The sequence below is a fragment of the Candidatus Wallbacteria bacterium genome, assembly GCA_028687545.1.
In the GTDB taxonomy this organism is placed as follows: domain Bacteria; phylum Muiribacteriota; class JAQTZZ01; order JAQTZZ01; family JAQTZZ01; genus JAQTZZ01.
Genome location: JAQTZZ010000027.1, coordinates 1 through 57,227 on the forward strand (window position 1 = coordinate 1; position 57,227 = coordinate 57,227).

44 protein-coding genes are annotated in these 57,227 nt (G+C 45.3%); 26 read left to right on the forward strand and 18 right to left on the reverse strand.

The features are described from left to right. The first annotated feature begins 262 nt into the window (after window positions 1–262). The 12 genes from PHW04_11660 to PHW04_11715 all read left to right on the forward strand — a co-directional run bounded on the left by PHW04_11660 (window position 263) and on the right by PHW04_11715 (window position 12,365). A complete protein-coding gene (locus tag PHW04_11660; GenBank protein MDD2716536.1) occupies window positions 263–715 on the forward strand; it encodes a nucleotidyltransferase in 453 nt (150 codons plus the stop codon). A 217-nt stretch (window positions 716–932) separates the two neighbouring features. Next, window positions 933–1,247 carry a nucleotidyltransferase domain-containing protein gene (locus PHW04_11665; protein ID MDD2716537.1) on the forward strand — a complete coding sequence of 105 codons (315 nt, stop codon included), beginning with the start codon at window positions 933–935 and terminating at the stop codon, window positions 1,245–1,247. Between the two features lie 117 nt (window positions 1,248–1,364). Continuing rightward, complete coding sequence (locus PHW04_11670; protein MDD2716538.1) at window positions 1,365–1,496, forward strand: hypothetical protein; 132 nt, start codon at window positions 1,365–1,367, stop codon at window positions 1,494–1,496. 93 nt (window positions 1,497–1,589) lie between these two features. Next, window positions 1,590–3,665 carry a methionine--tRNA ligase gene (gene metG / locus PHW04_11675; GenBank protein MDD2716539.1) on the forward strand — a complete coding sequence of 692 codons (2,076 nt, stop codon included), beginning with the start codon at window positions 1,590–1,592 and terminating at the stop codon, window positions 3,663–3,665. 192 nt (window positions 3,666–3,857) lie between these two features. Continuing rightward, window positions 3,858–4,808, forward strand: coding sequence for an ATP-binding cassette domain-containing protein (locus PHW04_11680; GenBank protein ID MDD2716540.1), 951 nt, complete (start codon window positions 3,858–3,860; stop codon window positions 4,806–4,808). Further along, window positions 4,805–5,524 (forward strand): ABC transporter permease subunit, encoded by a 720-nt coding sequence (locus tag PHW04_11685; protein MDD2716541.1) that lies wholly within the window; start codon window positions 4,805–4,807, stop codon window positions 5,522–5,524. The genes PHW04_11680 and PHW04_11685 overlap by 4 nt, the downstream gene beginning before the upstream one ends. 9 nt (window positions 5,525–5,533) lie before the next feature. Beyond that, window positions 5,534–7,201, forward strand: coding sequence for a Gldg family protein (locus PHW04_11690; protein MDD2716542.1), 1,668 nt, complete (start codon window positions 5,534–5,536; stop codon window positions 7,199–7,201). Between the two features lies 1 nt (window position 7,202). Beyond that, window positions 7,203–8,171 (forward strand): DUF4340 domain-containing protein, encoded by a 969-nt coding sequence (locus tag PHW04_11695; protein ID MDD2716543.1) that lies wholly within the window; start codon window positions 7,203–7,205, stop codon window positions 8,169–8,171. Between the two features lie 265 nt (window positions 8,172–8,436). Beyond that, window positions 8,437–8,718, forward strand: coding sequence for an HU family DNA-binding protein (locus PHW04_11700; protein ID MDD2716544.1), 282 nt, complete (start codon window positions 8,437–8,439; stop codon window positions 8,716–8,718). A 209-nt stretch (window positions 8,719–8,927) separates the two neighbouring features. Continuing rightward, entirely contained in the window at window positions 8,928–10,049 is a 1,122-nt protein-coding gene (locus PHW04_11705) for a type III PLP-dependent enzyme (GenBank protein MDD2716545.1), read from the forward strand. A 149-nt stretch (window positions 10,050–10,198) separates the two neighbouring features. Further along, the gene (locus PHW04_11710; protein ID MDD2716546.1) at window positions 10,199–11,767 is read left to right on the forward strand and encodes an HAD-IIIC family phosphatase; all 1,569 of its coding nucleotides are present in this window, start codon (window positions 10,199–10,201) and stop codon (window positions 11,765–11,767) included. 7 nt (window positions 11,768–11,774) lie between these two features. Beyond that, window positions 11,775–12,365, forward strand: coding sequence for a glycosyltransferase (locus PHW04_11715; GenBank protein ID MDD2716547.1), 591 nt, complete (start codon window positions 11,775–11,777; stop codon window positions 12,363–12,365). A gap of 61 nt (window positions 12,366–12,426) precedes the next feature. Here the strand turns inward: PHW04_11715 and rpe are convergent, their stop codons facing one another. The 6 genes from rpe to PHW04_11745 form a co-directional block, all read right to left on the reverse strand. Further along, entirely contained in the window at window positions 12,427–13,083 is a 657-nt protein-coding gene (gene rpe / locus PHW04_11720; GenBank protein MDD2716548.1) for a ribulose-phosphate 3-epimerase, read from the reverse strand. A 28-nt stretch (window positions 13,084–13,111) separates the two neighbouring features. Further along, window positions 13,112–14,077 carry a protein kinase gene (locus PHW04_11725; protein MDD2716549.1) on the reverse strand — a complete coding sequence of 322 codons (966 nt, stop codon included), beginning with the start codon at window positions 14,075–14,077 and terminating at the stop codon, window positions 13,112–13,114. Further along, window positions 14,074–15,111: a PASTA domain-containing protein gene (locus PHW04_11730; GenBank protein ID MDD2716550.1), complete on the reverse strand. Its 1,038-nt coding sequence runs from the start codon at window positions 15,109–15,111 to the stop codon at window positions 14,074–14,076. Before PHW04_11730 ends, PHW04_11725 begins: the two co-directional genes overlap by 4 nt. Before the next feature lie 145 nt (window positions 15,112–15,256). Next, on the reverse strand, window positions 15,257–16,048 hold the full coding sequence (locus PHW04_11735) for an inositol monophosphatase family protein (protein MDD2716551.1): 792 nt from the start codon (window positions 16,046–16,048) through the stop codon (window positions 15,257–15,259). Window positions 16,049–16,052: 4 nt separating this feature from the next. Continuing rightward, complete coding sequence (locus PHW04_11740) at window positions 16,053–16,850, reverse strand: ABC transporter permease (GenBank protein MDD2716552.1); 798 nt, start codon at window positions 16,848–16,850, stop codon at window positions 16,053–16,055. After that, the gene (locus PHW04_11745; GenBank protein ID MDD2716553.1) at window positions 16,847–17,866 is read right to left on the reverse strand and encodes an ABC transporter permease; all 1,020 of its coding nucleotides are present in this window, start codon (window positions 17,864–17,866) and stop codon (window positions 16,847–16,849) included. Before PHW04_11745 ends, PHW04_11740 begins: the two co-directional genes overlap by 4 nt. A 48-nt stretch (window positions 17,867–17,914) precedes the next feature. On the opposite strand from PHW04_11745, the gene PHW04_11750 reads away from it, so the two are divergent. After that, window positions 17,915–19,069, forward strand: a complete 1,155-nt coding sequence (locus PHW04_11750) for an amidohydrolase (GenBank protein MDD2716554.1) — start codon at window positions 17,915–17,917, stop codon at window positions 19,067–19,069. A gap of 58 nt (window positions 19,070–19,127) precedes the next feature. After that, window positions 19,128–20,849 carry a GspE/PulE family protein gene (locus PHW04_11755; GenBank protein MDD2716555.1) on the forward strand — a complete coding sequence of 574 codons (1,722 nt, stop codon included), beginning with the start codon at window positions 19,128–19,130 and terminating at the stop codon, window positions 20,847–20,849. Window positions 20,850–20,868: 19 nt separating this feature from the next. Here the strand turns inward: PHW04_11755 and PHW04_11760 are convergent, their stop codons facing one another. Then, window positions 20,869–21,939 carry a hypothetical protein gene (locus tag PHW04_11760; GenBank protein MDD2716556.1) on the reverse strand — a complete coding sequence of 357 codons (1,071 nt, stop codon included), beginning with the start codon at window positions 21,937–21,939 and terminating at the stop codon, window positions 20,869–20,871. A gap of 192 nt (window positions 21,940–22,131) precedes the next feature. Here PHW04_11760 and PHW04_11765 point away from each other — a divergent pair, with 192 nt between their 5' ends. Both PHW04_11765 and PHW04_11770 read left to right on the forward strand, forming a co-directional pair. Next, a complete protein-coding gene (locus PHW04_11765) occupies window positions 22,132–22,866 on the forward strand; it encodes a hypothetical protein (GenBank protein MDD2716557.1) in 735 nt (244 codons plus the stop codon). A gap of 38 nt (window positions 22,867–22,904) precedes the next feature. Next, window positions 22,905–23,417 carry a hypothetical protein gene (locus PHW04_11770; protein MDD2716558.1) on the forward strand — a complete coding sequence of 171 codons (513 nt, stop codon included), beginning with the start codon at window positions 22,905–22,907 and terminating at the stop codon, window positions 23,415–23,417. A 78-nt stretch (window positions 23,418–23,495) separates the two neighbouring features. Here PHW04_11770 and PHW04_11775 read toward each other — a convergent pair whose 3' ends face one another. From PHW04_11775 to serC, 4 genes are all read right to left on the reverse strand, one after another. Continuing rightward, a complete protein-coding gene (locus PHW04_11775) occupies window positions 23,496–23,927 on the reverse strand; it encodes a hypothetical protein (protein MDD2716559.1) in 432 nt (143 codons plus the stop codon). 72 nt (window positions 23,928–23,999) lie between these two features. Next, entirely contained in the window at window positions 24,000–24,815 is an 816-nt protein-coding gene (locus tag PHW04_11780; protein MDD2716560.1) for an undecaprenyl-diphosphate phosphatase, read from the reverse strand. Window position 24,816: 1 nt separating this feature from the next. After that, a complete protein-coding gene (locus tag PHW04_11785; protein MDD2716561.1) occupies window positions 24,817–25,680 on the reverse strand; it encodes an ankyrin repeat domain-containing protein in 864 nt (287 codons plus the stop codon). A gap of 93 nt (window positions 25,681–25,773) precedes the next feature. Next, complete coding sequence (serC, locus tag PHW04_11790; GenBank protein MDD2716562.1) at window positions 25,774–26,892, reverse strand: phosphoserine transaminase; 1,119 nt, start codon at window positions 26,890–26,892, stop codon at window positions 25,774–25,776. A gap of 186 nt (window positions 26,893–27,078) precedes the next feature. Here serC and PHW04_11795 point away from each other — a divergent pair, with 186 nt between their 5' ends. The 5 genes from PHW04_11795 to PHW04_11815 all read left to right on the forward strand — a co-directional run bounded on the left by PHW04_11795 (window position 27,079) and on the right by PHW04_11815 (window position 30,670). Next, a complete protein-coding gene (locus tag PHW04_11795; protein ID MDD2716563.1) occupies window positions 27,079–28,527 on the forward strand; it encodes an ankyrin repeat domain-containing protein in 1,449 nt (482 codons plus the stop codon). Window positions 28,528–28,543: 16 nt separating this feature from the next. Then, window positions 28,544–29,437 (forward strand): leucine-rich repeat domain-containing protein, encoded by an 894-nt coding sequence (locus PHW04_11800; protein MDD2716564.1) that lies wholly within the window; start codon window positions 28,544–28,546, stop codon window positions 29,435–29,437. Window positions 29,438–29,605: 168 nt separating this feature from the next. Beyond that, a complete protein-coding gene (locus PHW04_11805) occupies window positions 29,606–29,962 on the forward strand; it encodes a DUF3795 domain-containing protein (GenBank protein ID MDD2716565.1) in 357 nt (118 codons plus the stop codon). 44 nt (window positions 29,963–30,006) lie between these two features. Continuing rightward, window positions 30,007–30,207: a hypothetical protein gene (locus tag PHW04_11810; GenBank protein ID MDD2716566.1), complete on the forward strand. Its 201-nt coding sequence runs from the start codon at window positions 30,007–30,009 to the stop codon at window positions 30,205–30,207. 331 nt (window positions 30,208–30,538) lie between these two features. Next, window positions 30,539–30,670, forward strand: coding sequence for a hypothetical protein (locus PHW04_11815; protein MDD2716567.1), 132 nt, complete (start codon window positions 30,539–30,541; stop codon window positions 30,668–30,670). 325 nt (window positions 30,671–30,995) lie between these two features. Here the strand turns inward: PHW04_11815 and PHW04_11820 are convergent, their stop codons facing one another. The 3 genes from PHW04_11820 to PHW04_11830 form a co-directional block, all read right to left on the reverse strand. Further along, complete coding sequence (locus PHW04_11820; GenBank protein ID MDD2716568.1) at window positions 30,996–32,453, reverse strand: recombinase family protein; 1,458 nt, start codon at window positions 32,451–32,453, stop codon at window positions 30,996–30,998. Then, a complete protein-coding gene (locus PHW04_11825; GenBank protein ID MDD2716569.1) occupies window positions 32,450–32,659 on the reverse strand; it encodes a hypothetical protein in 210 nt (69 codons plus the stop codon). Before PHW04_11825 ends, PHW04_11820 begins: the two co-directional genes overlap by 4 nt. A 90-nt stretch (window positions 32,660–32,749) precedes the next feature. Then, the gene (locus PHW04_11830) at window positions 32,750–33,586 is read right to left on the reverse strand and encodes a recombinase family protein (GenBank protein MDD2716570.1); all 837 of its coding nucleotides are present in this window, start codon (window positions 33,584–33,586) and stop codon (window positions 32,750–32,752) included. 1,565 nt (window positions 33,587–35,151) lie between these two features. Between PHW04_11830 and PHW04_11835 the strand changes: the two genes are divergently transcribed. The 5 genes from PHW04_11835 to PHW04_11855 all read left to right on the forward strand — a co-directional run bounded on the left by PHW04_11835 (window position 35,152) and on the right by PHW04_11855 (window position 53,137). Continuing rightward, window positions 35,152–35,685 (forward strand): helix-turn-helix transcriptional regulator, encoded by a 534-nt coding sequence (locus tag PHW04_11835; GenBank protein ID MDD2716571.1) that lies wholly within the window; start codon window positions 35,152–35,154, stop codon window positions 35,683–35,685. 14 nt (window positions 35,686–35,699) lie between these two features. Continuing rightward, window positions 35,700–35,876, forward strand: a complete 177-nt coding sequence (locus PHW04_11840; GenBank protein ID MDD2716572.1) for a hypothetical protein — start codon at window positions 35,700–35,702, stop codon at window positions 35,874–35,876. Window positions 35,877–36,582: 706 nt separating this feature from the next. Beyond that, window positions 36,583–37,113, forward strand: coding sequence for a J domain-containing protein (locus tag PHW04_11845; GenBank protein ID MDD2716573.1), 531 nt, complete (start codon window positions 36,583–36,585; stop codon window positions 37,111–37,113). Between the two features lie 161 nt (window positions 37,114–37,274). Beyond that, window positions 37,275–43,124, forward strand: a complete 5,850-nt coding sequence (locus PHW04_11850; GenBank protein ID MDD2716574.1) for a M6 family metalloprotease domain-containing protein — start codon at window positions 37,275–37,277, stop codon at window positions 43,122–43,124. A 134-nt stretch (window positions 43,125–43,258) separates the two neighbouring features. Then, window positions 43,259–53,137, forward strand: a complete 9,879-nt coding sequence (locus tag PHW04_11855; protein MDD2716575.1) for an SUMF1/EgtB/PvdO family nonheme iron enzyme — start codon at window positions 43,259–43,261, stop codon at window positions 53,135–53,137. A gap of 180 nt (window positions 53,138–53,317) precedes the next feature. Here the strand turns inward: PHW04_11855 and PHW04_11860 are convergent, their stop codons facing one another. From PHW04_11860 to PHW04_11875, 4 genes are read right to left on the reverse strand one after another with little or no spacing between them, the layout of a single operon-like run. Then, window positions 53,318–53,542, reverse strand: a complete 225-nt coding sequence (locus PHW04_11860; protein ID MDD2716576.1) for a hypothetical protein — start codon at window positions 53,540–53,542, stop codon at window positions 53,318–53,320. 43 nt (window positions 53,543–53,585) lie between these two features. Next, window positions 53,586–54,998 carry a DEAD/DEAH box helicase gene (locus PHW04_11865; GenBank protein ID MDD2716577.1) on the reverse strand — a complete coding sequence of 471 codons (1,413 nt, stop codon included), beginning with the start codon at window positions 54,996–54,998 and terminating at the stop codon, window positions 53,586–53,588. Further along, window positions 54,995–55,741: a hypothetical protein gene (locus PHW04_11870; protein ID MDD2716578.1), complete on the reverse strand. Its 747-nt coding sequence runs from the start codon at window positions 55,739–55,741 to the stop codon at window positions 54,995–54,997. The genes PHW04_11865 and PHW04_11870 overlap by 4 nt, the downstream gene beginning before the upstream one ends. Before the next feature lie 20 nt (window positions 55,742–55,761). After that, a complete protein-coding gene (locus PHW04_11875) occupies window positions 55,762–56,496 on the reverse strand; it encodes a hypothetical protein (protein MDD2716579.1) in 735 nt (244 codons plus the stop codon). Window positions 56,497–57,227 lie beyond the last annotated feature (731 nt).

Genomic DNA, 57,227 nt, shown 5'->3' on the forward strand with positions numbered 1-57,227 from the left:
AACGGCAAATGGTATGAACGGATCTACAATTTCGCTGCCGACGTCTCAGGCAACACGCTCTCCAATCACGATATCCCTGCCTCCTCAGGAAAGGATGTCTGCCTCAAGAAAACCTGGTAAACAATGATCCTAAAACTCGACATCCACGATCCACAGAAAGAGTTCCTGTTCGAACTCGACTTCCAACTTTCACTCACTACTGAGGAACGATTCCGCATGATGAGTGGAAATTCCAGAAAAATGCTTGAAATGCTGGTATTAAATGGACACAGAAAGCCTTTTGAGATCTTTAAAAGATCATAATGTCCGCTTTGTGGTGATCGGGGCTTTTGCATTCCCTGTCCACGGCTACTCGCGCGCCACACTGGACATAGATATTTTCATCGAATCGGCTGCGGAAAATGCCGGACTGTGCAGAGAGGCTCTGATCGATTTCGGCTACGACCTTAGCGATGTCAGCGCAGAAGAGATTCTCACCAGAAAAATTCTGATCCGTCAGTACCTGGTGGAGACAGATATCCACCCGTTCGTTGCTGGAGTGACGTTTGAGGAAGTCTGGAAAAATAAAGTGACCGGAAAATTCGGCGAAGTGGAAGCATATTTTGCATCCCTTGACGACCTGATCCGCATGAAAAAAGCTGCAGGACGCCCCAAGGACATAGCCGACCTTGAAGTGCTCAGCGAGCTCAAAAAAAGATCCGCACCAGGCACTTGATAAGATGGGGACATGTCCTGCCCGCATCTCTAGCTCAAATTACGACTTGTCCCCATCAGAAGACTCCTGATAGATTTTGGGTGCGGCTAAGAATGGTTTTGAGGGAGAATAAAAACAAGATCTGGATCATGTTGTGTTTAGATTCTGCTACAACATCTTAGAAATCAAGGCTTTACAGATTTGAGTAACTCGCTGTATCATAATTAAAGAGGCTTGAATGGATAAACTCTTTATTATCAAGGAATTAAAAAAACTTCTGTCTGACAAATTCCAGGATCTTGATCAGGTGATTCTGTATGGCTCACAAGTCAACGGCAAGGCTGATGATGACTCGGATTATGATGTTCTGATCGTGCTTTCTGATGATTTCGACTGGAAAAGGGAAAATGAAATTCTGGATGTTTGTTATGAAATCGACTTGAAGCACGATATACTGATCGACGCCAGAATCACCTCCAGGAGAGATCTGGAGACTATTATTGGCAGACAACCCTTCATCCTGAACGCCCTTGATTCAGGTGTCAGAGTATGACTCTTTCAGACAAAGACCGGATTCAACTTATTTTCTACAGGATCGAGAAAGCTGATCGGCTGGTTCACCAGGTCCTTCATTACATCGAAAGTTCTGGACAAGAAGTATGGCAAACTGGTGAAAACTGCTTATGAAAAGCGCACCAAAGGCGATTACTCGGACATGGTTGTTTTTGAAGAAGAAGAAGTGAAGGATCTGTTGGACAAAACCAGCGAATTTTCCATAATAATCAAAGGGCTTCTCAAGTAAAAAACCAGGTGACTCCAGAGCCAACTAATGGTATATTGTAAGGGTTCAGAATTCTGAACCCTTTTTTTATATCGCTTTGTAAGGGAGACCCACATGAAAGAAAGAATACTGGTCACGAGCGCACTGCCGTATGCCAACGGACCCATCCATCTCGGCCACATCGCAGGCGCATACCTGCCTGCTGACATCTATGTCAGGTTCAAGCGCCTGACAGGAGCCGACATAGTCTATATCTGCGGAACAGACGAGCACGGCATCCCGATCACCATCTCAGCGGAACGCGAAAAGGTGACACCCAGGGAATACGTGGACAAATACCATAAGGTGATCAAAGGTATCTTCGACCAGTTCAATATTGAATTCGATAATTTCGGCCGAACCTCGTTCCCGCAGCATTACGACCTTTCCCAGCAGTTTTTCATGAATCTCCTGCGCAAGAACATGATCCGCCCCAGGGTTTCACAGCAGTTTTACTGCGCGAAATGCCAGAGATTCCTGGCTGACCGCTATGTGCGCGGTACCTGCCCCAAGTGCAAAGCGGAGAATGTACGCGGCGACGAATGCACCACCTGCGGTTCCTGGCTGGAAGTGATGGAAATCCTGGAACCGCGCTGCGGGATCTGCAATGAAAAACCTGAGATCAGAGACACCAAACACTGGTATCTGCAGCTTCAGGATTTCTCCGGAAAACTCAGCACCTGGATCGCAGGCAAAAAGGAATGGAAGGAAAACGTCACTACTTTCGTCAGATCCATGATCAAGGAAGGATTGAAGGAGAGGGCCATCACCAGGGACATTAACTGGGGAGTGCCGATTCCGCTCGACAATACAGAAGGCAAAGTGCTCTATGTCTGGTTCGACGCTCCGATCGGCTATATCTCCATCACCCGCGACTGGGCCCAGAAAATCGGCAAGCCGGATGAGTGGAAAAAATACTGGCTGGACCCGTCCTGCCGCGTGATCCATTTCATCGGCAAGGACAATATCCCCTTCCATTGCATTGTCTGGCCTTCGCTGATCATGGGCCAGGAAGAAAAGTATAATCTGCCCTTTGACGTGCCTGCCAACGAATTCTACAACCTGGAAGGCCATCAGTTCTCCAAGAGCGAAGGCTGGTATATCGAACTGGACGATTTCTTCCAGAAATACAAGGCAGACAGCATCAGATACGCCATCGCCGCCAATGCACCTGAAGCCAAGGACTCTGAATTCACCTGGAAGGATTTCCAGCTGCGGAACAACAGCGAACTAGCCAATATTTATGGAAATCTCGCCAACCGGACTCTGACTTTCGTGGATAAGTATCATGACGGCGTGATCCCGATAGTGGAAAACCTCACAGAACCTGCCAGAAAAGTTTTATCCGAAGCCCAGAAGATCATCGATGAAATCAAAAACTGCTATGAAAAATTCGAAGTCAGGCGGGCCTGCTTCTTTATCATGGAACTAGCCAGGCTCGGCAATAAATTTTACGACACAGAAGCGCCCTGGGCTACCCGCAAGAGCAACCTGGATAAGTGCTCTGAAACCATGTCGGTCTGCTGCCAGCTTCTGACTGCCCTTGCCTATGCGTCTTTCCCGGTGATCCCTGAATCAGCATCCAGACTCTGGAAAATGCTCGGCTTCAAGACAGAAATCAAGATGATACCCTGGGATAAGCTCTCTGCAGTCAGGCCGTCCGGGAATCACACTTCCAGCGTGGAAATCCTGTTCACCCGCATTGAAGACGATCAGATTGCCGAAGAGGTGAACAAGCTGCATGCCGGGAAAAAGGCCGAAGCCCCGAAACCCTCAAAAACCCCGAAATCCAAGCCTGCTGAACCAAAGAGCGAGGCTCTTAAAAGTGATCTGATCAGCATCAATGATTTCAGGAAGATCAAGCTCAAAGTGGCCAAGGTGCTTTCAGCTGAACCTGTAGCCAAGTCCGACCGTCTGCTCAAGCTCTCAATAGAAGTGGGCAGCGAGACCAGGCAGCTGGTGGCAGGCATAGCCAAGCATTACAAACCTGAAGAGATAGTCGGGAAAAACATCATCATAGTCGCCAATCTGGAGCCGGCCAAAATCATGGGGGAAATTTCTGAGGGCATGCTGCTGGCAGCCAAGAACGGGGAAACATTGACATTTCTAACTCCGTCCGGCGAAATCAGTTCAGGAAGCGAAATTTCATAAAACTCCTGAAAAATATTTTCCAGCTGGAAAATATTTGCCTGCCTCCTGATGGAATCCCAGTCTGGGAAGCACCTGTTCTATAGACATTTTCCTCAGTTTTCATTCCAGCTATTAAATGGTATATTAATTGCTAATTTTAATGCACTGATTTATCAGTACTTATAAATTATATTATTTTTCAGAGAGGTGAGCATGACTGAAATGATCAAGGTGGAAAAACTCCACAAGTACTATGGCGACGTCCATGCGGTCAAGGATGCCTCGTTTTCAGTGAAAAGAGGGGAAATCGTAGGACTGCTCGGGCCTAACGGCGCCGGAAAAACAACAATCATGAAGATAATCACCGGCTTCATGGCAGCTACTTCCGGCACGGTGGAAGTGGGAGGCCACGATGTGCTCACCCATCCATTGGATGTCAAGGAAAAGATCGGGTATCTCCCTGAAAACAGCCCGCTCTATTTCGATATGAACGTATCTGAATATCTGCATTACATTGCGGAATTGCGGGGCATTAAACCCGGAAAAATCGGGAAAGCAGTGGAGGAAAAGGTCAAGACCTGCGGCCTGGTCTCCATGCTCTACCGCAACATCGGGGCTCTTTCCAAAGGTTTCAGGCAGAGAGTCGGCCTGGCGAGCGTGCTGCTGCACGAACCGGAAATCCTGATCCTGGACGAGCCTACCAGCGGCCTCGACCCCAGGCAGATCATTGAAATCAGGGAGCTGATCAAGGAAATCGGGCGTGAGAAAACCATCATTCTGAGCTCCCACATCCTCACCGAAGTCTCGGTGACCTGTCAGCGCGTGGTGATCATCAGCAATGGAAAAATCGTGGCCCAGGGTCCTACGGCAGACCTGGCAAGCTCTCTGTCGGGGAATGATATTGTCTATGTCACCTTCAGAGCCCCGGCCCAGGAAGTGGAAGCCAAGATTTCCAGCTTCAATTTCATTGTCAGGAAGGAATGCCAGGTTCTGGACGACGGCCTGGTGCGCTTCAAACTGGAGACTAAGAAAACACCCCGGAGCACTGAGGAGATTTTCGCCTTTGCAGTAAACAACAACTACCTGATTTCAGAACTTCACAGGGACAGCATGAGCCTGGAAGACATCTTCATCCAGCTTACAACCCAGGAGGAAGCGAAATGACCAGGAAAATATTTTCCATCTTCAAAAAAGAACTTAAAGCCTACTTTGACTCACCGATTGCTTACGTATATCTGGTAATATTCCTCGTCACAGCCAACTGGTTCTTCTTCAAGGGCTTTTACATCATGAACGAAACTTCTCTGAAGAACTTTTTCGTGCTGCTGCCCTGGTTTTTCCTGTTCCTGGTGCCTGCGATTTCCATGCGCTCCTGGCCCGAAGAACAGAAAAGTGGAACACTCGAGGTGCTGCTGACTCTGCCTTTGACTGATGTGGAGCTGGTGCTGGGAAAATTCCTGGCAGCTCTTTCTTTTCTCGGGATTTCCCTGTTGCTCACCCTCCCCATTGCCTGGACAGCCAGCTACCTGGGAATCCTGGACTGGGGTCCTGTGATCGGTGGATATGTAGCCGCAATCCTGATGGGTGCATCATATCTCGGGATCGGATTTTTCATCTCGAGTTTCACTGAAAACCAGATCGTAGCCTTTATCCTTTCAGTGGCAGCCACCTTCGCCTTGTTCATCATTGGGGAACCGCTGGTGACAATGGTGCTGCCCGGATGGCTCACCCCTCTTTTCCAGTTTCTGGGTCTGAATCAGCATTTCAACAACATCAGCCGCGGAGTGCTCGACATCCGCGATATAGTCTATTACCTGTCCATGATCACGGTTTTCCTGTACCTGAACGTCAAGGTGCTGGAAAGCAGACAGTGGAGGTAGGAGGATAAAATGGATTTCAAAGATAAAAAAAAGAATCAGTACAACATCTACCTGTCGACAGTGATCCTGCTCTGCTTTCTCGGCATTGCAAATTACCTGTGCTACCACAAATTCTTCCGGGTAGACCTCACCTCTGAAAAGCTCTATTCGCTTTCCGCACCCACCAAGAAAATACTCACTCAGCTGGATGACATCATTTCCATCAAATGCTTTTTCAGCGCCAATCTGCCGCCAGCCTACAAAAAAATCGAAGATCAGGTCCGGGATCTTCTGAGCGAATACAAGGCATATGGCGGGTCCCACCTGAACATCGAATTTTGCGACCCTAAGGACGATCCGAAATACAGGCAGCTGGCCGAGTCGCTGGGAGTTCCGGAGATCCAGATGAATGTGCTGGAAAAAGACCAGGTGCAGGCCATCAAAGGTTATCTGGGCATGGGGATTTATTTCGAGGACAAGAGCACTGCCTTGCCGGTTGTCAACGAACTGGGAAATCTGGAATATGAGATCACTTCAGGCATCAAGCGTGTCACCTGCAAAAAACTGCCTGAAATCCGTGTCGCACTCTTTGAAAACGAGTCAGACCAGAGCATCATGGAAAAATATCAGGAACTGGTCAAGGCACTGGGCAAACTGGCTAAAGTGAGTTTCCTCAATCTCTCCAGGGAAGAGATCCCGGCCGATCTGGACCTCCTGATTCTTCTCTATCCCAAGGAAACCAGCGAAGCGGCCCGCTTCAAGATCGACCAGTATCTGGCATCAGGCGGGAAAGCCATTTTCCTGATCCAGGTGCTGGAACCCAATCAGATGATGTATGGCACCCTGGTTGAGCATAACATGGCTAAAATCCTGAATCAGCTTGGCATGAAAGTTGAGTATAAGCTGGTCTACGACCGCTCCAGTGACTTCGCAAGCTTCAGGAACGGCTATATCACCTTCACCCAGCCATACCCTCTTTTCATCAAAATCGCCCCTTATTACTTTGCCAAGGATCTTCCCCTCTTCAACCAGATCAGCTCAATCACCCTGCCCTGGGTCGCCGCGGTCCAGAGCACGCTTGTCAATACAGCCGAAGCTGAAATCAAAAGTCTGTTCACCAGCACTGAATACAACCAGGAGCTCAACGGCTTTTCACTGGACCCGCAGCAGAATTTCCTGATCAGCGAAAAGCAGTCTGACAAGAAAATGCTGGGAGCGGTTTTCACAGGAAAATACAAGACCTGCTATGACCACAACAGTCTGACCGCAGACATTGTGGCAGGATACCGCGAAAAAAATCCGGCAGTCAACACCTCGGAAATCAAGATTAAAAGTTCCGCCGAAGTCCGCGTAGCCGTAATACCGGACGCACTTTTCGTTTCAGACGATTTTCTGCCCAGGCATGAAGGAAACTTGGCTTTTCTTCAGAACACTGTGGACTGGTTAACACTTGGTGAGGACCTGATGCAGATCAGGGCTAAAAACGTGTCAGAGCATCCGCTGTTTTCCAGGGAAGCCTTCCAGAAATATTTCAAGGAAGGCAAGGACGAGGAAATCCAGAAAATCAAATTCCGGCTCAAATACCTCAACATGTTCGGTGTTTCCATCCTGGTCATGATCTTAGGCGTAATCTGGTATCTGCTGCGGGAGCGGCGCAGAATCGACTATGAGAAGAAGTACAGCGGCAGGGAGGAATGAGATGAAAAAAAATTTGATTTATTTTGCGATAACCGCGGCCCTCGGCATTTTTACCTACTTCATCACCAGCGGGGACAAAACATACAAGCTGGAGGTCGAAAACCGCAAGCCCTTCGCTGAACTCGATCCGGCCGGCATGGACAGGATCACGCTAAGCAGGGGCAGCAGCGAAGTCGAACTCACCAGGCAGAACGGGGGCAGCTGGAATGTCGTGAAGCTGGATTATCCGGCCGCCTCAGACAATGTAGACGGACTTGTCAAGAATATCCGCGACCTTGCGATAGTGGACATCTCCTCCAGAAATCCGGAAAAGGGGGATGTTTACGGACTTGGAAAATTAACCACGCTCGTGGAGCTTTCCCAGGGTGGAGTTACCAAGGCCAGGCTTGAAGTCGGGAAGGTCGGGCCGGACATGATTTCAACGTACTTCAAGTACACAAAAGGTCCGGAGATCTATAAGACTACCACTAATCTTTCCTACCTCTGCAACAGCGACAGCAATTACTGGATCGACAAGACTCTGATCAAACTGAAGGATGAAGAGATCAGCAGGATCCACATTCTGTGCGGCACCAGGGAAATCGAGCTTCAGCGTGACGGCCAGTGGAAATGGGCCAAACGCGGGACAGGTGAAGTTACGCTTCCAAAGGTAATGGGAACCGTCGAAACCGGTGCCTCCGGGGCACTCGCAACCAGTGAAGTCGAGTCGCTTCTTTCCACGGTCAACAACCTCGTCTGTGAAGGACTCGCCACAGGAAAAAAGCCTGACTTCACCCAGGAAGTCGACTTGTCCGGTGAAATCGCAACCAAGGGAGGAGAGGGCATCGGGTTCAAGTTCCTCACCAAAGAAGGATCTAACTATTATGTCACTATCAGCAACAAACAGAGGGTATTTCTGGTCAATTCTTATCAACGCGACAGTCTGTTGAGGGAAGTCGATAACCTGCTGAAAAAGAAGGTACCACAGTAAAAAACACGGGTCGATTCTCCGAAAATCAAGAATGGCATGGGTTTTATGGTCAAGTGGTACCAAAACACCCGATGGATAAAGGACTTTTCGACCATTTGACTGCCGAAAGTATATTGTGTTGCGCTGCAACTGTTTTTACATATTAAAAACCGTGAATTCCCGGTCAACCAAGCATTATTTAACGAATTACTTGACAATTTCTTCAATAAAATTTATTTTTACAATGTACGAATCTTAAAATACCACAGTGAAAGGGGTACGCAGAATGAACAAGAGCGAACTGATCGACGCCATCGCCAAGCAGGCAAACCTGACAAAGAAAGACAGTCAGACAGCTTTGGATGCATTCACCGATTCCATCACCAAAGCTCTGAAAAAGGGCGAGAAAGTCGCTATCACCGGTTTCGGCAGCTGGGAAGTCAAAGAGAGAGCTGCACGCACCGGCCGCAATCCCCAGACCAAGAAAGCCATCAAGATCCCGGCATGCAAAGTGCCGAAGTTCCGCCCTGGCAAAAATCTGAAGGATGTCGTCAACAAGAAAAAGTAAGCTAGATTTCTTCAGTATAAAGAAGGCCTGTACAAACAGGCCTTTTTTTATACAGGCTGTTACAAAATCCGAACGAAGTGAGGATTTTGGTTACAGCCTGTTACCCCCGAAGCCCTGCGAAGGGGGTATACATTTCTTTAAAATTTCTTTTGCCAAACCAAATCCCCAGTGATAATATCTACCTAATTTTTTACGAATTTGGAGATGCCATGGAACTGACAGCTAAAATCCGCGAACTGGCTAAAAAGATTCCCACTCCATTCCTGATCATGGATCTGGAAATCGTACGCAGTAATTATCTGGAACTGCAGGCTGCTTTCCCACAGGGAAAGATTTTTTATGCGATCAAGGCCAACGCACATCCCAGGATCATCAAACTTCTGCATTCACTTGGCTGCAATTTTGACGCAGCTTCCCTTGGAGAGATCAACAAATTGCTCTCACTGGGCGTTGAACCGGATAAAATAAGCTTCGGCAATACCATTAAACGCGAACGGGAGATCGGAGTCGCCAATTCATACGGAATCAATTATTATGTGGCGGATTCAGATATAGAAGTGGAAAAAATTTCCCGCCAGGCCCCGGAAAAAAAATGCTTCGTACGTCTGGAAATGGATCCAGGAGAATCTGACTGGCCGCTTTCGCATAAATTCGGCACTCCCCGGGAGGAAGCGGTCAAACTTCTCAAATTCGCCAAAAATTCCGGGCTGGTTCCCTATGGACTTTCTTTTCACGTTGGTTCTCAATGTTACAATCCCAAGCGCTGGGCGATCGCCCTGGATAAATGCCGTTTTGTTTTCGAGGAACTCTCAAAATCAGGTATCAGCCTTTCCATGATCAACCTCGGCGGAGGCTTCCCGATCCAGCATCTCAAGCCCATCCCGGACATTCAGACTATCGCCAGGGAAGTCGACCGGTTTCTGAAAAAAAATTTTTATCCGCTGCCCGAAATCTTTCTGGAACCAGGGCGCTCCATGGTCGGAAATGCCGGAATTCTGGTTTCGTCTGTGATCACCCGCCGCGAGGACGAGCGCGAGAACTGGCTGTTCATCGATGCCGGCTGCTTTCACGGCCTGATGGAGTCGATCGAGGATTTCCGCTATGAAATCAGGACAGACATAGAGCAGAACGGCGACAGCCCAGGAGAATATCATCTGGCAGGCCCGACCTGCGACAGCGTGGACGTAATTTACGACAACATCCTGCTGCCCAGGTCCCTGACGCTTGACGACAAACTCTATTTCATCAATACAGGCGCTTACACAGTGGAATATAATACCAATTTCAACGGGATCGAGCCACCCAAGATCTATTTCCTGGACGAGGTGTAAAGATTCATTTTTCAGAGCTGATAAAAAATCTGAAAAAGGACTTCAGCGGATTCGAGAAAATCCGGCTTTCCATACTGGGTGATTCCTCAACCCAGCTTTTAAATCAGGCTCTCAGAGGTTATGGATATGAAACCAGGCTCGATTTTCAGATGTTCGAATCAGATTTTGATCAGCTCGAGCGGAATGTCTTTGATCCGACATCCGACCTTTACCGCTTTTCAGCGGATTTTGTGATTGTTTTCCAATCAGTTCAGAAATTGTACGATCAGTTCCTGAAGCTTAATAATATTGAGCGGACCGGCTTTGCAGAGTCAACGCTTTCCGGAATCGATGAAATTTATCGCAAGCTTACCTCTCAACGAGCCTGCAACGTGATTTATCTTAATTTCCCGGAATTCGGAGACGTTTTCGGCAATTTCTGCAATAAAGTTGAAATGTCATTCACTTTTCAATTACGAAAGATAAATCTCGGTCTGATGAATCTGGCATTTAAATCGAAAAACCTGTTTATCGCAGACTTGTGTGCGATTCAGGCCCGCTATGGAAATTCCATTTTTGATCCCAGGCTGGCTGCAAGTTCAGATCTGATTTTTTCTCTTGATTTTCTGCCAGTTCTGGCCCGGAATATCACCTCGATAATCCAGTCCCTGACCGGGAAATCCAGGAAATGCCTGATCCTTGATCTGGATAACATACTCTGGGGCGGAAGCATTGGTGAGGACGGACTGGAAAAGATTCAGATCGGTCAGCTGGGAATCGGCAAGGCATTCACGAAGTTCCAGTATTGGATCAAAGAGCTGAAGAACCGCGGGATCATCCTGGCAGTCTGCAGTAAAAATGATCAGAATACCGCCAGAGAGCCTTTTGAAAAGCACACTGAAATGATTCTGAGGCTTGAGGATTTTGCGGTTTTCTCATCCAACTGGGAGAATAAAGCAGATAATATCCGATCAATCCAGAAAATCCTGAACATCGGTTTCGACTCCATGGTCTTTCTGGATGACAGCCGGTTTGAGCGGGAACAGGTCCGGATCAGCATCCCTGAGATCACGATTCCGGAACTGCCTGAGGATCCTGCGTTGTTTCTGGACTTTCTGATGGAATTGAACTTGTTTGAAACCTCTTCGTTCGATCCGGAAGACCTCCTGAGAACCAGGCGGTATCAGGAGCAGGCCGGACGACGAGTTTTAGAGATAAACTACCGGAAGGAAGAGGATTTCCTGGAAAGCCTTGAAATGACCTGCGGAGTTTCAAGTTTCAATGATTTCAGCATCCCCAGAGTGGCTCAGCTGGTCCAGCGTTCGAATCAATTCAATCTCCGCACTGTCCGCTATAATGAAGAGCAGCTCGGAAGAATTGCCGCATCCCCTGATTTTTTTACATTTTCATTCAACCTGAAAGATAAGTTCGGTGACTATGGCATCAGCAGCGCCATGATTCTCAGAAAAGACGGCAGGAGTCTCTTTATCGACACCTGGGTGATGAGCTGCAGGGTGATAAAAAGAAGTCTGGAGTGTTTTGCCTTGAACGCGCTTGTTAAACCGGCAATTGATCAGGGGTTTGAAAAACTGATGGGGGAATATATTCCAACTGCTAAAAACTCCATACTGGCTGACCATTACTCCAGGCTGGGATTTTCACAGCAGGGAAACCTCTGGTACTTGAATCTCGCTGAATTCCAATCCCTGAAAACTTTCATCAAAGCAGAATCTTTGTGAGATTCAGATGGAAAATATTTTTCAAGTAATCCCTTTTCTCTATCCCGAAGCAGCCGGCCAGGCATTGACACTGGTCAGATCTTTTCCGGAATACAATCAGCTGCTCGTTTACAGTCCGGACATCCCTAAAGAAAATCTCGGGTCCAGCCCTGTTCTGAAAAAGGAGCTGGTCAGGAGTGGAGCAAAACTCTTCCGCCAGCCTGTTTTCAAAAGATCGGTCTATGGTTATTCCCATTCCCTGGGAGCGCTCTTGAAACTCTTTCATCTGCAGCCTCCGTCCATAGTGATCAGCCACACAGGTTACACTGCCCTGATCTGCACCTCAGCCTTGAAACTCTATGGAATCACTCACTTTCTCCGCAGAAAAAAAAAGACCATCCACCTGAACTTTGCCTGTCACCCTGAACGGATGGAAACATTTATGATGAAAAAGCTGAACTCTCTGTCATTGAATCTGGCGGACAGAGTGATTACAGCGTCCGAAATTAATAAAAATCAGCTGATCAGCGGTGGAGTCTATGGCAGCAAAATCTCAGTGATTCCTGATGAATCCGCTGCTGATAGTTACAGGGATCTGATCAATCAGAAACCAACTTGACTTCCTGGATTTCCTACTCTAAGGCAGTTTCAGGATCAGAACTGTTCGAACTTCAGCTTCATCAGGGCCGCTTTTCAGGCTCGCAGATCCTTTTGATGGCATCAGTTCTGTCTTTGGCGGAAAAAATGTAGTTGCCTGCCACCAGCAGATTGGCGCCAGCTCCGATGGCCAGAGGTGCGGTTTTATCGTTGATCCCGCCGTCGACTTCCAGCAGCATCTGTCTGCCGCTTCCAGTGAAATTCTTGATTTCTCTGATTTTCTCCAACACGCTTGTCATGAATTTCTGGCCGCCGAATCCCGGATTTACAGTCATCACCAGCACCAGATCAACTGCCTCGGAAATATATTTAAGTCCATCCCAGGGAGTGGCGGGATTCAAGGCGACACCTGCCAGGGAGCCGCCTTCCCTGATCCTGCGGCAGAGCCTTTCAGGGTGAGTGGCTGCCTCTAAATGAAAGGTCAGGATTGCCGGTTTGAGTATCAGAAACCGTTCCACCTGATCTTCAGGGTTGGTCACCATCAGATGAATGTCAAGCGGGATGCCGGTAAGCTTGGAAATCCGCTGGACCACAGGAAAACCGAAAGTAATGTCAGGCACGAAATGCCCGTCCATGATGTCCAGATGCAGGTAGTCAACAGATTCCCCTGGCAGCGTGCGGATCTCATGCTCAAGGTTTCCGAAGTCAGCAGATAAAATTGAAGGGGAGATCATGGCCATGTATACCTCACAGTATTCATTTGAACATCTACACCAGTAAATAAATCGCGAATATCAGCAGGCTGATCGCAGCCAGGTATATAAGGAACGAAAGTTTTCCGTAAAGTCCGGGCAGGATTTTTCCGCTTGATGGCGCAGGCAGCTCTTCCCTGAGAGTTTCCACGACTTCCCTGGCTGTGGTGTGCTCCTCAGGCTTATTCAGGAGCAGGAAAGCCATGTCGATGTACTGGAAAAAATTGTAAAAATCCGGAATCCGCTCATTCATCTCACGGGAAACTGAACGGCGGATCAGTTCTTCGACCAGACTTATTAATTTCGGTTCCAGGTTTTCGTCGGACAATTTCCAGTCGCAGTCCAGTTCCAGATAGCGCAGAAGCTTGATGTCAGTAATAATAAAATCCCTTTTTTTTATGGGGAATTTGGCTTCCAGCATCGAATAAAGTACTACACCCAGAAAAAAGATGTCCGGGTCGACCCCGACGTTCTGGGTCAGGTTAGGGTCTCCAAGCACACCGTATGAACGAGGCAGGTTGAAGCCAAGGACTTTCACCTTGAAATCACCGGTCAGCAGGATGTTGGAAAGCTTGATCGAACGGTATATGATTCCCTGCTTGGTAGCGAATTCGAGCAGGAATCCAAGCCTTTTAATGATCAGGAGAGCACGCATCAGGGGGATTTTTCTGCCTTTGTCGATAAAGGTTGTCAGCGGTATTCCATCCACCCATTCAGAGGCAATGTAAAAAATCTTGTCCACGACATCGATATCGTAAATTCTGACCAGGCTTTCATGCCTTAGTGAAGCCATGTTCTGAAGTTCGCCGATCATTCTGTCGATCAGCCTCTCATTTTTGAGAAGGCTCGGTTTAAGGATTTTTACAGCTCTGCGTTCTTCAGAGGAGACGGTGAGTGCTTTGTAAACAAAGAATTTTTCATTTTCTTCGACCAGTTCCAGCAACTGGTACTTGTCGGCAATGATTGTTCCAGGTCTGATCAAAAGTCGAGCTCCTTCACAAGCTGCGTGTCCAGATAAATCATTACCTTCATCTTGCCCATCCCGCCTGCAGTATAGTTCACAGCTTCATTAGCTTCGACTTCCTGCCTCAGCACTTCTCTGATTCCCTGCTCATCGGTTAAGATCATCCGCAGCATGTACTTGGATTTAGCGCCAGGTACCTGATATGAAATCGTCTCGTAATGTCTCCCGGATTTCACCTGAGTCTGCGCTGGCGTCGTCTGGACCTTCACAGGGATCGCTTGAGTCACAGGGTTCGCCTGTTTCTGGATGGGAACCACAGCCTGCGTCTGGTTGACCCAGACATTGATCTGACTGCCTGCTTCCAGCAGCGTGCTGGCCGGCGGGTTCTGCCTGATAATCACACCCTCGTCATAATCAGAGGAGGATTCAGTACGGGTAGAAAGCTTGAACATCGGAAGTTCACTTTTAATCTGGTCCAGAGTCTTTCCAGTCAGATCCGGGATCAGGATGCCTTTTTTGTCGGAGCCTTTTGAGATCAGAAGGTCTACCTTTGCATTCTTGACGCTCTTGACGCCGGCTTCCGGGGAAGTTGCGATGATATGATCAGCCGCAATTGTGCTGCTTAGAATATAGCAGCGGTCATTGACGGAAAATCCTTGATTTCGAAGATCCGCCTCAGCTTCGATCAGCAGTTTCTGCCTGGTATCCGGGACTGTGGCATTCTCCTGTCCTGAAGAAACCATCACCTTGACAATTCTGCCCCGTTTCACTTTGGTCCCTGGGAATGGATCCTGAGAAATTATTTCTCCGGCCCGCAAAAAAGGATGGTTTTTCGTTCCCGCCTGCATTACTTCCAACTGGTAAGGAAAAAGGATCCGCCTGGCTTCATTGTATTGAGTGCCGGCGAGGTCTGGGACAAGCATGGACCCCTCATTGAAAATATAGTTGATCACGCTGACAGAGAGCAGATATGAAGTCCTGCCCAGAGCTACCACCAGCAGAGTCCAGATCAGGAATCGCCAGACAGTCAGCCGTTTCCGAGTTTTTTTCATCTCACAAATCTCGATACCCTGAAACCCGGATCTGCAGGCTCCTTCAATTGATGCCAAGGCACGGAACAGTCTGCATTCAAGGCATTCCAGGACTGTATCTATATTAAATAATACCTGTCAAAGGGAATGATACCACACTGTTTTTTTATTTACCATCACATGTCAGAAGTCCGCTCAATTCAGCATGAATCTTTCCGTTTGTAGCCAGCAGCTCCCGCTGAGCGGGATGCCAGGGGCTCAAGTCGAAGCGGCTGATCCTTCCTCCGGACTCTGAAAGTATCACCGCTCCCGCTGCAGTATCCCAGGGGTAAAGCCCCATTTCCCAGAATCCGTCGAAGCGTCCGGCAGCCACATGGCAGATGTCGAGAGCAGCAGACCCGTCCCGCCTGACGCCCTGAGCCTCTAAAACTATCCTGGAAAAATGAGGAAGATTATTGAACTTGCCGCTGTCATAAGCGAAACCTGTTACCAGTAAGGATTTTCCTACCTCTGCGGTGCCTGAGACTTTAAGCGGATTCCCGTTCAAAAGGGCTCCACCGCCTTGAAAAGCTGAAAACATCTCATCGCGCATGGGGTCATAGACAACCCCACAGACCGGTTCCTCATTTTCCATCAATCCGATGGAGACCGCGAAGCAGGGATAGCTGTGAGCAAAATTCGTCGTCCCGTCCAAAGGATCGATTAAAAAATATTCGGCATTCTGAGATTCGGACTTGGAACCTTCCTCTGCGATGATCCCGTGGGACGGGAAATTTTTCCGCAGAAACTCCACAATCATGGTTTCAGATTCAAGGTCCGCGTCAGTCACCAGATTATTGCTTCCCTTAAATCCGATCACCAGATTTTCACTGAATTTCTTCCGCAGCAGAATTCCCGCTGAAAGAGCGATTTCCTTAAGCATTTCGATGTTTTTTTTAAGGTCAAATAAATTTCCCACAATCTTATTTCCCGTTTCTGCCCTTGAACATCTCTCCGGCTGCCTGCAGGGAAAAATTGACCATAAAGATCAGAAGCCCGGGGAAAAAAGAAAGCCACCAGGCATTGAGATAGTTCCTGCCGGAAGAGAGCAGGCTTCCAAGCGAGGGTTTTTCCAGAGGTACGCCCAGTCCGAGAAAACTCAGCGCAGACTCGGTCACAACGGCCGTGCCCATGCCGACTAAAAAAACGGCCACCAGATTTTCCCTGATCCCGGACATGATATGTCTGAAAAAGGTATGCTGCCAGCTGGCTCCGAAAGACTGGGCGGCCAGCACAAACTCCGACTGGCGCAAGGCCATGACTTCACTGCGCACCACCCTGAAAACCGTGGGAAAATATCCGAGCGCAATCACTATGATCAGGTTGAGAATAGTGTTCTGGAGTACAGCAACCAGTACTAAAATCAGGAAGAAATTTGGAAATGACAGAAGAATGTCGCTGATGGCGTTGAACAGGTTGTCCCAGATCCCTCCCTGAAAATAACCGCAATAGCTTCCGAGCAGTAATCCGGAAAAAACGCTGATCAGAATCGCGATGAAGCTGATAATCAGAGTAATCCTGATGGCCAGTGTGACTTTCTTTAAAAGATCGCAGCCGATGTCATCTGTGCCGAAGAAATGGGAAATGCTCGGAGGAAGGCTGCGTTCCCTGAAGTTGATTTTCAACGGGTCCTTCACAAAAAACTTTCCGCCAAAACCCAGCAGCAGCACCAGAATCAAAGGCAGCATGGAAAGAAAAAGCCGGATTCTCTTCCCTTTCATCGTTCGCCTTCCCTCAGAAGAGGATTGAAATAAAAATAAAAGGCTTCTATCAACAGATTGGTCCCGATCACGATCATGGTTGTGAAGAGCGCGAGCCCGAGTACCAGCGGATAGTCGCGCGCCAGAATTGCGTCATATCCCAGCCTGCCGATGCCAGGCCAGGAAAAAATCGTTTCAATCACGAAATTAGAACTTAAAAGGCTGGGGATCAGGAGAGAAAATACTGTGATCAGGGGAAAAATGGCATTCTTGCCCGCGTGCCTGGTGATGATCTCCCACTCAGGAATTCCCCTGGCCCTGGCGGCAACGATGTATTCCCTGGTCATGATTTTTAACAGCTCGCTGTAAAAAAATTTATAGATCAGGGCTATGTTGAAGAGGGAGGAGCAAATGACCGGCAAGATCAGGTGAAAAACCCGGTCCTGGAAAATTTCCCAGGTGCTGTAAGCTCCTTTGTTCAACACCATTTCCAGGGAGCGCATCCCTGAAATTGGGAATCTGAAAGAAAATCCGAACAGCTGCTGCGTGATCTCCCCAAGCTGAAAACCGAAAAAAATCGAGAGTACCAGGGCGATCCAGAAATTCGGGATAGAGAAAAGGTTCAGACTCAGAAATGAAAAAAATCGAGCACAGAAACGGTTTTTGAAGTAGATGGCGGAAATCGCAGCCGGGACGGCCACCAGAAAGGAAAAAATCAGGGTCAGCGCATTCAGTTCCAGAGTAGCCGGGAAACGCTCCAGAATTTTCGCGATTACCGGCCTGTGATCCTTGAGGGACATTCCAAGGTCCAGGCGCAGGAGGTCGCCCCACCAGGCTATATATCCCACTGTCAGTTCATGGAATAACCCTGGTCCAGCCTGTGCCGACTTGACTCTCAGAATGAACAGCGAAAAATAGATAAAAAAAGTCACCCCGAAAATCGTCAGCAAAAAATAAAGAAATCTCCCCCCGAAACGCTTGCGCATGTTCCTAGTAAGCCAGAATTTCAGATGTCTGTCAACACCCGGACATTCCACCAGCCTTCAGTCTTGAAATACCCTCCCGGTCCATAGTATACTTTTCTGATGAACATCAGCAGACTGTCCAATCATTACAGGCATCTGCACCAGTTTCCGGAACCGGGATTCAAAGAATTTCTTACTCAAAACTACCTGAAGAGCGTGCTGGAAAGTCAGACCGCACTGAACGTGTTTCCAGTTGCAGGTACTGGTCTTCTGATCTTCAAAAAAGGTAATCCCGGAAAAAGGACCATCGCCTTCCGTGCAGACATGGACGGCCTGCCGCTGCATGAGAATACAGGCCTCGCATACAGTTCCAAGCACCCTGGATTCATGCACTCCTGCGGGCATGATGGACATATGGCGATACTGCTGGAATTGATTCTTAATACTGCGGAACTCGATCTCAGAAACAACTATCTCTTTATCTTCCAGCCCGCTGAAGAAGGTCCGGGAGGTGCGTCGGAAATCATCGCAGACCGGCGGTTTCAGGAAATGCTCCCAGAGATAATTTTCGGCCTGCACGTCCACCCGTCTCTGCCGGCCGGCGGCATAGGCTGCAAATCCGGGTCTTTTTTTGCCGGCGTCTCGGAATTTCACATTTCCATCCAGGGCAGGGAAGCCCACGCCTCCACCGGGGACCCCTGCAACGCCCTTCTGGGAGGAGTCGAAGGCATCTGTCAGACCATGGAGGCACTTGCAAAACTCGAATCCCAGCCTGAAAATGTTTCCATCAAAGAAAAACATCTTCTGCACTTCGGCCGGATCAATTCTGGAATCAAGGAGAACATCATCGCGGCAAGCGCTCAGATCGACGGCACTTTGAGGGCATTTTCCCCTGACAGGAAGAAATGGTTGAAAGACACGCTCTACAGGGAATTCGAAGATTCCACTAAAAAAAGGAATCTGAAACTGAATCTCAGTTTCAACTGCGACTATCCGGTTCTGATCAATGCAAAACCCGCTGTTGAGATCCTGAAAAAAGTCTGTCAGACTGCTGGAATCCATTTCCAGGATTTACCGGATTTTTTTCTGGGAGAGGATTTCGCCTTCTACCTGGAAAAAATTCCAGGCGCGTTCTTTCTGTTGGGCGTGAACGACACCGACTGCAGCGGAAACCTGCATACCGCAAATTTTTCCTATAACCCTTCCGCACTGGCGACAGGTGTCAATCTCTTCCAAAAAATAGTCGAATTTCTGGAATCCAGAGATAGGGCTTGAATCGACAAACAGCCTAAATATATTATCCGGCACTGCCGAAATTCTCAAAGAGGGAAAAATGGAAAAAATCAAGACTGAGGAAAAACTGCTGCTGGCGATGATGGAAACAGGCCTGGCCGATAAAGCTAAGGTCAAAGAAATACTGCATCAGTGCAAAAAAACCACCACCAGTCTGGGCCGATATCTGCTGAAATCAGGCATCCTCACCCAGAAGGAATTCATCAAACTGGTGCAGAGCAAGATGGGGATAGCCTATGCCAATCTGAATATCTTCATCATCGATCCCAACACCACGAGGCTGGTGCCCAAGAATATCTGCAAGGAATTCCTGCTCTTCCCTCTGATCAAGGTAAAAAATATTCTGATTGTAGCCATGGTGGACCCTCTCGACGAATCAGTGCTGAAGAATCTGACTGAATCCACAGGCTGCTCGATCAAGCCCCTGATCAGCAATGAAACTGAAATCCTGCAGGCCATCAACCGTTACTATGAACAGTGGCAGCCGTCATCCTTCAAGTCCACCAGGGACGAGATAATGGGCCTGGAGATCATCGATCAGGCCGCCAGACTGAATACTGAGATCGAGATGTCGTTCAAGGAGCTGTCGTCCGAAAAAAACTACGGCGACGAGCGCACGGTATCGCGTCTGGTCAACATCATCATCATGAAGGCGATCCAGGTCAAGGCCTCAGACATCCATGTCGAACCTGAAGCGGACGACGTGCGGATCAGATATCGCCTGGACGGGATCCTGCATGAAGTCATGTCTCTCTCCGACGAGATCAAGGACAACCTTTCTTCCAAGATCAAGATCACTGCGGAAATGGACATTGCTGAAAAGCGGATTCCCCAGGACGGACGTATCACCATGTCCACCAAGGCTGGAAAAAACGTAGATATCCGCGTATCCACCTATCCATCTATTTTCGGAGAAAAACTGGTGCTGCGGCTCCTGGATAAGAGCGCGTCTCTGATCTCCCTCGAGGACGCAGGATTTCCCCACAATATTCTGGGTAAATTCAAGGACCTGATCCATAAACCCAACGGTATCATACTGGTTACAGGACCCACAGGATCCGGCAAGACGTCCACTCTTTATGCGGCCCTGCATGAGATCAATTCAATGGACAAGAACATCGTGACCATCGAAGATCCCGTCGAATACCATATCCCGCACATCACTCAGGCCCAGGTGCTGACCAAGGCCGGATTCACCTTTCCGATCGGCCTCAGGTCCATCCTGCGCCAGGACCCGGACATCATCATGGTCGGAGAAATCCGCGACATCGAAACAGCCGAAACGGCTATCAGAGCAGCTCTTACAGGCCACCTGGTCTTCTCCACTCTGCACACCAACGACGCGTCCGGGGCGGTCACCAGGCTCGTGGACATGGGCGTGGAACCTTTCCTCGTGGCGTCCTCTGTGATAGGAGTTCTCGCCCAGCGCCTGGTGCGGAAGATCTGCCCTCACTGCAAAGTCAAAGTCAAACCCAATGCTTCGATTGTAAAAAGAATGGGACTGGAAGAGGGAGAAGAGCTGTATGAGGGCAAAGGCTGTGAGGTCTGCAATTTCACCGGTTATCTCGGCCGCACAGGTGTTTTCGAATTCCTGCTGCCGTCCGAGGAAATCCGGAAACTGATCATTTTCAAGGAGGCCTCCTCAGTGATCAAGACCAAGGCCAAGAAGGAAGGCATGGAAACGTTGCGGGCGAACGGACTGGAAAAAGTCAGGCGCGGCATCACCACTCTGGATGAAGTAGTGCGCGTGACTTACGGTTAGACAATAAACAAACGATTATCTAATTTTTGATCGCCCAGAGCTTGATGAAGAGCAGCTCCAGTCCTTCGACTGTGAAGCCATCCCGATTCTTGGAAGTGATTTCGTAGTCAGTGAGCAGGTCGTAAAACTGGACCAGATTGCTTTTGTTGATGAAAGAGAGGCCTGTGCCGTAAAAGCAGAGCTGCCGCTCTGATTTAAGCGGGCAGTTTGAGGGTAGGTCAGGAAAATTTTCCAAGAGCAGCTTCTTCGCTTCCGCAAAAATCTTATTGATATCCCAGAATCTCTTTTGCGAAACCGCGTTCTGATAGTCCCGGGAAATTTTAATAAAAGCTTCCGGCAGACCCGGTTTATCGCAGAGCGTGATCCAGCCGAGCGCACGGATTCCGTCCCGCAGGACTTCGAACACCACGATCTCGTTTCTCTCATCAGCGCATTGTCTGATCAGGGAGTCGGTCTGTTTCTTGTCGCGGTTAAAAAAAGAGCGCACCAGGTCGTTAACCAGCCATTCCGCTCCAGCCTGGAAACAGAGCACAGCTTTCGCGTCTTCAATGGAAATCGCCGGTTTTCCAAGAGAGTAAAGCACGAGTTTCCCGATTTCGGAAACTGCCTGCTCTTTTTTTCCGCCTGTCGCGGAAAAAACCAGTTCAGGAACGCCAAAATCAATCTTCACTTGATATTTCAGGAATTCAGCTCTCACCCAGGTCAGAAAATCCCGCTCATAGGTTTTCTTGAATTCATGCAGTTCCGCGATATTTCCGAGTTTCTTCCTGCAGGAATTCTCGATTTCACCGTATGAAACTGCCAGATCGGACTGCAGGTCAGCCGGCAGTGATTCCAGGAATCTGCATAACTGGGATTCAGTCAAAAAAGCGGCTTTCAGATGCACGAGCTTTCCCTTGCTGAACATTTCAGGTGTCAGAAGTGCTTCCCTGATCCGCTGCTGAAATTCATCCGGATTCTTCTGATAGGCTTCTTCGGAAAAAGTCTCAACGCAAAAACCGGATTTCCCTGACTTGAATTCTTCCAGAGCCTGAGCGCTGTCGACAGAATCGTATCCGCAGAAAATATGGATCCTGGTTTCTTTGTTCAAATCTTGTTAACCTCAAGCAAATGCTAACAAATCAGTGGATAATTGACAACCTAAAAATGTGGAATCTGAAGGCCGGATTTCCATCCCGCATTTGGTCTTCCGGTTTTACCCCAAGCTACAAAAATTAGTCCCCTGCTAATGAATTTGTCCATGATTCCGATTATTTCTTCAGAACCATCCACGGAGGTAATGATGCGTATAATCTCGTTAGTTTCATTAATATTGATCCTATTCAATGCTCCCGGATATGCAGCGACATCCATCATGGGGCCGACCGGTCTGATCAATGTTCCGTCTCCAGCCTGTCTGGAAAAAGGATTCCTGGAAGCAGGAATGCATACCAGACACTATTCTTTCGGATCGTTCAACGGTTCAGGAATGAAATATTCATTCAAGGGAAATTTTGGAGTGACGGAAAATTTCGAGGTCGGCTTTGAAAAAGGAGTGGACACTGGAGTCTATCTTGACGATCCAGGCATCTGCGTTCAGGGGAAAACCAATTATCACCTCGGGGAAAACCTGATGTTCGCAGCCGGTGCATTGATCGACAGCGACGCCAATGACTATTCCAGTGCCTATTTCACGGTAGGGGCACCGATTGCCTTCTTTGGTTTCGGCTTCAATTTCGGCGGGCATGAGAATACATTCAACAACGCAGCTTTCGGGGGATATGATTTCCAGAAAGGGCGGCCTGAAGACGCTTTCTTCCTGGCTGGAGCTGAATTCAAGCTCAACGCTGCTTCTTTTACCATCGGCTATAACGGTGATTATGTGGCACTCGGTGTCCGGGCGCCGGTCCAATCGCAGCAGATGACAGTAGATATTTCCTGGGCGTCCAGCGGTGATTATGTTGATTACTATAGGCAGGTCAAAAATTCCAACTACGATTCCCAGCATATTATCATCGGCGTTTCCGGAATGTTTTAGGATCTACAAAATTTTAAAAATAGAGAAAGGAGCGGAGAATGTTAAAAGCGAAAAAGGATAAAATCAGGGTGGCTATCTTGACCAAGCAGTACAAGATAAAGGGTGAGCTCTATCTCTATGAAAACTCCAGGCTCTCAGACATCCTGAATGCAGATCAGAATCGTGAATTCATTGCTCTGACCGATGTCAAACTCTATTCTCTTGAAGGGGATAAGATGATCGGGTCACAGTCATTTGCAGCCATCAACCGCTCGGAAATGGTCCTGGTATACCCAGACACCGAAAGTCTTGAAGCGCTCAGCACTTATCTCAAGACCGCCCAGGAACTGATCCGTAAAAATGCCTTTGATTCGGCCATTGCGGAAGTGAACAGGGTGATCGCGATCAGCCCGGATCACGCCAAGGCCCATTATATCCTCGGCATCGCGCTGGGTAAGAAGCATCAGCTCAACGAGGCCTTGCAGGAATTCGAGGAAGCACTGCGCCTCGCTGAAAAGGGCAGCGACGTAGCACACATGGCTCAGGAAATGATAAATCAGATAAAAATATAGATAGAATCAACGGATTTCAAACGGTTCGAAAACAAAAAAGCCCTGGTTACCAGGGCTTTTTCATTTCACTCCCAAAGATCATTCAGATGCTGTCGGCTTTGAAACCAGCACGATTACCTTGAACTGATCCAGAAAATGCGATTTCTTGTTTTCCTTGAGGATTTTAAGGGCATCAAGGTCGGAAACCACCAAATCTGTCTTTACGACTCCGGATGAAGACTTGGCCTTGATGAACAGCGGATTGAGCCCGATCCGTTTGGCATCGTATTTTTTCGCTTCATCCAGTGTCGGAGCATAGAAAAACACGCCGGCTTCCAGAGCTTTGTCCAGATTGTCGAAAATCGTTCCATAGACCTCGTAACCTTTTTCGCTCAAGATTTTCGGACTCTCGCTCCGCTCCAGTTCGAGCTGCTGGGCATCAATCACCAGAGAAGTATATGGCTTCTCGTCGGCAGCCAGCAGAGAGTAGCAGAACGGCAGCAGGAAAAGGAGAGATAGTGCTTTTTTCATGACACCTCCAGCTTTCGGAGCACTCGATAAACTATCGGTTGATCGAAGATCAAATTTTAGCCGGACCGGTGATCATTTCCTGGCCAGGCACAGGTAACCGGCGATGGCAGCGCATAGTACCAGCAGATAGTATCCGTACCAGCGGAACTTCCTTTTTTTGAGTGAAAACTTTAGAAATCGCAGAGCAAAGAGGCCGCTGATACATGCTACCGCTGCTCCAAATAGATACGACAGCCTGAACGACCCGGCTTTCAGGGCGTGATGCCCTTCAAGGATCACAGCGCCCATTACGGCAGGCATGGAAATCAGGAATGAATATTTGAAGGCTGTCTCGAGGGAATACCGCCTGACCAGCAGATATGCGATCGTCGAACCTGAGCGTGAAATCCCCGGCAGGACTGACACACCCTGCACACAGCCTACCAGCAGAGCATCCAGAAAACTAACTTCTTCCCGAACTCTCCCCCGCAGCGACATCCTCTCGGAAATGATCAGCAGCAGCCCTGTGATAAGAAAACCGCAATCCAGAAAGAAAAGGCTGCCGGAATTGGCCTCGAAAACCGGTTTAAGCGTGAATCCGATTACAGCGGTCGGAATACTGGAGAGGATAATTTTCTGGATCAGTTTTCCATCGGCTGATTTCATCGTAGCGCTGAAAGCCGTGAAAAAACCCAAAAATTCCCGGATCAGCCGCAGCACTGTCTCACGGAAATAAACAATCGTCGCACAGAGGGTCCCGAAATGGAGAGTGACGTCCAGGAGCAACGGCGATTCACCCGGCCAGCCTAAAAAATACTGTAAAAGGAGCAGATGGCTTTTAGAGGAAATCGGCAGGAATTCAGCCAAACCTTGAATTGTGCCCAGCAAAAAAAGGTAAAGATTGTCCATTTTATTGCTGGGCTCCCGCTTTTTTCAGCATTTCCCTGACAAAGTCACTGGATGCCACGCTCAGTGCAGTCCGGCCTTTTTTATCCTTGAGATTCACATCCGCGTTTGCCGAGAGGAGAAACTTGAGAATATCGACAACACCAAGTTTGCTGGCGATCATTAGGATGCTGATGCCGTTCTTATCCTGGAAATTGATGTTTCCCTTGTTGGATGCCAGAAATCTCACCATTTCCGTCTGTCCCTTGAGCGTGGCATAGACCATTGGTGTGTACCCTTTCTGATCCACATAATTAACATCTGCCTGACGGTCCAGCATGATTTTGGCGGCCTGTGTCCAGCCAAGTTCAGAAAAAGTAACCAGGCTTTCCTGGACGTCAGAGATATAGCATTTTTTTTCCAGAAGCATCACCGCCACCTCTTCACTGTCGGGACGGGATATGCATAAGTCCATCAGGGTCTTCTTGTCTTTGCTCTCTGTGAGGATGTCAGCTTTGTAGCCAAGCACGAATTTCAAAAGCTTCGGGTTGTTGTCTGTAACGGCAAACAGCAGCATTTGATTCTTGTCGGTTTTATTCTCTATCAGGATTTTAGCCATATCCAAGTCCATGCGGTCAAAAACAATCGCAAGCAAGGGGCGGCCCTGGAAACTGAGATTCGGGTTTATGCCTGCCTGGATCAGAAGCCTGACGGCTTCGAGGTCATTCTTGAGCACTTTTTCGATGAAGTTGTCTGCGCTGAAATTGATTCCCCGCTCATCCAGGGCTTTTCTGGCCTGTTCGGACGTCAGAATCGGCACCTTACGTTCAATCGAAGTGATGATAGCGATGACCAGGATAATCAAGAAAAAACCAATTACATATTTCATGTGCGAGGTTTAAACCTTATGGTAAAAAGTGCGGGGCACGAAGACCGAGGTACGGGTATCAACCCCGTACCCCGGATCTCGAACCATCAAATCTTATGCGTTTTCCATCGTCCTGTCTGAATTCTTCTCGCAGAACTCGGACATGAATTTTGCAAGAGCCTGGACGCCTTCCATCGGCATTGCATTGTAAGTGGAAGCCCTGATTCCGCCGACTGTCCTGTATCCCTTGACTCCAATGATTCCGGCTTTTTTGGCTTCTTCGATAAACTTGTCGTCCAGTTCGGTGGACGGCAGCCGGTAATTGATGTTCATCAGGGAGCGGTCCTGCTTGCTGGTGACATAGGCTTTGTAAAATCCTTTGGAATTATCGATCGCATCATAGATCAAACCGGCTTTCTTCAGATTGATCTCTTCCATCTTCTTCAAGCCGCCAAGCGCTTCGATCCATTTGAATACCAGGCCGCAGATATAGATAGAGTAACAGGGAGGTGTATTGTACATGGATTCCTTATCCACATGGATCTTGTATTTTAGAAGCGTAGGCAGATTTTTACTGGCGTTTTTTTCAGCCAGGTCCTTCCGGATGATCACAATGGCCACACCTGCGGGTCCGGCATTTTTCTGAGCGCCGGCGTAAATTATGCCGTGCTTGCTTACATCCACAGGCCTTGAGAGAAAATCGGAGCTCATGTCGCAGACTACCAGCTTATTTCCAAAATCGGGAAGCGGCCTGAACTCAGTGCCGTAGATGGTGTTGTTGGATGTATAGTGGACATAGGCCGCTTTATCGGATAATTTCCAGGTCTTGCGCTCAGGCAGGGATGTAAAATTAAGATTCTCTGTGGAAGCGGCGATATTGGCCTTCTTCCCGACCTTGACGGCTTCTTCGTATGCTTTCTTGGCCCACTCGCCGGTCACGATGTAATCTGCCTCGTCATTCTCTCCGAGAAGATTGAGCGGTACCATGGCGAACTGGAGCGTAGCTCCACCGTGTAAAAAGAGCACCTTGTGGGTGTCAGGGATATTGAGGATCTTGATCAGGGTGCTTTCAGCTCCCTTGATGATCGACTCGTAATCCTTTGATCTGTGGGACATCTCCATTACTGAAAGCCCTTTACCTTTCCAGTCTATCATATCTTTCTGAGCTTCTTCCAGGACTGGGAGTGGAAGGGTTGCCGGTCCGGCTGAAAAATTGAACACTCTCTTGGCCATGATGCCTCCTTATGCCAACAGTTCCCTATATTTTACCCTGATGCTGATCATCTGTAAAGACGATTCAGGTGCCGGAATCGCTCAGGATTCTTTTTTTAACCCCTGTTGTGCTAAAATGATAACGGACAAACGGAAAAGCTTGTTTGCCGCACTATTCAGATATAGATAATGATGGAGGAGGAAATTATGCATGCGAATAGACTTCTGTTGTTGTTTCTGACGCTTTCAGCTCTGATGCTGACCGGGTGTGCTGTGGTGGATTTTTTCAAAGGTCTGCTGGGTATGCAGAATGACGCGCCCCAGGTTGTCCAAAGAAAAATTATTCCCAAAGCACAAACTGTAGAAGTCAAGGCTGAACAGGATCCGGACGAACTGGCCAAACCCCTGCTCGATGCTGCCAAAAAGGGGGACATTCCAAATATCAGGGGATTGATGGCCAAAGGGACAAGCATCAAACTCAAGACCAAGGACGGCTATACTGCACTGATGTATGCTGCTGCAGCCAATCAGCTGGATACAGTGAACTTCCTGCTGGATGAAGGCGCAGAGATCAATGAGAAAGACGGGAAGAACGGTTCCACTGCTCTGATTTATGCCACAGCTTCCGGCCACAAAGAAACCGTTAAAACCTTACTGACGCGTGGCGCAGACAGCAGCATCGCCAACAGTGCCGGCAAGACAGCCCTCCAGATCGCCCTTGACAAGAAAAATGAAGAAGTAGTGAGGCTGCTGGATAAAGAGGGGAAATTCTGGCATGATGAATTCAAGGGCAAGATTTCCTATGTAGGACAGGCCTTCCTCGGCGAGAAAGGTCAGGAAGAGAATCAGAATTACTGGCGGGATGAACTGTTCCAGGCCAAGGGAGACGGCAGCGCTCCGGCCAGGCTGACTTTTTTCAACGAGGTCTCTTATACCGAACTGCACGGACCCTCCTATTCCCCGGACGGCAGTAAGCTGATCTTCTCCGCAGGCCAGAACAGCCAGCAGACAGACCTGTATGTACTCGAATTCGGCACTGAAGCTCCCAAGAAGATCACTGACAACCTGCTCTCAAACAGTTACGGCGGATTCTCACCGGACGGCAAGAGCATCGTCTTTTCCGCAGAGCGGGACCAGCAGTTCAACTTCGACGTCTATTCAGCCGACACTGATGGGGAAAACGTCACCCGCCTGACAGACATCATGGCCTGGGACGGGCAGCCCAGCTTCACACCTGACGGCAAGAAAATCCTCTTCATCTCCATCCGCGACACCCTCAATAAAATGTTTCTGATGGACATTGACGGCAAGAATCCTGTCAAACTCACCTGCGATACCCGGGAAGAAACCGAATGCGCCATGTCTCCTGACGGCAAGTCCGTTGTTTTCACAAGCAAAGTCGACGATGCGAGTCTTTCAGAAATATTCATGGTCGGCTCAGACGGCACGAACGAAGTACAGCTTACTGACATGAAGGGAACTGATGAACGCTACCCCTGTTTTTCACCGGATGGGAAACAGGTCGCCTTTGTTTCTTATAACCCCGCGAATGCCAAACTCAAGACCGGCAGCCTGATTATCATGGACCTTGACACGAAAAAGCAGACCAAAGTTACGGACAGGGTAAAAGTGGAGAAGATTTCCTGGATTAAATAACAATCTGGAGTAGACCTTGGAAGAAGGAGTCAGAAAGTATTTCATTTTACTCTGCCTGGTACCGGTACTTGTCTGGGCCTTCTTCAAATACGGCGATTTTTTCGGAGACAAGAAACCGCCCCCAAAAGGAGTGCAGTTCTCGCAGGACATCGATAAACCTGTCCGGGCTTATGTCCGCAGAAATGAGAATGACCCTGTCCGTTATTATTATCCGATCGAACGCAAGGAACTGGTCGGAATAAAACAAATGCAGCTGCCGAGACTGCTCGCTGTAACTGTAAACGGCATGGAAGCCTTTCCTGACCTTGAAAAGCTTGATCTGTCGGACAACAGCATCCTGGACATCAAAAACCTGTCCACCTGCCCGGTGCTCCAGGAATTGCTGCTGGACAAGAATAAACTCGTAGACATCACTCCCCTGGGTAACATTTCCACACTGAAAACCCTGACTCTCACTCAGAATAAAATCACCGACATCTCGGGCCTAGCCAGGCTTTCCAACGAACATCTGAAAGAAATTCCTCCCTGCCTGGAAATACTCAAACTGGACGACAATGCGGTCAGCGACCTCTCTCCCATTGCCAAGCTCACTACTCTGAAAGTACTGGAAATCTGCAACAATCAGGTTACTGATATCACTCCCCTTGCCAAGCTTGTCAACCTGCAGATACTCAAGCTATCCGGCAATCAGATCCGCGACATCTCTGCGATTCAACAGATGCCGAAACTGATCTGGCTGAGTCTGGAAAACAACAAAATCACGGATATTACGCCGATCGCCAGGAACACTGCTTTAGGTAAGAGCACTGAAATTTATCTGCAGGGGAACCCGATCGACATCCCGAGCCAGAAAGAGAATTTCCTGGCCATTAAAGGACGCGGCAGCAAGGTTACATTCTTCAAGAAATGACTGTTAGAATGTAAACTGTTTTTCATGTAATCGCTCGGGCACTGCAGGATGTTGGTAAGTTAGTAAGTTGGTAGGTTTGTATGTTGGAGAACTTTGGATAAGACATTGTTTACAGTCCACTAGTTTCTCGACTCTGAAATATGATATCCATAAGTTAGAGGTGTATCCATGGCAGAAATCAAGAAAGACCCCACTCTGATCGCAGCCTGCGGTCTTTACTGTGGCGCTTGCGGTTCATATCTGAAAGGACGCTGCATGGGCTGCCGTCTCAACGAAAAGGCTTTCTGGTGCAAGGTGCGCACATGCTGCATCAAGCTGAATTACAAATCCTGCGCCAATTGCCGGAAATTCCTCGATCCCGAGCAATGCGGCCTTTTCAGCAATTTCTTTTCCAAGCTGATTGCCATGTTCACAGGCTCCAGCCGCAGCAGCTGCATCAAACGCATCCGCGAAGTTGGAGCGGAAAAGTACGCTGAGGAAATGGCCAGCTCAGGCCGGATGTCGCTGCCAAAGCAGAAAAAATAGAAGCAACACATCCTGACTTTCAATAGAGTTCCTATAGAGAAGTAATGCAGACCGGATTAATCGACATTCTGTTTCTGGCTTTTTACTGCTGCTGCGGGGTAGTCACAACCCGGCTTCTATTCGATCATATCCCCGGATATTTTTTCCTGCTCGGTTTCCCTGTCGGGTTCTTTTTAGGGATGCTTCTATGGAGAGTCATTGTTCATTTTGTGCTGAAGAAATTCAGAAGCAAAAAGAGCTGTTAGCAATTTAATCTTAAGCTCTCGCCAGTAACTGTAGATCACCAACATATAAGGAATACCTTATCAGGCTGTTAAGAGTTCCTAACAAAATGTCATCACATTTTGCCGGGAACTCTAAAAAAGCGGCTGAATGCAAGGAGAGCGAAGACTGAGGAACGCAGCAAATAGGCACTGCTCTATCAGGCTGTTCAAAAAGGCCTGGATGCAAGGGCACTACCCGACTACCTTAAATCAGGCTGTTCAAAAACATCCAGATGCTAGGTGCACGAGTCCGCGCAAAACGAGGCGTACTTAATCGTACGCTGAGTTGCGCAGGATGAGTGCAACGACGCAGATGGGTGTTTTTCAACAGCCTGGGAAGGAAGTGGTAGGCCACGAGTTCCTTAATTCTAACTTTATTCTGGTGGAGTTGGACAACCTCAGGAAATTCAAGGATTACATGGAAAGCAAGGGCTACAAGTACTGATCTATCGATATTGATCTTAAATGGCTGAGTGATAAGGAATATGCATAGCTCTCTGTATTCTAAATAAGAATATACCAGTTGTAATGACAGTGTTGATGATAGCTCTGTATTGATAATAACCAAAAATGTATACAGCGGGAGAGGGTAATAACTTGATGACTGGTGTTTGTTTAGGTATAAATAGCAACGGAGGTGTCTGTTGACTCTTGATAAAAGAACAACTGTATGATTTCCATGGTACTTATTAAACTAACATTGACTCTGTCTGCACGATTCAATCTGATCATAATTTAATCAACCTCCGAAACTTTATCTTCTCCATGTATTAACTGTTTCTTACTGCAGCTTCTGTTCTCCCAAAGATTGAAGTTGGACAGTATACTTTCCGATTCAACAATTGAATACCCTCAGGAAAAATTGACCTGACAAGTGATATCACTATCTTCGTTTTTCCGCTCTCTCTGATTTTTTTCCATAGTGAGCAAATATTCTTCAACGAGTCTTCAACAAACTTAATGTAGGTGCTGCAATTGACTCTCATGATGCATTCCTGTTCCTGGATCTTCGTCTGGAGTTCTTTAATCTTAGCTTCATAATGTTGGCTCCGCTCTTTATATACCTGGTCAGTATAGACACCTTCTTCATGCTTAGTAATAACTTTCCTTCTCAACTCGTCGGCCTTGCTCAGCTCTTTGTCCAATCGCTCTAATTCTTTTGCCTCTTCAGCCATCCTGGATTTCTCCCGTCTTTCTACCAGTTGCATTAACAGTGTTTTGTCAGCAGGGTTGAAAGTTAGTTGACTGAGTATCTGAGTCAATTGCTTGAACATGTTCATTTTTTCGATCCGCTCATTACAATTTTTATTTTTGCAGTCACAGTAAATAATGTTTTTTACAGTGTAACTTCTGAGCTTATGCCCGCACTTTCCACATATTAAGAACCCATTGAGATAGAGTCTCTTTTTTTTTGATTCACGAGTCTTCTTATTCCTTACAAACCTGGTTTGAACACTATTAAATAATTCTTCTGATATCAGCGGAGTGTGCAGGCCTTTCACTCCTTGCGGTTTATTCCACTTACATACAATTCTTCCGGCATAAATTGGATGTTTCAGGATTTTCCTTACCCTTCGCTCACTGATTTTTTCCCCAGTTCGTTGTAGCTCAACTGCGATCATACCGATGGTCATGCCATTCAAAAAATCGGAGAAAATTTTCGAAACAATCACTGCTTTGGAATTTTGAATAAGGATAGGTTTCCCAAGGGCATCTCTCATATTGTCAAATCCAAATGGAGCCTTCCAACAAAAATATCCTTGCTTTACTGCCATCATCATCCCAGAAGTTGTTCTCTCATTTTTCACTTCAAGCTCAAGTTGCGAAAGACCTTGTATTACAGTTCTACAAAAATTACCCATAGGCGACTCATCTAAAGGTTGAGAAACGGCTAATATTTTTATATGCAATGCAGTCAGGAGCTCAATAACATGGGTGTGATCTGCCATGGATCTCGCCAACCTATCATATGCCCAAATTATTACTGCATTGATTTTATTCCTCTTATCAGTAACAAATTTTAGGAGGGTTTCCAACTCTGCTCCAATTACTGTAGCACTCTCTCCTTCACCCCGAAACACTCGAACGACTTTATACCCATTAAGATTGGCATATCCTAAACATTTTGCCTCTTGATCCTCTAAGCTAAAACCATACTCTGCTTGGTTTTTTGTTGAAACTCGAACCAAAATCACCGCTCTTTTTGTGTCAATGGTAGTCCCATTCATATAGGCCTCCTTGATATACTATTTTTGAAGATCTGCCATAAAACCTCTTCGAAAACCATTAATTGCTCAATTCGTTCAGGCTCATAGCCTTGATCAACTAGCAATTTGTATTCTTTGCTATCTTTACCGAACACATCCGAATCTGTTTTGACAGTACTCAAGCCCACTGCATTAATCAAGTCCTCAGTTTTTTTTGATTTTTCCATTTTATTCTCCATCAGAATTATTAAATAATTCAGAAAATTTTTCCCATTCAGCAGCACGGATACGGGGATGATCACCACTAAAACGGTTTCTCATCTTTTGTCAGTTATCTGTTTTAGTTTATTGCCTCTCTTTAACAGGAATTTTTGAACCTCCTGATACTTTTCTCTGCTCACAATAGCTTTATGAATACCTTCCACTGGATTTTCAGTAAGCTTTGTTTTAATTAACCCAGTATAGATTGGATTGCTCAGAATATCCCGCAAACGTTCAACAGTTAGCTTTTTGAAGCCTTTATTTTGAAGGAGATATGTGATTTCAGCCAAAGTGAATGATCCAGATGCAGCTAAAAAAAATGCATGGGTTATAAATTTACTGTTTTGATCAGGTGATAATATGCATCTCTTATGCTTATTTGATCTGATGAACTTGTATCCTAGTGGTGGATGCCAACACCAAAACCCTTCTGATACTGTCCGTCGCATGCCAGCTGTTGATCTTTCCCTATTCATTTCTTGTTCTAATTGCATCTGCGCTAGTGAAAGTGACATATAGAATTGGCTCATAGCCGATGTCTCCATATGCTCTGAGACAGAAAGAATCTTAACATTCAATTTTGTACACAACTGCACGGTCATTGAATAGTCAACCATGCGTCTCATCAACCTATCAGTTTTCCAGACAATCAAGGCGTTGATGCTATTCCTCTTGTCAGCTATAAACTTCAACAACTCTTTAAGTGTGGTACCGTTGGTTTTAGCGCTTTCACCGTCCCCTTTGAATACACTAACAACTTCGTATCCATTTTTCATCGCGTATTTATAACATTTCTTGACCTGATGAAGCAGACTGGCGCTTCCGACAATTTTATTTGTCGAACAGCGGGCGAAAATTACAGCTCTGTTATTGGATTTCTCAACATTAGACATAGTTCCTCCCATCAATTAAATTTTTTGAATCTTGATCATTCAGATGCTTCCTTTTAAAGATCTCCTAAACCACTTCTTCGAAATTCTTTAATTGCTCGATTCGATCAGGCTTATAGCCTTGATCAACTAACATTTTGAATTCTCTGTTGCCTTTACTGAGTAGTTCAGATCTTGTCTCGATTAGATTGAATCCTCTAGCTTTGAACAACGAATCAGTGAATTTTATATTTTTTATCATTCCTCCTTGTAGAATGAACGCATCTAATTCATTTGAGATTATTTCTTAAATCATGCATTTAGTACTGTTTTAGTTCATGTTTATTTCGCTAGTAAATCACGAACATACACAGTGTTATTAATAATCACATCACTGGCAATAAATCATTGTATTACTAGTAGAAATCGTTAATTAATACCACTTCTGATTGTTTCTTATATATTGATTTTCTGTTACTACAGCACTTTGTATAATATACAATGAGTGCATTCCATTTGAGTACCACATTTTGAAATACTGTCAAATTTCCAAACCTAGTATCAGAAATTATCGCTGTAATTTTGTTCATTATTTCTTTCCTCCTTACTTCAAATTAACTTTCTGCATTTTGAATTTCACTATACATATAGCATAGCCAAATTTTTCTTTTGAAAAAACTGTGCTATATATTTTAGGGAGTTTGTTTTCATCGTGAATTTCATTGTTAATCAATACTTTTTCACCCTCAATTTTTTTAAAATAAATTGGTTCGCTGGTTACTGGATGCTCGAAGTCTAATCCGGAATGTAAAATCAGAAAACAAAAGTGTATCTCTAATCAGGGTAAGTGAAGAAAGTCATCATTAAAGCGCTTGGTCCTTCGAGGGTATCAATCAACTCAAAGTATACAAAGTCTGTTAAATAGGCCACTATTGGATTTCATCCCTCGATTTAACCCACCCAATATTTACTGAACGATGCGAAGATGCATATGGTTTAGATATCCGTTGATGGGAATAGCATATTACCCCTGATGCCAACTACAATCATCCTGATTTGGTTGTATCGAAAGAGGCAGCTAAACGTCATGATAAATACAGGGTTTTTAACACAGTCAATTAAACTGAAACGTTCAAAGTGCATAATTTAAAAAACAGACAAGTTAATCGCTGTTAGATAAATAGCTCATTTAACATTTGTTTAATTATTGTTGGTTTAATTAAAATACAGTTCACGTGTTGTGGTTAAGCCTTTTAAGTCTATTTGTAAAACATGTCATATTTACGGATTGGCAATTGATAATCAAAACCTACGAATTATACCCTTTTGCCCATACAGATTATCTCACTTCTTAATAGCCTCCCAACATGTCAACCGCAACGGAAACAGTTAAGTAAAGCTTGATTTTCGTATCGTAATATTGTATAATTAATTTAAGGGTGGAGAAATCCACCTGAGCGCCGATTTAAAAACCGCAACTTCGCCGGGGCGCTATAACAAGTACCGACTAAAGCGCGATATTTTTTTTGGGAGAAAATAAGGCATCGCGCCCCCTAGTCAAAGGAAGTTGCAGAAAGAAAGGGGGCATCATGAACAACTCACTGGGTAGAGTATTCCAAAGCGAAAGGACGAAAAAAGGATGGTCCAGGCATGACCTGGCAGTAATTCTCGGTTACAGCAACGTACTCAAAGGAGTCAACCGAATCACAAAGTTAGAGGAGCGCGGTGAAGCTCCTGAAGAATTCCTCAAGACCATGATCAGGGCTTTCGACATTCCGATTGAAAGCATCAACCAGGCTCTTAAGCTGGAAAAACGGATTTTCCTTGAATCACTGTTCATCAAGCCTCATTTTCTGATGAAGTTCATTCCTGGAGTCTATCTCACTGAAGACATACCTGATGGAGTATCTTTGCTCAGCATTTGCCGGAAAGCGAAAAAAATGGCTGCCAGGTTTCATCAACCTGTGCGAGTGTTCTTCAGGGACTTCACTGTGCTGTGGGTTTACCACGACAGGCAAAAGATAGAGAGAAGTGTAATCGACGGCCCTGAATGCATACCTGGGGCTGTCATAGGCAACAAGTTCTGCAGGTTCAATTTCAAGGTCGAGTCAGTTAAATCATGATATGGAGGTGAACTATGTATTGCCCTGGAAAAAGAGATGGACATATCTGCGGCAGAACTATCTATAAATGCAAGTATTGCGGAAATATCGGCTGCCAGAAGGTAGACAACAGAGTCTGTTCAAGCGTGCAGTTCCAGTATAGCCGTTGCCTGAGATGCGGGAAGCTAAACGCAGCTGTGATCTATAGATGAACAGGAGGTGGATCATGTGGCAGAGTCAGAAAATTTTCAAAAGGGATTGGTCTGACAAGCATCCGACATCCCAGAAACTGCTGTGTGCAAAGTGCGGCGTAATAAATGCATGGCTTGCCCATGAAATGAATAGAGGTTCTGATTTCAGTTATTTATGGAGAATACGCAAAATTTGCTGTGTATCAATTTCTATCTGACATGGCGCGAGAAAAATTTATCAGGAACAGAAGCATAAAGCCGGAATTAACCGAAAGGAGGTGACTGAACCATGAAAGCTAATGAAAGCAGACTCAGAAATCCTTCCAGTTCAAATCATCATGTACAATCAGATGACGGAGCTGATTTCTTTCTGATTTTTTGGGGTACAGCAGCATGCATTTTTATATATTCTGTCCAGATTTTTTACTGCAATGTTGAAGCCATAGCCACACTGATCATTCTGCTCCCTATTTTTAATCTGTTTTTCCTGATTATACAGGACAGGCTGCTGCCCCAGAAAAGCATTGTTTTTTTTGATGGCATTAAAATAAGGTCTGACAGATCCATGGAAAAATCTGCGGCAAAACTCGGGCTCTGCTTATTGATCTGCGATATACTGATTACAGTTGGGGTAAGTTATTTCTGGATCAACAGATATCTGGCTGAGGGTGCATACTGCGGCATCAAGGTTTTTAAATTAGGTGTTCCCCCTGATGTTTCCAAATGGGTGTCTTTCTTTTTCCTTGCCTGTATTGCAAATTTTGTAAGCTCTACATTTAATCCTGCTGCACAGGAAAACAATGAGTATGAAGTCATATACCAGAATATTGATTATTTGAATGGAGCGATTGATTTTCCGGCTTTAATGGGCCAGCTGAGCCCTCCTGATAAAGCAGCTGCAGCCATGGGCATCAATAATATACTCAGGCATTACTATCGCGAGATAATCTCAGAAAATCAGGCAGCACGACGGCAGATTGAGGTGCAGATAGTCCGTCTGATTGGATTATTTACAAAGAAAGAAAAAAAGAAGGAAAAAAAGAAAAATCCGCTGGATGAATGTTATGAAATCCTTGGTTGCACAAGGAATGATCCAGTAGATATCATTAAGAAGAGATACAGGCAGAAAGCTAAAACAAATCATCCTGATGTATTTATTGCCAAAGGGTTGGGCAATAATTCCGTCAAAGCCGCAAGCGAGAAATTCCGTCAAATAAACGAGGCTTACGAGAAAGTAAGGAAGGAAAGAAAATTTTGAATGTATTAAACTCTCTTCTTCTCTTGAACTGGAGCCTGTATTCTGCTATCCTATGGCTAACGGGTCGGTAGAATCCATCAGCTTATAATCTCCGTCATTGATCAAGAACAAGTACCTTGTTTGGCATTAGTAATGTCTTCGAGAACCTTTAGGAGGGAAGTATGAGTTTGGTTTTTAGGTTGTCACTGATATTCTTGTTAGTATTTTATTTTCCTCTTTTTGCAGATAATTTTCTGGCACCCCCCAATCCTGACGCCTATCCTGAATTTTACCATAGCGAGCTGAGAACTAAACGTGCTCCTTTGAAATTCCCTAATCATGCCCCGAAAATGAATGCCTTCGCATCCCAGGCCCCTCAGACAGGAGAATGCGTGATCCTGGTGGTGCCTTTCGGATTTACGGACAAGCTCATGACAGATACAATCATCCAGGATCTGAATCAGAAGGAAACTAGTTTTGTTGCTTACTATGACGCTGTTTCCCATGGCAAGCTGCAGGTCACATTTGTGAACGCCCCGATAGTCACTTCGTCCCACACGTATGCCTGGTATGCTGCGGATAGCGTAAGCAATACCGACGATTATAACGGCAATATCTATGAACTGGCCAGAGAGGCTATCGATAAACTCAAGGCACAAAGTTACAGCTTCAATAAAAGTCTGCTGGATAAAAACAATGATGGGATACTGGACCATCTGATGATCGTGCATTCAGGCAATGCCCAAGAAGCTACCCGGAATGCCAGCGACATCTGGTCTAACCGTTGGGAAATCCAGAATCCAAGCGGACCGCAAGGGGAGATAATTTCTACGGGTTTCAAAGCCCAGAATTACACCATGCAGGCGCAAAGCTCTCCGGTCGGAATTCTGTGCCATGAATTCGGGCATGACCTGGGCCTCCCTGACCTGTATAACACAACCAACGGGAATTCAGTTGTCGGCAGATGGTGCCTGATGGACGGAGGAGCCTGGAACGGAATAAGTACCAATGACGGCAGTAGTCCGGCTTATCTCAGCGCCTGGTGCAGGTATTTCCTGGGCTGGTGTGACCTGACAGACATCAGCGCCTGGGCTGGCAGTTTTTCGCTTACTCCGATCGAATCAACGACTGATCCTGTTTTCAGAGCTGCTATCACTGGTACAGAATATTTCCTGCTGGAAAACAGGCAGCAGACAGGTTACGACTCAGGCACCCCTGGAAAAGGGATGCTTGTCTGGCATGTTGACGAACAGATCCTGGCTACCCAGTGGGACAGCGGAATTAACAGTAATTCAAGCCACTACGGTATATCAATCGTCGAAGGTGACTGGACCAGCGGAAGCCACCTTGGAATGGGAGGGGACGAAGGCACTGCAGCCGACGTATTTCCAGGCAGCCTCAATAAAACAGTTTTCAACACTACGCTGCCCAGTTCAGGCGCTAACAGCTCCTCTTTCTATGCCATCAGCTCCTATGTTTCGCTCAGTTCCATCCAGACGAGCGGGTCGAGCATCAATTTCACCAACAATTACAGCGGCCCCAAAGCCATTGCAAGGATCACTCTGAATCCAGCTAGCGCCATAGTCAGTTACGGAGCCATATATAATCTTAGCGCAGTCACAATGACTGCAGTGTATTCCGATAGTACCACTGGAAATGTGGCTGGCACATGGAAAGTGAAATCGGGCAATGGTAGTTTGAGTGGGAACACATATACATCATCCACAAATGCTGAAACCGCAGTACTCACCTGTTCCTATAAAGAAACATCCAGTGGATACACAAAGATCTCTGATTTCAGTATCTCCCCTGGATTATCACTACTCTCCTCGATTACATTCAATCCAACCATTGAAACAGTCTCCACAGAAAGAATACTGAACCTTGAAAGTATTGAAGTAACCGTCCACTACATCTCTGGTTCGTCAAAGACCACGACCAGTGAACTCTGGAGCATCATTTCAGGCAGCGGAAATATAAATGATGGTAAATACATTGCCGATCCCAACACTGCCGGTACTGTAGAGCTCAACTGCAGCTACACCGAGAGCAGCGAAACTGTAACTGCTATCCTTTCAGTGAATGTTCCAGTTCTACCGATTTCCTCGATCACGCTTTCCAGTAACACTCTGGAAACTTTCACTGGGAGCAACTTGAATTTGGGGAATATTGTGCCTACAGCTCATTATGAGAATGGAGTGAGCAGAAATGTTAATGGGATCTGGAGTGTGAAGAGCGGAGGAGGTTCAATCAACGGAAGCAATTTCACTGCTCCGACAGCATCTGGGACAGTGGAATTATCCTGCACATATACTGAAAACGGTGTGACAAACAGCACGAATCTGGTTATTAATGTTAAAAGAGCATTATCTTCATTTTCATTCAATCCTTCCTCCTACATAATGTATGCTGGAGACCCCTTGTTTCTTGAAAGCATTGAAGTGATTGCCCATTATACTAATGGAACTACAGGTGAAGTGCTGAATCCAATCTGGAGTATACATCAAGGTCAAGGAACAATCGAAAACGGCGTATATACAGCAGGATATTCCGCGGGATATACATACTTATCATTGATTCATACTGAATTTGGAGATACTACCAGTGTAACTTTCACTGTGTCCATAATCCGTAAATTGACCTCTATATCTGTTTCTGTTACTGAACTGACTTTAGAAATCAGTAGTGTGATGGTCATGTCAACACTTACATCGGTCGCCCATTACATTAACGGGAGTACCCAAGAAGTAACTCCTACCTGGGAAAAGATTTCCGGCAACGGGATGCTCAGCGGTGGATTGTTCTCTGCCCTATCTTTTCAGGGGAGTGCATTATTAAGAGGAACTTATTCTGATAACGGAATTACGCGAACTATTGATTTACCAGTTAAAATTTTCGTGCCTGTTTCGGGAATTACTCTCTCTCCGACATTAGTCCTAGCTGGAATCAATCAAGGTTATGATATGAGTAAAGTCAGGATTACTGCCACATATTATGATGCAACTATACGAAACGTGACAGGGGAAATCTGGTCGATTAAGAGCGGAGGTGGAAGTATCAACGGTGATTATTATCAAGCTCCTCTTCAGACGGGTGAAGCGAATTTGCTCTGTACATATTCAGAATGCGGGTACACCAGGACAGCTGAACTCAGAATCACTACCGTTGGCGACAGATATGAACCGGATAACGATTGTGCCCATACTACTTTACTTTCATCCGGTTCTCCCCAGACTGACCATTCACTGACGCCTGGAACAGATGAAGACTGGTATCGTATCGTTCTTCCAGAAACTTCCAATATAGTATTGGAAACTTCGGGAGACAGCGGTGGAGATACCGTTATTCTCCTCTATTCAAATACATCAGCACCTGCAATTCTATCGAATGATGATTACGGTGTTACAAAATACTCCCGCATTCAGCGAGCTGGCCTGGTTGCAGGAACATACTATGTCCAGGTCAAAAATTTCGGTAATACTCTGATCAATTCATATACTATGAATTTTCAGGCCACTATCCCGCAAGTGACAGCTAACATTCCACCTCAGATAGCTTCTCTCAACCATTCCGGTACAAGCGGGGCCATCAGATTGAACTACTCATTAATCGATGCAAACTCCGATCCCTGTTCTTTTAAAGTCCAATTTTCCCTGAATGCTGGTGACACCTGGAATGACTGCACAAAGGGAGACACCGGCGAAAGCAAGTATCAACTTTCTTCCTCATCCAGTGGAGTCAGCCACCTGTTTATCTGGAACTCAGTTATTGATTTCAAAACAGATCAGAACAGCGTGGAAATTCGTGCTTGCGCCAATGACGGCACTGTGGATGGTTTGTACGCTTATTATTCGCTTGGTTTGGTTAACAACCAGCCACAGTTGGCATATAACCTGAGTGGCCAGGTTTCCGGAGTGTCTTCTGCTCGTGTCACTGTATGGAACAAAAGTCTCAAAGTCGCAGAAACCACCCTGGGAACTAATGGCTCATACAACCTCACCCTGGGAAGAGGAACTTATACTCTTATGGTTTATGCAACTGATTATTATCCGGGGACAACAGAAGTGACTATTACATCGAGCGAAGTAACCAGTTTAAACATAGAACTCATAGCTTTGCCCACACTGACAATCAGTAATATTGCCATGTTTGCTTACGGAGAGGCATTGATCGATCATGATGGAGACGGAATGACTGAATCGGCGGAACCAGGAGATGTGATTGAAGCCAGAGATATTAATGGTCAGATCTGTGGTTTATTTCAAGTAAAGGAAGCCGGATTATATGGTTCAATGCCAATTTATGGTGATGACATTACAACTTCTTCGATTGATGAAGGCTTCACTGATGGTGAAACCGTCTATTTCTATATCAATCGCATCCGCACAGCCATTACTACTACTTTTGCGGACAGGGCTTTTAATAAACTGGATCAGCTCGCTGCTGGTAAGGACCTAATTGCAGCAGGAGCCGTCCAACTTAGAGCAGGATGGAATTTGATCTCGCTTGGCGTGCAGCCTTCCAGTCAATCGATTGAAGTAATTTTCAGTAATGTTCCAGAGATGAAATATGTGATGGGTTTTTTCAGGAACCCAGCGGATAATGGTGCTGAGGGTTTCAGAACATACATGAACATCGAAAGCGTAAAAAATTTTAGTACTCTGACCACAATGGATGGATTTCATGGCTATTGGGTGTATATGACAGGTGAAGCCACTTTATCTGTTGATGGTGCATTGATCGGGAAAAACACTATTCGTGAGCTAAGCTCTGGATGGAACCTTGTAGGCTATTGGAACGATGCCAGCGGAGCACTCCCTTCTTTGGAAACTCAGACCGGCACAGTAATTGACTCAATCTATAATAACAGCGCCATCAGTGGCATCTGCAAATATATCATGGGATTTTATCGCACTACCGACGATGGTGGTTCAGAAGGCTTCAGGACATTTATGAATAACTCGGCAATGAGTTTCTCCACTTTGAAAAACCTGGACGCATGTCATGGTTATTGGCTCTATATGAACAATCCAGGAATTATTAAATACTCTGGTGATAACAGTCCTGTGGAAAATATCTCCTTTACACCAAATTCAATAGATTTAAATGCAGACTCGACCTATGATCTGACTAATATTTTGGTAAATGCATCTTGTGCCAATGGATCTTCGGCTCTCTTACATTTCATTAACTGGAAAATAAAAAGCGGAAGCGGTGCAATTGATGGTAATACTTTTACTGCACCCAGTGAATCAGGAACTACTATCCTAACAGGGACTTTTTATCAGAGCGGTATGAATGTAAGTACTGATCTACAGATAAGAGTAATCAATGGAACAATTGAAACAGTAGACTTCAGTGGAATTGCCAACAACACTTTTCTCACCCAAACTGATGTAACTGGATTCTATTGCTATATACAGGATAAAACTGGCCACAGGCAGAACATAGCTTACGGCAACCCGACATTCCAGGACAGCACAACCGGACGTTTTACTGCCTGTGTCATCTCAAGCCCGGATTACAACAACCTGCCCCGAGTGTACATCTTCAAATATGTGCTTAACAGCGTGAATAAGATGATGTTGAACGTAGCGCCCCACATCAATAATGGTGAAATTGTTTCCATGACACCAGCTACAACCATCGCAGCCTTGAATCTTCTAAACACAGGTACCGGAATGACCGGCACTGACTTAAAAAATGAAACCTCAATTGATGGATTGATCAGTCAAATCGGCACAAAACTTGACGGTTCAAACTTCAATGCTACCACTATTACTCCAGTGGTAGTTGCTGAGGCTCAGGCCACTGTGGCAATGCGGTTTGGTTTTTCAGATTGCGACCTAAACTGCGCCACAACTGCCAATGTAGCTACTGGTTTCGGTGATATCTGCGGCCTCAACAGGCTGACCAATGATGTCCTGGTGAATGAGATTATTAAGATTGCAAACCCGAGTATAGCCCTCAACCTGTCCATTATCACCAGCAATGCCTCAATCGAAACAACCATTTACGGCCTTGGACAGTGATGACTGAGTTCTGATGTTATTTGACAAAACATAGCTCTATCCGGTATAATCAATTGGGGCGAAAACGATTTTAAATATAGGCGACTGATTTGTGTAATATATCGAAAGCTTTAGTCATTCTTATTCTGGCGATATTGATTACTTCAGCATTTGCGGGAGTGACTGTTTCAGGTTCGACCTCTGGTCTTTCAGGAGTCAGGGTTACGCTATGGCGATCGAGTGTGATCATACAGGAAGTCAATTCCAATGCCAGCGGAACATACAGCTTCACTAATGTTGACCCAGGAGATTACACGGTTACAGTCTACAAAGGAGGCTATTGGCCAGGGTCCACCCAGGCTACAGTAAGCAATAGAAATCTCAGCGGCCTGGACTTCACGATTATGTCCCTGCCTTCATTTAAGTTGTCCACTCTCCATATGGATGTATATGGTAAAGCGGAAATCGACCACGACGGTGATGGTACTCTGGAAGCCGTGATTCCAGGGGACGTAATTAGTGCCAAAAGTGCTCGGAATGTGTTATGTGGTCTCTATGTTGTGGAAGTGTTTAATAAATATGGCGTGCTTTCAATTCTGGGCGATGATCCCGGAACATCTGAGGAGGTAGAAGGATGCAGCGAAGGGGAAAATATTTCCTTGTTCATCAATGGAATCCATGCCTCAGGAAGCATCAATTTCACTAATCTCGGTACTGCAGAATTGAACATCACAGCAGCTGCAGGTGTGACTAGAACAATTCCGCTCAAATCAGGATGGAACTTAATAAGTCTTGGGCTGACACCTTTTTCTGATTCAATTGAAGCAATTTTTGCTGGAATCAATAACCTAAAATATGTAATGGGCTTTTTCCGCAACCCAGAAGACGAAGGACAGGAGGGATTCCGAACTTTCATGAACCTTCCCTCAATGAAATCGTTCAGCAATCTTACAACCATGGACCCTTATCATGGATACTGGGTGTACATGACAGGCGATGATATTTTACAGTTGAGCGGCTCTAGAATCAGGAGCGATTATTCCAGAAACATAAATCAGGGTTGGAATCTGGTGGGTTACTGGCTTGATTCTTCCAATGCTCTTCCCACATACCAGAGCCAGACAGGTACTACCATTGATTCGATTTTCGGAAGTACCGCAGTTAGCGGAGAAGTGAAATATATAATGGGCTTTTACCGTTTCCCTCATGATGGAGAAATGGAAGGATTTCATACATTCATGAACACGGATGTTATTGATTTCAGCACACTGAAAGAGCTGTACCCCAACCTAGGGTTCTGGATGTACATGCAGAACCAGGGTTTGCTTAGGTATACATCCACAATAGTGGATATATATGCTCCAAACAACGTTAGCGCCAGTGACGGCATCTATTCAGACAGGGTGAGGGTCACCTGGAATGCTGTCAGCGGAACTTATGGGTATCAAGTTTTTCGTTCAGGCTCTGCAGTCGGCACATATTCAGCAATTTCCAGTAACTGGCCGTCAACGACTTTTGACGATTTTGCTGTACTTGGAGGTATTCAATATTACTATAAGATCAAAGCATTCGATGATTCTGGAGAATCGAGCCTGCTCAGCGAATGTGATGCAGGTTATGCTGCCTTGTCAGGCTCTAACAACCTCCCTGTGATCGAGAGTATAGAAGTATCAGGAATTTCTGGTGAAATCAGTGTGAATTACATGCTGTTTGATCCTGACGGGGATACCTGCAGTGTGATGCTCTTCTATTCGCTCGACGACGGTTTCACTTACACAGCCTCAGTACAAATCAATGGAGCGACAAGTAACTGCTTGCCAGGCACCAGGACTCTTACATGGAATTCTGACAACGATTTTGCTGATCTCCAGACCAGAGTGAGGGTGAAACTTCTGCCGAATGACGGCACCACTGACGGTAGGGCTGGAGAATCAGGGATGTTTACAGTGGATAATAGGCCTTTGGAAGAGCCTGTACCATTGGGGGTCATTACATTAGCTTTGACCGGCGAGACAGTTATGGATTTTGTATGGATAGCTGCAGGAAGTTTCACAATGGGCAGCCCAGACTCAGTGGAAAACTGGAGCAGTGATGAGGGACCACAACACGCTGTGGATATTACCCAGGGATTTTATCTTGGCAAGTACGAAGTGACTCAGCGTCAGTGGCAGGAAGTGACGGGTAATAATCCAAGTTACTTTTCAGGTTATCCAAACCGGGCTGTTGAAGAGGTTACCTGGAATGATTGTCAGGCTTTCATTACAGCGCTGAACAGCAAAAACATCGGTACTTTCAGATTACCAACAGAAGCTGAGTGGGAATACGCTTGCAGAGCAGGAAGCACTACTCCATATTACTGGGGACCCTCCATGGACGGAAGTTATTGCTGGTATTGGGACAACAGTAATTCACAAACCCATGATGTAGGCCTAATGTTGCCTAACGCCTGGGGTTTATTTGACATGAGTGGAAATGTCTGGGAGTGGTGCAATGATTGGTATGATGCAGCTTACTATAATATCTCTCCTGCCATTGATCCGCCCGGGCCATCAACAGGCTCACGCCATGTGATACGAGGTGGCAGCTGGGGTGGCGGTGGTATCCGCATCTGCAGATCGACATTTCGTTACAGCGATTATCCCACTGGACGCGCCGGTGACATGGGCTTAAGGCTGGTCGTCAGCCAAGATGCTGCACAACACCAATCTACTTCAGAAACAATAACTCTCACCAGCATCAGCTTGACCCCATCGTCCATTTCTGTGAACACCAATTGTTCATACAACCTTAACAATGTGATTGTAACAGCGCATTATTCAAATTCCTCGACAGCAGAAATCACGGGTGAAACCTGGAGCAAAACCAGTGGAGTAGGCAGTGCGAGTGGGAGCACTTATTATGCGGGCAGCACGCCAGGCAGTGCAGTGCTGACGGCAAGTTACACTGAAAGTGGATTGAATAAGACCATAGATCTTTCTGTCTTGGTTGTAAGTCAATATCAACTTACTTCCATTTCCATCACACCAACCATGATCTATATGAATCCCGGCAGTAATTATGACTTGACCACTATCATGGTAATCGCCGAATACTCAAATGGAAGCAGCAGAGAAGTTACAGAAGAAGTCTGGTATACAACAAAAGTGCCAGGAGGTACTGTCGAAAATAATGTGTATACCGCTCTAGATTATATTGGAAGCATTGTCGCATTAAGAGCGAGTTACATCGAAGGAGATGTGACCAAGACTGCAGATTTAACTGTTACTGTGGTCAAGGCTCTTTCCAGTATCAGCATAAATCCAGCTTCTATTACTGTATACGCAAACGGTACATATGACTTGAGTAATGTGACTGTTACAGCCCATTATTCAGACAGTAGCACAGCTAGTTTAAGTGGATCTACCTGGAGCAAAACCAGTGGAGTGGGTAGCGTAAGTAGCAACACATACTACGCTGGTTCTAATACGGGTACCGCAGTGCTGACATGCAGCTACACTGAAGAGGGAATTACCAAGATTGCAGACCTCTCGCTGTCAGTTGTCAAAACCATTTCCAGCATCAGCATAAATCCTTCGTCTGTCACTGTATACACAAACTGCTCATACGACTTAAGCAATTTATCCGTGACAGCGCATTATTCTGACTCCACGACAGCCAGTGTCACAAGTGTAACCTGGAGCAGAACTAGCGGATTTGGTAATTTGAGTGGTAACATGTACAGCGCTGGTTCCAATACAGGCAGTGCAGTATTGACTTGCACTTATACCGAAGGTGGAGTTACCAAGACTGCAGATTTTTCAATAGTAGTGGTGGTTTGTCCTCTGACCTCCATTACTCTCAAGCCATCCTCGATCAATGTTACCACGGGTAGTGCTTATAATCTGTCTGGCATCCAAGTGTTTGCGACTTATGCAAATGGTAGCAGCAGAGAAATCACAGATGAAACATGGTGTATAAGCTCAGGCAATGGATCAATTTCGGGTAGTATTTATACTGCTCCCATTGATACCGGGAATGTTATTTTGGCAGCCAATTATACTGAAAATGGAGTGATTAAAACCGCATCTCTTAATGTAGCTGTCTGGATTACCCCCAATCCAGGCGCGTGTATTACAGTACCTCTAACGGGGGAAGTGACAATGAAATTCATCTGGATTCCATCTGGAAGTTTTGCCATGGGTAGCCCTGAAGAAGAACCATACAGAAATATCAACGAAGGGCCGCAGCATACTGTGAACATCTCGCAAGGCTTCTGGTTGGGGAAGTACGAAGTTACTCAAGCTCAATGGCAAGCAATTACCGGCAGAAATCCCAGTGGGTTTCAGGGGGCAAACTACCCAAATTCAAGTAATCGGCCAGTAGAATATGTATCCTGGAACGTATGCCAATCATTCATTGCAACGCTGAACAACAAAGGCTATGGAACCTTTAGGTTGCCTACTGAAGCGGAATGGGAATACGCCTGCAGAGCAGGGACATCGACAGCACATTACTGGGGAAGCAGTGTTGATGGGAATTACATGTGGTATCCCGCTAACAGTGGTTCACAAACCCATGATGTTGGTTTGAAGTTTCCCAACGCATGGGGTCTATGCGATATGAACGGTAATGTCTGGGAGTGGTGTCAAGATCTAAGCGCAAATATTTGGGAATTGGGTCAAAACGGATCTGGTGATTATTCAAACTCCACGGTGACAGATCCACAAGGCCCAACAACTGGCCCATCACGTGTTCATCGGGGCGGCAGTTGGTACCCTAGCGACCCTTATTGCCGATCAGCACTTCGACACGCCATGCCTCCTGATCATTCCTACTCAGATCTTGGCTTGCGAATCCTTGCAGTAACGCTGAACCAGATGCCTGAGTTCGTCCCTCTTACCAGCATCAGCATAAGTCCGGCCTTTGCAACTGTGAGCACCAATGGCACGTATAATTTATCCAATGTCTCAGTTACAGCATACTATTCGGACAACAGTACAAACGCAGTAAATAACCTAACTTGGATCAGAACTAGTGGTGTGGGAAGTGTAAGTAGTAGCACATACAACGCGGGAACAAGCGTTGGCACTGCTGTGTTAACTTGCAGCTTTACTGAAGGTGGAGTCACAAAGACTGCAGATTTCACAGTGACAGTGATAAAAACTCTTTCCAGCATCAGTTTGGCTCCTTCATCCATTTCCGTGAACACCAATGGTTCATACAACCTTAACAATGTGATTTTAACAGCGCATTATTCAGATTCCACGACAGCAGAAATCACGGGTGAAACCTGGAGCAAAACCAGTGGAGTAGGCAGTATGAGTGGGAGCACTTACAATGCCGGAACAAGCTTAGGCAGCGCTGTGTTGACATGCAGCTATACAGAAAATGGGATTACCAAGACTGCGGATTTCTCAGTGACTGTAGTTAAGACTCTTTCAAGCATCAGTATTAGCCCTTCTTCTGTCAATTTATACACAAGCAGTTCGTATGATTTGAGCAATGTGGTCGTGACGGCACATTATTCGGACTCCACAACAGCCAATGTCAACAATGCAACCTGGAGCAGAACCAGTGGAGTGGGTAGCATAAATGGGAGAACCTATAGCGCTGGTTCCAATACAGGTAGCTCAGTGCTGACATGCAGCTACACTGAAGGTGGAATTACCAAGACTGCTGATTTCTCAGTAACAGTGGTGGTTTGTCCTCTTACTTCTATTACTCTCAAGCCATCCTCAATCTGTGTGACAACAGGCAGCACTTATAATCTGTCTGGCATCCAATTGCTTGCGACATACGCGAACGGGAACAGCAAAGAAGTCAATGGTGAAACATGGAGTGTAAAAGGGTATGTATATACAACCTCTGTACCTGGCACAATCGAAGGTAGTCTTTATACTTCTCCACCTGATAATGGTAGTGTAGTATTAACAGCAAGTTACACTGAAAATGAAGTAACTAAAACTGTCGATCTCGTGATTTCAGTTGTAACTATGACTTCCATTGCTCTTACACCTACCACGATTTATCTGAACATAGGCAGTTCTTTTAATTTAGCTGACATCAAAGTATTTGCAAATTTCTCGGATGGAAGTAGCAAAGAGGTTACGAGTGAAATTTGGAGTAGAAGTTCAGGCAACGGCTCAATATCAGGAAACAATTTCATAGCAAATACTGACCCAGGAAGTGTTGTGTTGACTGCAAGGTACTCAGAAGGTGGAGTGACTAAAACTACTGATTTCCACGTATCAGTAGGGACGATGATTTTTATTACACTCAAACCAACTTTAATCTATTTGGACACTGGACATTTCTATGATTTGTCTAACATCAAGGTGTTTGCGGATTATTCAGATGGAAGTAGCAGAGAAGTCACAGGTGAAATCTGGAGTAAAAGTTCAGGTGGCGGCTCAATCTCTGGCAGCATCTATACTGCTACAGTAGATACAGGCAGTGTTATTTTGAAAACCAATTATACAGAAAATGGAGTGACTAAAACTGCATATCTTAATGTTGCTGTGTGGGTCAGCCCCACTCCAGGTACAAGTAAAACTGTGACTTTGACTGGCGAAGTGACCATGAAATTCAACTGGATTCCTGCCGGAAGCTTCACAATGGGCAGTCCGGATTCAGAACCAAACAGAAGTATTAATGAAGGCCCTCAGCACACTGTTAATATCACACAAGGCTTCTGGTTGGGAAAATATGAAGTCACCCAAGGTCAGTGGCAGGCTATAATGGGAAATAACCCAAGTGGTTTTAAGGGTGACCAGAGACCAGTGGAGATTGGTTGGAATGACTGCCAGCCCTTTATTTCTAAACTTAATAATATGGATATCAGCACCTTCATCCTACCGACTGAAGCAGAATGGGAGTATGCTTGCAGAGCTGGGAGTACCACAGCTTATTATTGGGGGGATAATGCTGATGGAAATTACATGTGGTACAACGGAAACAGCAATTCCCAGACCCATGATGTAGGTTTAAAGCTACCTAATTCTTGGGGTCTATTTGATATGAGCGGAAATGTCTGGGAAAGATGCCAGGACAGATGCCCGTATAGTACGTTACATGGACAAAGATGGATAGACTATTCAAGTTCAACTGCTGTTGACCCACAAGGACCAACTACAGGTGAATCTCGGATACATCGCGGAGGCAGCTGGTACCAAGGAATAAACTGTTCACGGTCAGCTAGCCGCGATTCCGAACCACCAGACTGTGGCTACACGGATGTAGGCATACGTTTAGCATGTGTTCAGAACTCCTTGTCTAACATAACTCTCAGCCCATCTTCAATGGTTTTACCGACTGGTTCGGTATATGACTTGAACAATATCAAGATTACTGCAGTATACATGGGTAACTACACAGTAGAAGTCTGCGGTACATGGAAAGTGAAATCAGGGATAGGCACTGTATATGGGAACACTTATACCGCTGGTCCCAATGCAGGTTATGCGATACTGACTTGCAGTTACGCCGATAATGGAGTGACTCGAACTGCAGAAATGAATGTTACTCTATCTGGCCTTTCTCTCTGTATAACTTCATTAGTAGTAATGACCGGGTCAACTTATAACCTAAACAGTATAAAAGATATAGTGATTTATCCGGACTGCAGCACAGAGGAAGTGACTGGGACATGGATCGTGAAATCCGGAGTAGGAACTGTGAATGGAACCACATACACCGCAGGTCTAGATGCAGGTTCAGCAGTTTTAATGTGCTCTTACATTGATGGTGAAGTTACTAAAACTGCTGAACTTGGTATATCTGTACGGGAATGTAAAACATTAACCCTGACCGGTGAAGTGACAATGGATTTTGTCTGGATTCCTGCAGGTAACTTTACGATGGGTAGCCCAAATTCCGAACCGTACAGGAGTTATGAAGAAGGTCCGCAGCACACGGTAAACATCACCCATGGGTTTTGGATGGGTAAGTATGAAGTTACTCAAGCGCAGTGGCAGGCAGTAATGGGTAGTAATCCTAGTGGTTTTTCCGGCAATCCCAATCGCCCTGTTGAGAGAGTAACCTGGAGCAATTGCCAGTCATTTATTACGGCATTGAATGGAAAGGGGATTGGCACATTCAGACTTCCGACAGAAGCGGAATGGGAATTCGCTTGTCGTGCAGGGAGCACAACATTATATTATTGGGGAGAAAGTGTTGATGGGAATTACATGTGGTATTATGACAATAGCAGCTCCCAGACTCATGATGTAGGTTTAAAGCTCCCAAACCCTTGGGGTCTATTTGACATGAGCGGGAATGTATGGGAATGGTGCAGCGACTGGTTTGGATCATATTCAAGTTCTATTGCGGATGATCCGACGGGTCCAACTACCGGTTCAAGCTTAGTATTGCGTGGCGGCTCGTGGTACAACCATGACTATTTCGTTTACTGTCGCTCTGCGACTCGTAATAGTCTTAGTAACAGTTATTGTGACAGTAGCGACGGGGTGCGGCTAGTCGTCAACCCGATTACTCAAACCAAGACTCTTTCCAGCATCAACATAGGCCCTTCTTCGGTCAATGTAGTTACGAGTGGCACTTACAACTTATCAGATGTCACAGTTACAGCCCATTATTCGGACTCCTCAACTGTTAGTGTTACCAATGTAACCTGGAGCAAAACCAGCGGAGTTGGCAGTGTAAGTGACAGTACCTATAGCGCTAGTTCCAATACAGGCAGTGCTGTATTGACTTGCACCTATACAGAAGGTGGCATTACCAAGACTGCTGATTTTGCAGTAACTGTAGTAAAAACCCTATCTACCATCAGTATTAATCCTTCTACCATCAACGTATATACAAACGGTTCATATGATTTGAGCAATGTAGTCGTGACTACACATTATTCGGATTCCTCGACAACAGAAGTTACAGGGGAAACCTGGAGCAAAATCAGCGGAATTGGCAGCATAAGCGAGAGCACTTACAACGCTGGCAGCATGGCAGGCAGCGCAGTACTGACTTGCAGCTACACTGAAAATGAAGTGACCAGAACTTCTGAATTGAGCATCACTGTATTCAAACAACTGTCCGGCATAACTATCAATTTATCTACAAGGTTGTTAGGACCTAATGCTGCATATGTCTTGAATTGCATCAAGGTTACTGCTGCATACTCTGACAGCAGCACAGCGGAAGTCACTGGAACGTGGAGCGTTAAATCCGGGGGAGGAACTGTGAATGGGAGCACTTATACTGCGAGTTCCAGTGCGGGCAGTGCAGTGTTGACTGCTAGTTACACAGAAAATGGAGTGACGAAGACAGTAGACCTGAGCGTAACTGTGAATGGCGAAACGCATCCGACAGGTGAAATCAAGACAATCACCCTGCCCACCGATGTAACCATGGATTTCATTTGGGTACCAGCGGGTAACTTCGCTATGGGCAGTCCAGAATCTGAACCTGACCGCGTTTCAGATGAAGGACCGCAACACACTGTGAACATTACTCAGGGTTATTACCTCGGCAAATATGAAGTTACTCAAGCACAGTGGCAGGCAATCACTGGAAGCAACCCAAGTTGGTTTCAAGAGTACAATGGATATCTGAATACAGGCAATCGACCAGTAGAGCAAGTTTCCTGGGATGATTGTCAGACTTTCATAACAACACTTAACAGTTTGTCATTAGGCACCTTCAGGTTACCATCAGAAGCTGAGTGGGAATACGCTTGCAGAGCAGGGAGCCTGAATTCTTATTATTGGGGTGATACTGTAGATGTGAATTACCTATGGGATTCATCGAATTGTAATTCTCAGACTCATGATGTGGGTTTAAAGCTGCCCAATGCTTGGGGGTTGTATGATATGAGCGGAAATGTTTGTGAATGGTGCCAGGACTGGCATTCTTCGAGTTATTATTCAAGTTCTCCAACTGATGACCCGCAAGGGCCTTTGAGTGAGTACTACCGAATATTAAGAGGCGGATCATGGTACTATGGCTACTTTGGCTATTTATGCCGCTCTGCTTATCGTGACCGCGATTATTCTGATCACAAACCAATGGACAACGGATTGCGATTAATTCTTAGCCCATAGTTTTAAACTTCGTACTTGGCTGGTGTTTTTTAACTCATCTGAAATGCTATTTAGAGTATTCTTTTGTTAGCGTCCGATACATTGGGTGATAGGTGTTGACCGATGGCCACCTTGAACTGCATCCTTGAGGCGTGTCTGGCCTTCAGCCAAAGTTCAGAGGGTACTCTGAAAGAGGTTTGGCTATTTACTAGAAAATATTTTGTAAATACCCCAAGCAGCTACACCAATAACGGCTCCTGCGGCAGCTCCAATAGGTCCAGCTGCTGAACCTATTCCACTGGCTGAACCAACCATACCCGCTGCGGTCAAACCAGCCGCTTCAACTGTTGCCACGCCAACCGCTGCACCCGCAGCTCCAGCAGCACCAACTTTTGCAGCCTTACTAAGATTGCTTTCTTTGCTCATTTTTTCCTCCACATATTTTATGGAAATCTAAGTAACATGTAATTTAACAAGATTTTCCTCGAATGGTGTCTGAAATTAAATTGTTAATGGATTTCTTTTTTTCGGAAATCCTAAATATTTTTTGATCGATTGTATCGGAATTATTAATACATTTTGCAAGATATCTTTTTACACAGATTTCTTTCCAGTTAGAATTTATTCGCCTTGCTCTCGATAGCATCTGAGATTCTATTGAAGGATTAAAGTGGGGATCAATGATAAATATTTTATTTGCTTGAGGCAAATCTAATCCTTCTCCACCAACGTTTGAAAAGACAACGACTCTATTTTTACCAGATTTAAAGTCCTTTAATACATTAGCTCTTTTTTCTTTTGAAGTGTCACCAATAAACACTTCATGTTCAATGCTTTCTTTTGTTAAAAAGTATGAAATTGTATTTACTCCAGCATTTACAAAGTTCGAGTAAATTAAACACCGATTATCATCATCTAAAATTACTTTTTTAAGATCTGCGATCAATTGAGCTACTTTAGGTGATAAATAGTACTTGTTATCAGAATACAAAGGATTCAGTATTGTTTGCCTGCAGTATTGAAGTTTATTTATTGATCGAATCAGTTTTCGTTCGTTATCTTCTTCATCATCAAGATAGTTTAAATGCTTTTTTAATCTAGATAGAGAGACATCGTATTTTTTTTGAGTAAATTGGTCTAGTGTAATTTCGCAATTTTCTTCAGTTAATTTAGGATAACTTGGCAATTTTTCTAAATCTACAAAATCATAATATCTACTTACTAGATCTCTAAATCTACCAGGTTTTTTTATACCTATGATTTGGCCATACAGAGGTTTCTTTTTAACAACAACATAATAAAATCTTTTAAGAAAATTCGAATCTCTATAATCCCATTTCCTCTGAAATTCTCTCTCAATCAAAGGGAAAAGATTTTTATTTGAAACTATCTCAACTAAATTAATAAATTCTTTCACGTTATTTTGAAATGGGGTTCCTGTTAAAGGAAGGAAGTATTCAAATCCGGTACGTATTTTTTTTAACATCTCTGAAGTTTTTGTATCTTCGTTTTTACTATGGTGAAATTCATCGATGATTAGAAAATTTGATGAACTAAAATCAAATTTGCTGAAATGTTTAACAAAATAACTAAAGGAAATTAAATTAAAGTCAGGGCCTAGCTCATGAGAACTGCTGCGATTAATAATTTTATAAGAGATTTGAGGGCAAAATAACTTAATGTTATCAATAAAATTAGCTATCAAGGATGCTGTAGTTAGAACTAGAGCTCTATCTACTTTGTTGTCTCTTTTTAATCGCAAAAAACATTCAATCGCCGTTCTTGTCTTGCCAGTTCCCATTGGATGTGAGAGTATAATTGATTTTTCCTCAACAAAACGGTTTATAAAACTACTCTGAAAAGGATACAGCGGATAGTTCACTTGCCAGCTATACCAATCACATGCTTTGCAATTATAAATTTCGTAAGAGTAGTGTAATCAGTGTTTAATACATACCAAAGGCCTGCAGTTATTGCTATTCCCCACCCAACAGGACCAGTTAGTACAGAGAGAAGATGGGCTGCTGAAGTGTAGATGACAAATGGAAAAGTAATTCCAATTACGACTCCTATTGCATGGATAGTTGTAGATAGTGCTAGAAATGGCTCAAAACCAAGTGAAGTGATATACAGAATTATGGCTGAAATTGATCCGCTTGTGAACAAACCTGCTAAATCTTTGGGGTCAATACCTTTACTTTTTATTTCTGCAGCGATATTTTTTAATACTTGCTGTTTTTGCTCGGCGGAGAGCCCTGACCACATTGCATCCAGATAACCATCAAAGATTTTTGCTTCTAACATACTTTCATCCCACTTTTCATCAACTTCTATCTTCATTCTTTTAGCGACTGATTTTAAAATTTCTGAATATGAGACGTCATATTCATATAAGTATCTGAATGGACCTGTAATTGCATTTCCGTAAGCCCATTTTAATTTGTTGATTATGGAACTGACAGTTGGATCACAATTTAGAATATTTTCATCAGCTAACTGTTTTAGTTCGTTCTCATTACATTTAAACAAAAATGACTTAAAACTTTCATTGGTAGCACCAAAAACATCATAAACAAAGCAAACAAGAAAAATTATCACAAGTATCTTTTTAGGTTTTTTTTTCACTCTTCCTCCTAAAAATACTGTTACGATTTGGATAATTCAATAACATGCTTTGCAATAGTAAATTTGGTTAATGTAGTATAGTTGGTGTTAAAAAAATACCATACTCCTGCGGCAATTGCCAACCCCCACCCCACTGGGCCTGTTAAGACAGAAAGAAGATAGGTTGCAGAAGTATAGACAACAAATGGAAAAGTAACTCCAATCACTACTCCTATTGCGTGGATAAATGTGGTAAGAGCTATATACGGTGTAAATCCCAATGATGTTACAGTGAATATTAACGCAGAAATGGATGTTGATGCTACTAAACCCTTAATTTTTGATGGATCAACCCCTTTGTCTTTTAGTTCTTTAGCTATGTTATCTAGGACTTGTTGCTTTTGTTCTGCTGTGAGTCCTGACCACATTGCTTCAAGGTAATTTTCAAAAATTTTCCCTTCTATTGTTTTGTCATCCCAGTAATCATAAACTGTTATTTTCATTCTTCTGGCAACAGACCGTAGAATAGTTGAATATGGCACTTCTGAGTCAAATAATGATCTATATGGTCCTGTTATAGCATTTCCGTAGGCCCATGAAAGATTACTAATTATTGAAGTGGCGTCACCACCAACTATGTCGGTCAGTTGCTTCAATTCGCTTTCGTTGCATTTACCGAGAAGAGATTTAAGTGATTCATTTTCAGCATAGCTAATATTGCATAAAAACGAAAGGAGTAAAATTATAGCTGCCACCTTTTTCATAATGAGTTTCATGTAGCCTCCCGTTTGTAGATAGATAATGTTTGAACATCTAGCATGAATTTTAGTGCTTTTACCTATGATACAGAAAGACATAATTCAATTCAACAAATCTACATATGTGATCCCCGATGGACTCTTCAGATAACACAAAGACGCGTCATTACAGCTCCAACAGGGTGGATGTGGGAGATAAGACTTCAAGGATTGCTACAACCTCATTGGACGATTTGAGCCATGGGTGAATTTGGACATGTTGCAGTAAGAAAAGGCAATGTAAGTATTCCTCAAAGAACCATGAATGACGCTGAGTTTATAACTCAATGTAAAGATACTGATAAACTGCTAAGGAGTATTGATTTCTGTATGAACCATTAAAATCAAGATGACTTGTTATTATTTTTTTATGGGTATTTGATTTCTCAATCTTAACGTCCGTTAATATTCATTATGACGATAAGTGGTCTCTGTGCGGCTTTTAAGCTTGTCAATTATCAACTAATAATTTCATAAGCTGTATTGTGTTGTCTTTCAACATAGTGTTTTTTCAAAAACCGTTATTTGCTTTTATGGTTTCCATGACTATACAAAACGAAAAGTTTACCTCTACTCACACATCATTTAGCTACGTCCCGTCAAGTGGTGTAAATTTCCATCGGCTACTCCTGTCAACCTAAGCAGCCCTCAATTCCTTGCAATACAAGCCCTTAATCAGTTCCATTGACTCCAGGCTGAAGTATCTCCTG

Coding starts and splice junctions, on each gene's coding strand:
- PHW04_11660 (MDD2716536.1), top strand. CDS start 263: ATGGACACAGAAAGCCTTTTGAGATCTTTAAAAGATCATAATGTCCGC.
- PHW04_11665 (MDD2716537.1), top strand. CDS start 933: ATGGATAAACTCTTTATTATCAAGGAATTAAAAAAACTTCTGTCTGAC.
- metG (MDD2716539.1), top strand. CDS start 1,590: ATGAAAGAAAGAATACTGGTCACGAGCGCACTGCCGTATGCCAACGGA.
- PHW04_11680 (MDD2716540.1), top strand. CDS start 3,858: ATGACTGAAATGATCAAGGTGGAAAAACTCCACAAGTACTATGGCGAC.
- PHW04_11685 (MDD2716541.1), top strand. CDS start 4,805: ATGACCAGGAAAATATTTTCCATCTTCAAAAAAGAACTTAAAGCCTAC.
- PHW04_11690 (MDD2716542.1), top strand. CDS start 5,534: ATGGATTTCAAAGATAAAAAAAAGAATCAGTACAACATCTACCTGTCG.
- PHW04_11695 (MDD2716543.1), top strand. CDS start 7,203: ATGAAAAAAAATTTGATTTATTTTGCGATAACCGCGGCCCTCGGCATT.
- PHW04_11700 (MDD2716544.1), top strand. CDS start 8,437: ATGAACAAGAGCGAACTGATCGACGCCATCGCCAAGCAGGCAAACCTG.
- PHW04_11705 (MDD2716545.1), top strand. CDS start 8,928: ATGGAACTGACAGCTAAAATCCGCGAACTGGCTAAAAAGATTCCCACT.
- PHW04_11710 (MDD2716546.1), top strand. CDS start 10,199: ATGTTCGAATCAGATTTTGATCAGCTCGAGCGGAATGTCTTTGATCCG.
- PHW04_11715 (MDD2716547.1), top strand. CDS start 11,775: ATGGAAAATATTTTTCAAGTAATCCCTTTTCTCTATCCCGAAGCAGCC.
- rpe (MDD2716548.1), bottom strand. CDS start 13,083: ATGGCCATGATCTCCCCTTCAATTTTATCTGCTGACTTCGGAAACCTT.
- PHW04_11730 (MDD2716550.1), bottom strand. CDS start 15,111: ATGAAAAAAACTCGGAAACGGCTGACTGTCTGGCGATTCCTGATCTGG.
- PHW04_11740 (MDD2716552.1), bottom strand. CDS start 16,850: ATGAAAGGGAAGAGAATCCGGCTTTTTCTTTCCATGCTGCCTTTGATT.
- PHW04_11750 (MDD2716554.1), top strand. CDS start 17,915: ATGAACATCAGCAGACTGTCCAATCATTACAGGCATCTGCACCAGTTT.
- PHW04_11755 (MDD2716555.1), top strand. CDS start 19,128: ATGGAAAAAATCAAGACTGAGGAAAAACTGCTGCTGGCGATGATGGAA.
- PHW04_11765 (MDD2716557.1), top strand. CDS start 22,132: ATGCGTATAATCTCGTTAGTTTCATTAATATTGATCCTATTCAATGCT.
- PHW04_11770 (MDD2716558.1), top strand. CDS start 22,905: ATGTTAAAAGCGAAAAAGGATAAAATCAGGGTGGCTATCTTGACCAAG.
- PHW04_11775 (MDD2716559.1), bottom strand. CDS start 23,927: ATGAAAAAAGCACTATCTCTCCTTTTCCTGCTGCCGTTCTGCTACTCT.
- PHW04_11780 (MDD2716560.1), bottom strand. CDS start 24,815: ATGGACAATCTTTACCTTTTTTTGCTGGGCACAATTCAAGGTTTGGCT.
- PHW04_11785 (MDD2716561.1), bottom strand. CDS start 25,680: ATGAAATATGTAATTGGTTTTTTCTTGATTATCCTGGTCATCGCTATC.
- serC (MDD2716562.1), bottom strand. CDS start 26,892: ATGGCCAAGAGAGTGTTCAATTTTTCAGCCGGACCGGCAACCCTTCCA.
- PHW04_11795 (MDD2716563.1), top strand. CDS start 27,079: ATGCATGCGAATAGACTTCTGTTGTTGTTTCTGACGCTTTCAGCTCTG.
- PHW04_11805 (MDD2716565.1), top strand. CDS start 29,606: ATGGCAGAAATCAAGAAAGACCCCACTCTGATCGCAGCCTGCGGTCTT.
- PHW04_11810 (MDD2716566.1), top strand. CDS start 30,007: ATGCAGACCGGATTAATCGACATTCTGTTTCTGGCTTTTTACTGCTGC.
- PHW04_11815 (MDD2716567.1), top strand. CDS start 30,539: ATGGGTGTTTTTCAACAGCCTGGGAAGGAAGTGGTAGGCCACGAGTTC.
- PHW04_11820 (MDD2716568.1), bottom strand. CDS start 32,453: ATGAATGGGACTACCATTGACACAAAAAGAGCGGTGATTTTGGTTCGA.
- PHW04_11825 (MDD2716569.1), bottom strand. CDS start 32,659: ATGGAAAAATCAAAAAAAACTGAGGACTTGATTAATGCAGTGGGCTTG.
- PHW04_11830 (MDD2716570.1), bottom strand. CDS start 33,586: ATGTCTAATGTTGAGAAATCCAATAACAGAGCTGTAATTTTCGCCCGC.
- PHW04_11835 (MDD2716571.1), top strand. CDS start 35,152: ATGAACAACTCACTGGGTAGAGTATTCCAAAGCGAAAGGACGAAAAAA.
- PHW04_11840 (MDD2716572.1), top strand. CDS start 35,700: ATGTATTGCCCTGGAAAAAGAGATGGACATATCTGCGGCAGAACTATC.
- PHW04_11850 (MDD2716574.1), top strand. CDS start 37,275: ATGAGTTTGGTTTTTAGGTTGTCACTGATATTCTTGTTAGTATTTTAT.
- PHW04_11860 (MDD2716576.1), bottom strand. CDS start 53,542: ATGAGCAAAGAAAGCAATCTTAGTAAGGCTGCAAAAGTTGGTGCTGCT.
- PHW04_11875 (MDD2716579.1), bottom strand. CDS start 56,496: ATGAAACTCATTATGAAAAAGGTGGCAGCTATAATTTTACTCCTTTCG.